The 57,671-nt window shown below is 48.7% G+C and carries 42 protein-coding genes and 9 pseudogenes (2 of these 51 running past the window's edge); 12 read left to right on the top strand and 39 right to left on the bottom strand.

Translation table 11 applies throughout. The annotated features are described in order from the left end of the window. A protein-coding gene (locus ABU190_RS17720) for a diguanylate phosphodiesterase (protein ID WP_354692000.1) crosses the window boundary here: on the top strand, positions 1 to 1,180 show its 3' portion. 38 nt of this gene lie to the left of the window's left edge; 1,180 of the gene's 1,218 nt are visible here — the last part of the coding sequence; its start codon lies beyond the left edge, outside the window; it ends in the stop codon at positions 1,178 to 1,180. 428 nt (positions 1,181 to 1,608) lie between these two features. On the opposite strand, the gene ABU190_RS17715 is transcribed toward ABU190_RS17720, so the two are convergent. Together ABU190_RS17715 and ABU190_RS17710 are read right to left on the bottom strand one after the other, a co-directional pair. Further along, positions 1,609 to 3,195 (bottom strand): GGDEF domain-containing protein, encoded by a 1,587-nt coding sequence (locus ABU190_RS17715; protein WP_354691999.1) that lies wholly within the window; start codon positions 3,193 to 3,195, stop codon positions 1,609 to 1,611. Positions 3,196 to 3,785: 590 nt separating this feature from the next. Further along, positions 3,786 to 4,768, bottom strand: a pseudogene (locus ABU190_RS17710) (tyrosine-type recombinase/integrase). Between the two features lie 454 nt (positions 4,769 to 5,222). On the opposite strand from ABU190_RS17710, the pseudogene ABU190_RS17705 reads away from it, so the two are divergent. Beyond that, positions 5,223 to 5,714, top strand: a pseudogene (locus tag ABU190_RS17705) (hypothetical protein). Positions 5,715 to 6,449: 735 nt separating this feature from the next. Beyond that, on the top strand, positions 6,450 to 8,189 hold the full coding sequence (locus ABU190_RS17700; protein WP_354691998.1) for a sensor domain-containing diguanylate cyclase: 1,740 nt from the start codon (positions 6,450 to 6,452) through the stop codon (positions 8,187 to 8,189). A 304-nt stretch (positions 8,190 to 8,493) separates the two neighbouring features. Here ABU190_RS17700 and ABU190_RS17695 read toward each other — a convergent pair whose 3' ends face one another. The 8 genes and pseudogenes from ABU190_RS17695 to ABU190_RS17660 all read right to left on the bottom strand — a co-directional run bounded on the left by ABU190_RS17695 (position 8,494) and on the right by ABU190_RS17660 (position 20,453). After that, complete coding sequence (locus ABU190_RS17695) at positions 8,494 to 9,816, bottom strand: sigma-54 dependent transcriptional regulator (RefSeq protein ID WP_354691997.1); 1,323 nt, start codon at positions 9,814 to 9,816, stop codon at positions 8,494 to 8,496. Continuing rightward, positions 9,809 to 11,674, bottom strand: coding sequence for an ATP-binding protein (locus ABU190_RS17690; RefSeq protein WP_354691996.1), 1,866 nt, complete (start codon positions 11,672 to 11,674; stop codon positions 9,809 to 9,811). Before ABU190_RS17690 ends, ABU190_RS17695 begins: the two co-directional genes overlap by 8 nt. Before the next feature lie 118 nt (positions 11,675 to 11,792). Then, positions 11,793 to 13,466, bottom strand: coding sequence for a hypothetical protein (locus ABU190_RS17685; RefSeq protein ID WP_354691995.1), 1,674 nt, complete (start codon positions 13,464 to 13,466; stop codon positions 11,793 to 11,795). A gap of 61 nt (positions 13,467 to 13,527) precedes the next feature. Next, a complete protein-coding gene (locus ABU190_RS17680) occupies positions 13,528 to 15,156 on the bottom strand; it encodes an NAD-dependent malic enzyme (protein ID WP_354691994.1) in 1,629 nt (542 codons plus the stop codon). 495 nt (positions 15,157 to 15,651) lie between these two features. Further along, entirely contained in the window at positions 15,652 to 17,226 is a 1,575-nt protein-coding gene (locus ABU190_RS17675) for a methyl-accepting chemotaxis protein (protein ID WP_354691993.1), read from the bottom strand. A gap of 370 nt (positions 17,227 to 17,596) precedes the next feature. Further along, positions 17,597 to 17,752: pseudogene (locus ABU190_RS17670) on the bottom strand (secretion protein HlyD); the annotation flags it as partial. A 170-nt stretch (positions 17,753 to 17,922) separates the two neighbouring features. Continuing rightward, positions 17,923 to 19,043 (bottom strand): IS3 family transposase gene (locus tag ABU190_RS17665; protein WP_354691992.1). Its coding sequence is split into 2 segments (ribosomal slippage): positions 17,923 to 18,785 and positions 18,785 to 19,043, totalling 1,122 coding nucleotides; the frame shifts between segments, so codons are not numbered across the junction. Between the two features lie 282 nt (positions 19,044 to 19,325). Beyond that, positions 19,326 to 20,453 (bottom strand): multidrug effflux MFS transporter, encoded by a 1,128-nt coding sequence (locus tag ABU190_RS17660; protein WP_354691991.1) that lies wholly within the window; start codon positions 20,451 to 20,453, stop codon positions 19,326 to 19,328. Between the two features lie 101 nt (positions 20,454 to 20,554). On the opposite strand from ABU190_RS17660, the gene ABU190_RS17655 reads away from it, so the two are divergent. Continuing rightward, on the top strand, positions 20,555 to 21,340 hold the full coding sequence (locus tag ABU190_RS17655; protein WP_354692056.1) for a helix-turn-helix transcriptional regulator: 786 nt from the start codon (positions 20,555 to 20,557) through the stop codon (positions 21,338 to 21,340). A 231-nt stretch (positions 21,341 to 21,571) separates the two neighbouring features. Here the strand turns inward: ABU190_RS17655 and ABU190_RS17650 are convergent. From ABU190_RS17650 to ABU190_RS17615, 8 genes and pseudogenes are all read right to left on the bottom strand, one after another. Then, positions 21,572 to 21,718 (bottom strand): annotated as a pseudogene (locus ABU190_RS17650) (SAM-dependent DNA methyltransferase); the annotation flags it as partial. Then, positions 21,717 to 22,139, bottom strand: a pseudogene (locus ABU190_RS17645) (DUF1281 domain-containing protein); the annotation flags it as partial. The pseudogenes ABU190_RS17645 and ABU190_RS17650, both read right to left, overlap by 2 nt. Position 22,140: 1 nt before the next feature. Next, positions 22,141 to 22,536, bottom strand: a pseudogene (locus tag ABU190_RS17640) (conjugal transfer protein TraG N-terminal domain-containing protein); the annotation flags it as partial. A 10-nt stretch (positions 22,537 to 22,546) separates the two neighbouring features. Beyond that, the gene (locus ABU190_RS17635) at positions 22,547 to 22,888 is read right to left on the bottom strand and encodes a hypothetical protein (RefSeq protein ID WP_354691990.1); all 342 of its coding nucleotides are present in this window, start codon (positions 22,886 to 22,888) and stop codon (positions 22,547 to 22,549) included. Beyond that, positions 22,889 to 24,298 (bottom strand): integrating conjugative element protein, encoded by a 1,410-nt coding sequence (locus ABU190_RS17630; RefSeq protein ID WP_354691989.1) that lies wholly within the window; start codon positions 24,296 to 24,298, stop codon positions 22,889 to 22,891. A gap of 11 nt (positions 24,299 to 24,309) precedes the next feature. After that, entirely contained in the window at positions 24,310 to 25,293 is a 984-nt protein-coding gene (locus tag ABU190_RS17625; protein ID WP_354691988.1) for a TIGR03756 family integrating conjugative element protein, read from the bottom strand. Continuing rightward, a complete protein-coding gene (locus ABU190_RS17620; RefSeq protein ID WP_354692055.1) occupies positions 25,290 to 25,691 on the bottom strand; it encodes a TIGR03757 family integrating conjugative element protein in 402 nt (133 codons plus the stop codon). Before ABU190_RS17620 ends, ABU190_RS17625 begins: the two co-directional genes overlap by 4 nt. Before the next feature lie 846 nt (positions 25,692 to 26,537). After that, positions 26,538 to 28,013: a methyl-accepting chemotaxis protein gene (locus ABU190_RS17615; RefSeq protein WP_354691987.1), complete on the bottom strand. Its 1,476-nt coding sequence runs from the start codon at positions 28,011 to 28,013 to the stop codon at positions 26,538 to 26,540. Between the two features lie 297 nt (positions 28,014 to 28,310). Between ABU190_RS17615 and ABU190_RS17610 the strand changes: the two genes are divergently transcribed. Next, positions 28,311 to 30,065: a GGDEF and EAL domain-containing protein gene (locus tag ABU190_RS17610; RefSeq protein ID WP_354691986.1), complete on the top strand. Its 1,755-nt coding sequence runs from the start codon at positions 28,311 to 28,313 to the stop codon at positions 30,063 to 30,065. 133 nt (positions 30,066 to 30,198) lie between these two features. On the opposite strand, the gene ABU190_RS17605 is transcribed toward ABU190_RS17610, so the two are convergent. Further along, positions 30,199 to 31,638: a diguanylate cyclase gene (locus ABU190_RS17605; RefSeq protein ID WP_354691985.1), complete on the bottom strand. Its 1,440-nt coding sequence runs from the start codon at positions 31,636 to 31,638 to the stop codon at positions 30,199 to 30,201. Between the two features lie 803 nt (positions 31,639 to 32,441). Further along, positions 32,442 to 32,699: a hypothetical protein gene (locus ABU190_RS17600; protein WP_354691984.1), complete on the bottom strand. Its 258-nt coding sequence runs from the start codon at positions 32,697 to 32,699 to the stop codon at positions 32,442 to 32,444. A gap of 1,300 nt (positions 32,700 to 33,999) precedes the next feature. Here ABU190_RS17600 and ABU190_RS17595 point away from each other — a divergent pair. Together ABU190_RS17595 and ABU190_RS17590 are read left to right on the top strand one after the other, a co-directional pair. Continuing rightward, a complete protein-coding gene (locus ABU190_RS17595; protein ID WP_354691983.1) occupies positions 34,000 to 34,677 on the top strand; it encodes a GNAT family protein in 678 nt (225 codons plus the stop codon). A gap of 268 nt (positions 34,678 to 34,945) precedes the next feature. Continuing rightward, a complete protein-coding gene (locus ABU190_RS17590; protein WP_354691982.1) occupies positions 34,946 to 35,275 on the top strand; it encodes an NIPSNAP family protein in 330 nt (109 codons plus the stop codon). A gap of 49 nt (positions 35,276 to 35,324) precedes the next feature. Here the strand turns inward: ABU190_RS17590 and ABU190_RS17585 are convergent, their stop codons facing one another. The 8 genes and pseudogenes from ABU190_RS17585 to ABU190_RS17550 all read right to left on the bottom strand — a co-directional run bounded on the left by ABU190_RS17585 (position 35,325) and on the right by ABU190_RS17550 (position 40,994). Further along, positions 35,325 to 37,097: an EAL domain-containing protein gene (locus tag ABU190_RS17585; protein ID WP_354691981.1), complete on the bottom strand. Its 1,773-nt coding sequence runs from the start codon at positions 37,095 to 37,097 to the stop codon at positions 35,325 to 35,327. Positions 37,098 to 37,362: 265 nt separating this feature from the next. Next, positions 37,363 to 38,348, bottom strand: a pseudogene (locus ABU190_RS17580) (IS3 family transposase). Positions 38,349 to 38,424: 76 nt separating this feature from the next. Next, positions 38,425 to 38,853, bottom strand: a complete 429-nt coding sequence (locus ABU190_RS17575; protein WP_354691980.1) for a GFA family protein — start codon at positions 38,851 to 38,853, stop codon at positions 38,425 to 38,427. Between the two features lie 281 nt (positions 38,854 to 39,134). After that, the gene (locus ABU190_RS17570) at positions 39,135 to 39,467 is read right to left on the bottom strand and encodes a hypothetical protein (RefSeq protein ID WP_354691979.1); all 333 of its coding nucleotides are present in this window, start codon (positions 39,465 to 39,467) and stop codon (positions 39,135 to 39,137) included. 232 nt (positions 39,468 to 39,699) lie between these two features. Continuing rightward, positions 39,700 to 40,005: a hypothetical protein gene (locus ABU190_RS17565; RefSeq protein WP_354691978.1), complete on the bottom strand. Its 306-nt coding sequence runs from the start codon at positions 40,003 to 40,005 to the stop codon at positions 39,700 to 39,702. A gap of 61 nt (positions 40,006 to 40,066) precedes the next feature. Continuing rightward, a complete protein-coding gene (locus ABU190_RS17560) occupies positions 40,067 to 40,429 on the bottom strand; it encodes a TIGR03745 family integrating conjugative element membrane protein (protein ID WP_354691977.1) in 363 nt (120 codons plus the stop codon). Positions 40,430 to 40,443: 14 nt separating this feature from the next. Further along, on the bottom strand, positions 40,444 to 40,689 hold the full coding sequence (locus ABU190_RS17555) for a TIGR03758 family integrating conjugative element protein (protein WP_354691976.1): 246 nt from the start codon (positions 40,687 to 40,689) through the stop codon (positions 40,444 to 40,446). Then, positions 40,680 to 40,994 carry an RAQPRD family integrative conjugative element protein gene (locus tag ABU190_RS17550; protein WP_354691975.1) on the bottom strand — a complete coding sequence of 105 codons (315 nt, stop codon included), beginning with the start codon at positions 40,992 to 40,994 and terminating at the stop codon, positions 40,680 to 40,682. The genes ABU190_RS17555 and ABU190_RS17550 overlap by 10 nt, the downstream gene beginning before the upstream one ends. A gap of 207 nt (positions 40,995 to 41,201) precedes the next feature. Between ABU190_RS17550 and ABU190_RS17545 the strand changes: the two genes are divergently transcribed. Together ABU190_RS17545 and ABU190_RS17540 are read left to right on the top strand one after the other, a co-directional pair. After that, positions 41,202 to 41,906, top strand: a complete 705-nt coding sequence (locus ABU190_RS17545) for a hypothetical protein (RefSeq protein ID WP_354691974.1) — start codon at positions 41,202 to 41,204, stop codon at positions 41,904 to 41,906. Continuing rightward, positions 41,899 to 42,321: a hypothetical protein gene (locus ABU190_RS17540; protein ID WP_354691973.1), complete on the top strand. Its 423-nt coding sequence runs from the start codon at positions 41,899 to 41,901 to the stop codon at positions 42,319 to 42,321. The genes ABU190_RS17545 and ABU190_RS17540 overlap by 8 nt, the downstream gene beginning before the upstream one ends. A gap of 37 nt (positions 42,322 to 42,358) precedes the next feature. Here ABU190_RS17540 and ABU190_RS17535 read toward each other — a convergent pair whose 3' ends face one another. Beyond that, a complete protein-coding gene (locus ABU190_RS17535) occupies positions 42,359 to 43,126 on the bottom strand; it encodes a TIGR03747 family integrating conjugative element membrane protein (protein ID WP_354692054.1) in 768 nt (255 codons plus the stop codon). Next, a pseudogene (locus ABU190_RS17530) lies at positions 43,121 to 43,626 on the bottom strand (transposase); the annotation flags it as partial. The pseudogene ABU190_RS17530 and the gene ABU190_RS17535, both read right to left, overlap by 6 nt. Before the next feature lie 154 nt (positions 43,627 to 43,780). Between ABU190_RS17530 and ABU190_RS17525 the strand changes: the two are divergent. Next, complete coding sequence (locus ABU190_RS17525) at positions 43,781 to 44,242, top strand: hypothetical protein (RefSeq protein ID WP_354691972.1); 462 nt, start codon at positions 43,781 to 43,783, stop codon at positions 44,240 to 44,242. 40 nt (positions 44,243 to 44,282) lie between these two features. Here ABU190_RS17525 and ABU190_RS17520 read toward each other — a convergent pair whose 3' ends face one another. The 3 genes from ABU190_RS17520 to ABU190_RS17510 form a co-directional block, all read right to left on the bottom strand. Then, complete coding sequence (locus tag ABU190_RS17520) at positions 44,283 to 44,981, bottom strand: hypothetical protein (RefSeq protein ID WP_354691971.1); 699 nt, start codon at positions 44,979 to 44,981, stop codon at positions 44,283 to 44,285. A gap of 64 nt (positions 44,982 to 45,045) precedes the next feature. Then, positions 45,046 to 45,534 (bottom strand): GNAT family N-acetyltransferase, encoded by a 489-nt coding sequence (locus tag ABU190_RS17515; protein WP_354691970.1) that lies wholly within the window; start codon positions 45,532 to 45,534, stop codon positions 45,046 to 45,048. Then, positions 45,531 to 45,824, bottom strand: a complete 294-nt coding sequence (locus ABU190_RS17510) for a DUF1778 domain-containing protein (protein ID WP_125123870.1) — start codon at positions 45,822 to 45,824, stop codon at positions 45,531 to 45,533. Before ABU190_RS17510 ends, ABU190_RS17515 begins: the two co-directional genes overlap by 4 nt. Before the next feature lie 599 nt (positions 45,825 to 46,423). Between ABU190_RS17510 and ABU190_RS17505 the strand changes: the two genes are divergently transcribed. Then, positions 46,424 to 48,613: a TonB-dependent siderophore receptor gene (locus tag ABU190_RS17505; RefSeq protein WP_354691969.1), complete on the top strand. Its 2,190-nt coding sequence runs from the start codon at positions 46,424 to 46,426 to the stop codon at positions 48,611 to 48,613. Between the two features lie 73 nt (positions 48,614 to 48,686). Here the strand turns inward: ABU190_RS17505 and ABU190_RS17500 are convergent. The 4 genes and pseudogenes from ABU190_RS17500 to ABU190_RS17485 all read right to left on the bottom strand — a co-directional run. Next, positions 48,687 to 48,827, bottom strand: a pseudogene (locus ABU190_RS17500) (DUF1778 domain-containing protein); the annotation flags it as partial. 141 nt (positions 48,828 to 48,968) lie between these two features. After that, a complete protein-coding gene (locus ABU190_RS17495; RefSeq protein WP_354691968.1) occupies positions 48,969 to 51,866 on the bottom strand; it encodes a LamG-like jellyroll fold domain-containing protein in 2,898 nt (965 codons plus the stop codon). 57 nt (positions 51,867 to 51,923) lie between these two features. Next, the gene (locus ABU190_RS17490) at positions 51,924 to 53,633 is read right to left on the bottom strand and encodes a hypothetical protein (protein WP_354691967.1); all 1,710 of its coding nucleotides are present in this window, start codon (positions 53,631 to 53,633) and stop codon (positions 51,924 to 51,926) included. Between the two features lie 672 nt (positions 53,634 to 54,305). Continuing rightward, complete coding sequence (locus tag ABU190_RS17485; RefSeq protein ID WP_354691966.1) at positions 54,306 to 54,890, bottom strand: NAD(P)H-dependent oxidoreductase; 585 nt, start codon at positions 54,888 to 54,890, stop codon at positions 54,306 to 54,308. A 114-nt stretch (positions 54,891 to 55,004) separates the two neighbouring features. Between ABU190_RS17485 and ABU190_RS17480 the strand changes: the two genes are divergently transcribed. After that, complete coding sequence (locus tag ABU190_RS17480; protein WP_354691965.1) at positions 55,005 to 55,598, top strand: TetR/AcrR family transcriptional regulator; 594 nt, start codon at positions 55,005 to 55,007, stop codon at positions 55,596 to 55,598. 63 nt (positions 55,599 to 55,661) lie between these two features. On the opposite strand, the gene ABU190_RS17475 is transcribed toward ABU190_RS17480, so the two are convergent. Both ABU190_RS17475 and ABU190_RS17470 read right to left on the bottom strand, forming a co-directional pair. Next, on the bottom strand, positions 55,662 to 56,702 hold the full coding sequence (locus ABU190_RS17475) for a substrate-binding domain-containing protein (RefSeq protein ID WP_039078051.1): 1,041 nt from the start codon (positions 56,700 to 56,702) through the stop codon (positions 55,662 to 55,664). 29 nt (positions 56,703 to 56,731) lie between these two features. Continuing rightward, positions 56,732 to 57,671, bottom strand: the 3' portion of a protein-coding gene (locus tag ABU190_RS17470; RefSeq protein ID WP_354691964.1) for a sucrose-6-phosphate hydrolase. 470 nt of this gene lie beyond the right edge of the window; the window shows 940 of its 1,410 coding nt (coding positions 471–1,410); the start codon falls outside the window, past its right edge — the gene reads right to left on this strand; the stop codon is at positions 56,732 to 56,734.

Genomic DNA, 57,671 nt, shown 5'->3' with positions numbered 1-57,671 from the left:
AAATGATATAGAATTTGATTTGAATAATTTAATTCATAATGCTAATATAAAAAATCAATCTCTAAGATTGACAGGCGTGCTAATATATAATGGTGAGGATTTTTTCCAAGTCATTGAAGGGGATGAGTTTGAAGTTGATTATATCTTCAACAAGATTCGAGCAGATCAGCGTCATCAGGACATTGTTGAATTAATGAGAGATTACTCCCCTAAAAGATATTTTGATAACTACGGAATTAGACTCATTGATCTAAGGGATAAACTAAATAACCATCTGGGAGCCCTGGATTTACTAAATAAGGGTGAGCACTGGAATATATCTGTAAACAAAAGGGTGTACTATTTTATAAATAATTTTATTACACGAGGACGACAGGGTAAATTACAGCCTAACTTTTATCCTTCTAACTGGGTAATGAAGAAAAACGCCTCCCAAGAGCGTATTGTAAATTTTTTCGGTGCGCACGAAAAAGATTATTCTTTTGCTTTGCAAGCTATAGTTGACCCCTTCAGTAGGCGTATATCTTCATTTGAGGCTCTGATTCGTGATAATAAAAATCATTCTCCAGCAGAGATTTTTTCTTCAATGTCTGATGAGGAGATGTACAAATTTGACCTTGAATCTAAACTTGTGGCACTAAAATTAGCCGAAAAATTGCTCAAACCATATGAAAGAATTTCAATTAATCTTCTTCCGGGTTCTTTAGTTCATAATTGTAATTCCGTGGATTTTATCATTAAGGCCATACACGAATGTAACCTTGAGCCATATCAGGTCACGATAGAAATCATTGAAAATGATTTAATATTGGATCTTGATGCATTCATTGGTATACTAAAAAGTATTCGTGCAGCCGGAATTGGTCTCGCTATAGATGATTTTGGAGCAGGTTACTCCAGATTTAATTTATTATCAAGACTTCAACCTGATAAATTGAAACTCGATAGAGAATTAATTAAAAATATTCATGTTAGTGGTCCCAAACAGGCTATTGTTTCATCGTTGATTAAATTTAGTCAGGATATGGGCATAAGCCTTGTAGCAGAAGGTATTGAAAAAATAGATGAATGGTGTTGGCTTCAGTCATCTGGCATAGATCTATTTCAGGGTTTTCTCTTTTCACGGCCTTGTCTAAACGGTGTGGGAGAAATATTTTGGCCAGCTAAAAAATTAACTTAAAAATATTTATTGAATAGTAGTTAATGGTAGTATATTGATTTATAATTACTTTATTTTAACAAAGCAATAAAGCTATTATCTTTATTATTGACTGATGATCTTTTCATGATATCAATACCTAATCATTAGGATTGCAAAAGATAACTTTGCATATGAATCAGTACAAAGAATATAAGTTTAATTATTTGTAGCCAATTCATTTCCTTAGATATTTCATTGTGACTTTTCCCAAAAGATTAAGCAGGGCACATATTGGATTGAAACAGTCCAGTAGTGACCATAAAATGAAAGGATATCCGTGGAAATATAAAATATCATATTAGAATTCGACCAAGGTGTACTGCATGTACAGAAAAAAATCATTAAATAATTTGACCGATTGCCCGGAAGTTGTTGGATTCCCGCATATAAAAACCATAAGGGAATGTTCAGTATTTATATACCTGAAATACTGATAGTCCCTCTGGTATACTGGCAACCACAATATTTCTGCCCGCCTTTTTTGCCTCATAAAGTGCAAGGTCAGCCTGACGAAGCGCTAATCTGAGATCGTCAAGACTGTCTGACAATGTTGCAACGCCGGCAGAGAGAGTGACATTGCCGACAAAAGGAAATATGTCCTGGTTCACCGAAGATCGTATCCTTTCCGCTGCCGCAACGGCGGCCTCGCGATTTGTGTCGGGAAGAAAGATGATAAATTCTTCGCCACCAGAGCGGCAGACCACATCACAGTCCCTGCATATACTGAGCAAATTTTCGCTGAGGGCAACGAGCACAGCATCTCCGCCTTCGTGGCCATACTGGTCATTGATTTTTTTGAAATGGTCAATGTCGAGGGCTACAACGCTGTGATCACCGCAAAGTAGATATTCGCTAACTTGTAAGCTGAAACCTTTGCGATTATATAGACCGGTCAGCGGGTCTTTCATAGCTTCATCACTTAGGGTGTTCACTCGTAATGTCATTAACTGAAGATGGTGACTAACGGATTCCCTGAGACGTTCTGCTTCCAGGTATCCGGGACTGAGCCTGGTCAGTTGCCGGAGCGCACTCTCGCTGTCATTTGTACGGGTAAATTCGGCAAGTTTTTCAAGCGGCTCCGCAAGCCGGGAGGCGAAGTAGGTCGCAATGGCCACGGTGAGGGCTATGATCGCTAGTGTGAACCATCCGGCATTAACTGCGCTGCGGAGCAGGATATGTGACACGTTCATCGATGAGCCTGAAATCAGGACGCACCAGTCGGCTTGATTCAGGCTGGCGAATCCAATGAGGTCTGCCTTGCTGTTGCTACTATTCACGAAATGACCGCTACGGGCATGGACCTGACGGTTCAGTAGTGCCGTGTAATACTGAATACGCGTACCAATAAGCGAAGGGTTATGACTGAAAATGATTTGCCCGTCATTAGTTACCACGGTGACATCCGTCTGGTCGTCATAAAAATGCTGACTTAGTATCTCGCTGAGCATGCTCTGCTTTTTGAGGTAAATGGTACCGCCGATGTAGCCGAGATACTTCCCCTCCGGCGAAAACAACGGCCAGGAAAGAAATACGACATAATTTCCGGAGACGGATACAAAAGGCTCAGATATGAATGCCTTTTTATCTTTAATCGCTTGCTTATTGACATCAGAACTTAGCCGGACACCGACAAGCGACATGCTCTCCGGAAACGTAGCAGCGATAACTGCATCAGCCGTGACAATGACTACGGAATTAAAAAAACCGGACTGTTGATAGAGACGATGGGCTTCCTGATCCAGTTGAGCCTTATCGTTCAGCTCGGTGATAAGTCCAGCGCTGTATGATAGCTCGCGTTGTGCTGTGATAAGGTAGCGATCTGTTGTATCGGCAAGTTTGCGCGCATAGGCAATATTGCTTTCGAGGACACTGTCCACAATATTGCCTTTCTGAAAGAGTGTAAGAGCCCCCAGAAGTAAAACAGAAGTCAGCAGGATCCCGCCGACAGAGAGAATCAGCATGAGGGTTCGAAGGCGGAGATTCCTGTTGAACATGAATTTGTGGTCAGCAAAGATAAAGATGCAGCATTTTACCAGTATGATGAGCAGAATATAGTCATAATTAACGAGAGATTTGATTATTGTAAAAAGCAGGATAGGGCTCTAATAAGTCGAAAGTTTGGTAAGGATTCGAAGAATTTTCGACAGTTTTGTCTGACACGTAAGAAAGATTTTCTTCGTGTCTGTTGAGACAAGATTGAACAATGAATCGATACTGAATATTCAATCTTTGAAATGGTGTATATCTCTCAATAGTGTTTCTGATTGATAAAACGTCCATCCTACATCCGTATCCTGATGAACGAATATTGAGGTACGTCTTCTGCTTCCTATGCATTTGAACAGATGCATATGGGGTACTCCTACATGAGTGAGGATGAGCAACCGGAGAAAAATATGTCTTGCGGCATCATTGGCGGAGTGACCCTATCTTGAAGCTAAAATTGCTTTATGGTTTCACACTGGCATGAAAGGGAAGGCTCTCAACCATACGATCTGTGCGTACGGTTGCACCATCAATCTTGATTGTTGCAGTTCTGTGTTGCCGGCAATGCTAAAGATGCACGAGATATATTTTAAATGCCCTAAATAACAATCCGGTTACGGGCCACCCGCAAGCGCTCCTCTCCGCGCCGATCATATTTCTGGGTGGTGGTCACGCTGACATGGCCCATCGCATCCTTGACAGTAATTAAATCCTCGCCATTATCAAGCATCGCCGTTGCAAAAGTTCGCCGCAGATCATGCGGCGCACATTTTCCCAGTCCGGCCTGTAGCTGACGTACCTGCAGGATATGGTACACAGCCTGGTCGGTGAGCCGACACTCCGTCACCACATCGTGGCGGCGGATCCGCGGAAACAGCGCTCCCGGCCCCTCACCACGCACCTGGTCCACCCAGAACTGCAACCGCTGCCAGGCACCATCCGGGACATAGCCAGCCGCTCCTTGTTACCCTTGCCGAGGACCCTGAGAGCCCGGTCGGCGAGCCGTATGTCCTCATAACTGAGCGCCACCGCCTCGGATCGGCGCAGTCCACAGCCGAGGATTACAGCCAGCAGCGCCGCATCCCTGACCCCGATGCTGCCGGTTTCAGCTTCACAGGCCGAAAACAGAGCACGGATCTCCTCCCGTGCCAGCGCCCGGCCACGGGGCAGTGCGCTGCCGCGAACCTGACGTACTGCCCGGATATGCTGGTAATTTTCTACGTCCATTTGTTTCAGCATCCAGGCCTCACCAGCCACCCCCTTTAGTGCCGACAGGTAGGTATTGACCGTGGCCACCGCACGCCCGGCGTCGCGTAGCATCTCAACCAGAGCCAGTACATGATGTCGGCGCAGAGCCCACCAGTTGCAGTCAGCCAGCGAGACGGCGCCAAGCATGCGGGAAACAATTTTCAGAAAGGAACTCATGGTCTGTCGGCTGCGTGCCGAATTCAGCGAGAGTAAATAGGCCTGTGCAGGGTTTGCTTGCATGACAGTGTCACAGAGCAGAGCTGGTAGTAGGGAGGGGTCCGATTCATCAGACGGTACTCGGGACAGCAGCTGCGGGTCGGTGTGATGTGCCATACGGATCAGAACCCGGTACCGAAAAGTGGACGGCGCGCTGCGTGAAAAACGCGGCTGGATGCTGCCATCCAGTCTACTCAGGAATCTCTACTTTTTCAAAGGTACATTTTAGTTAGTAGAAAAAAATGAAGATTGTCCTATCCTCCCGAAGACTTCATCTTGCTGGATTGTGCTGACCACGTGCCTATGCCATTAAGAGATAGAGTTATATTTAACAAGCTAATTAATAAACTGATAATAAAGAATGCCCAATGGCAATTCAGCAAGATGCAATGCCTATTTTATTCATATAAATTTTGACAAAAGTAACAGTAATATTGGTATGTATATATTTTCCAAGTTTATCACTTGATGATGGCATAACACATTGGATATTATGCATGTATAAATGCTATGATTTAGTTATGTTGATCACACCAAGATACTGTTCAGGATGCCTTTACATAAATATTGTATATCTCTTTTTGTTATTTCCTCCGCACTGACAATTCCTTTTGCTCAGGGGGCTGAGACGTTCTCCTTTAACACCGGTTCATTTGTTTACCATCTGATTGGTAATCATGGCCTGTATACGGAAAAATTTGATAATGGTTTTTTTCCGTAGAAAAGAAGATGTCTGACAACTCAGACTACAGTTTACTCGTCGGGACAATGAGGAACAGTTACGGAAATCGCTGCCTTTCTCTGGGTATCAGAAGAGAATGGGCAGAACAGGGCAATATTCTTTATAAGGGCATTTATGGTTATACCGGCGATTTTTTCTTTGAGAAATTTAGCCAATGTGGCAATGCAGGAATTTATCACTCCTTTAAAAAAATAACAAGGGTAGGTTTTGCCCCCCTATATTTACCATGCGGTACAGTATAATTTCACTAATTATTTTGGTGTGGTGTCGGGGATCATACTACCTTCAGTATTTGTGGTAAGTCTGAATTGGCGATTCTGAGTATTTAATAGTTTTCTTGTCGGAGCCATGTGGAATAAGTAGACACGTTAAATGGCCCGGTGCAAAGTATTGCACTACATTTCAGAAGAGGTTGCAACGATATGCAACGCGACGACTCTGTCGCAATGTCATGCCAGTCGGCAGGCTGTTTGCCACAGCCAACATACCGTTATAAAGCGCAGCGCCCGGCCGATTCATATTTTTATCCAAATGTATGATCTGTATCACTGATACACTGGCACCTGAATTCAGACTTTTTGGCTACAGGTGAGTAGGGCTGCTTCTCTTGAAGGAGTTATAGTTAATCACAATCGGCTATCAGATGATAAAGCACGGACGCCATAAAGTTCTGGCAACAGAGTTCCTGCCGGTGCTGCGCCGGAGGCACCTAACCAGACTGGTGAATACACTCGCCAGCAGCCGTTGGATTAAATGTTAACACCAGAAACCACCAGGGCCGAACTTTCATCGGCCTGAATGTTGATTATGGATTTTTCTAACCATGTTTCTCATTACTGACTTGCTCAGGGATACATAATTTATGCCCACAAGAAAATTATGAATAGAATAGAAAAAATATCAAATATTGTATTTGATATTTTTATTCATCCCTCTGATTTTCCTTTGTTAAAGAAAAAAATATTTAACCCATCCTATAAAACTTCTGGATTGAAAGGGGGGATGAATGCTGATACTATTTTTATCGTCACATTAATATTCTGGATACGTATGTAAATGTTTAAGCGTGACTTAACCAATAATACTGAATATGCAAAAATACAGGCACTGGACAATACATATGGGGTTGTCGAGTTCGATATAGTTGGAATGATAAAAAATGTGAATAAAATTTTTTGCAAGCTGTCAGGGTATGATAAAAATGAACTCATAAATCAACCTCACCATATGCTTTTTGTTTCTGATGAAGCCGGTGAGCATGAAAAATGGTGGCGTCAGCTAGCAGAAGGTAAAATAAGAAAAGGGGAATTTATAAGAAAGAGGAAGAATGGTTCTATATTCTGGATTTATGCCACATATACAAGAATCATTAATCATCAAGGTATTTTTATCGGAGTGGTTAAAATTGCCCAAAATATTACTGTGCTCAGGCAGGAAGAAATTGAGCGAAGTTACAAATCAAAAGCTATAAACATGGCTCAGGGAATCATTGAGTTTGATACTGATGGATATATATTAAAAGCCAATAAAAACTATCTAGACATTTGTCATTTTAGTCTGTCTGAGATAAAAGGACATCATCATAAAGAACTGTGTGAGGACGATTATGCAGATTCTGCTGAATACAATAAGTTCTGGGAAAAATTGTGCCATGGTAATTTTATTGACGGAAGGTTCAAAAGAATAGGGAAAAATAAATCGGCTTTCTGGATCCACGCCACATACTGTCCACTACGGGATTCATATGGAAATGTGTATAAAATAGTCAAGTACGCCTATGATATAACCGATGAGATTATCAGCAACCAGCTTTCACATAGCAGGGGGGAAATACTTTCTCTTCTGGTCAAAATGCATGATGGTTTTCTTAATGATCATGATACGGAGAAAGTGTGCAAAAGCATTTTACCTGAACTGGTAAATGTCACAGGAGCTGAGCATGCATCTGTTATTTTAAATAAAAAAAGCACAAAATTGTTTCACTCATCTACTAAGCTTAAGGGAAAAAATGATGAAAAACAGATTTTAAATATATTGAATGAGAACCTTCTGACAGATCAACTGAATAAAATTTCGACTCTATGCTCAGGCTGTTATTCATTTCTTTCTGATTCTGTTTTTCCGGTGATTGTGATACCTATCTCCTTTAATGAGATAATTTATGGGCACTTATGTTTGTTTCAAAAAAGCATAATCAATCCGACGCATCTTACAATGATCCAGCCGGTCATAAAAACACTAGGTGAAATGTTGAGGTTTTATGATCTTAATGAAGAAAGAAAGAGAGCAGAACGTGACTCTCAGTTTAACGCTGAACATGACTTCTTGACTGGTATGTACAACAGAGGATTTTTTCACAGTGAGGCAAACAGACAAATAAGTCTGTTCAATGGGAATGAAAGACATTCACTTGTTATTATTGATATTGATCATTTTAAGAAAATAAACGACATACATGGACATCCTGAGGGGGATAAAGTAATTATAGGTGTTTCTCAGATCATTCAGTCCCATATCCGTGCAGGAGATATCTGTGCTCGATTCGGCGGTGAAGAATTCATTTTATTACTGAAAAATGTCGATGCTTATAATGCTTTTGTGATCGTAAACCGAATAAGGATACTGATTGCGGAAAGCCTTTTTATGGCTTCCGGTGGAATTATTCCAGTTACCGTCAGTGCTGGTATTTCTGAATGGAAAGAAGGTTTGAGGCTAGGGGAATGGGAATCAGCGAGTGATAGAATGCTTTATGCAGCTAAAAACTCGGGCAGAAACAAAATTAAGTGGATTAATTAAGAATGTTCTCTTCTCAGCTGAATCTTACCGAAGAAGCGCAGCAATTTCTGAAAAAGGCTGCGCAGTGCTTTGCGAGAGAGCCCACCTAGATACCGTTTTATCAATGAACATCGTGCTGTATGATCTTCTATAATGATGGCCGGGTTACGCCGAAACCTGATAGCAAAGTCATCATACGTTCGTACCAAGGCTTTCTGTCTGGCTGTGACGATTATCAACGCTTCTGCCGCGCCAATAATCTGACCCTGAGTATGAACTGATGTGGCAACTGCCAATATAATGATTATCGAAATTGTTCTTCACTTCAATATTTCAGTCCATATTTTCTTACCTTATCTGAGAGTGTGCTTTTAGCAACCTGTAGAGATTCCGCTACGCGGGAAAGGCTGCCTTCATGACGAGCCAGTTCAGTGGCGATCAAACCTCTCTCAAATTGTTCAACAGTTTGTGTCAGTGAAAAAGAAGATATATCTGAAGGGATGTCGCCTATTGTACCTTTGACACCCAGTACGAATCTTTCAGCTTCATTACGCAGTTCTCTCACATTACCAGGCCATTGCCATGCCATCAACTGATGAAGTTTTGTCTCTTTAATCTCAGGTGCAGGGCGATCAAAACTGGTCGCTGACTGGTTCACAAAAAGATTAAACAACAGTGGTATATCCTCTACACGCTCACGTAAAGGGGGTAATCTAAGATTGACTACATCCAGTCGGAAGTGCAGATCTGTGCGAAACTGCCCCTGCTCTGCCAACTCCAGCAAATTGGCTTTTGTAGCCGAAATGACCCGAATATCAATAGGAATCAGAGTGTTTGATCCAAGCCTTTCCAGCTTACGTTCCTGAAGTACGCGCAGAAGTTTGATTTGCATCGGCAGTGTCATACTCTCAATTTCATCCAAAAAGAGAGTGCCCTTATTAGCATATTCTAGTTTACCAATACGTTGCTTTAGCGCACCGGAGAATGCGCCGGACTCATGGCCAAAAATTTCGCTATCAAAAAGTGTTTCCGGGAGCCCTCCGCAGTTAATCGCGACAAATGGTCCAGTGCGACCACTGAGCTCATGGATGCAACGGGCCACCAGTTCTTTTCCTGAGCCCGTTTCACCATAGATCATGACATTGGCGGGAGTGACGGCAATATCTTTGATGACCTCGCGGACTTCCATAATTGCTGCGGAATTGCCAATCAGTCTGGTTTCTAGTGCGCTCACATCAGCAAGACGTCGCTTTAATAAATAAACCTCCTGAAGTAAACGCCGCTTATCCAGGGCTCGCCGTACAACATTCGTGAGCTGCTGTGGCATGAAGGGCTTTGATAAAAAATCGTAAGCACCATTGTGCATTGCTTCCACCGCGGTTGCGACGTCGCCGTGACCGGTAATAATAATGACCGGAAGATCGGGAATCTGCTCATTGAGCATTTTCTGAAAGTCCAGCCCACTCATGCCAGGGAGCTTCATATCCGTGACAACGATGCCATGCAGTCGCAGAGCAGGAAGAAGATGATGGGCTTCTTCCACAGAATTCACCCCGATAGCTTTAATTTTATCAAGCTTCAGTGCCTGCACGCAGCCAAGCTGAACATCCAGATCATCTTCAATCAGTAACACGTCAAACTCAGTCATTCTTGTTCTCCGGCTTAATCGATGGTACTACGGGCAAACGGAGGGTGAATTTCGCCCCTGACTCACGGCTTTCTACGCTGATGGTCCCCCCATAGGAACGGATAATATCTGCTGATATCGCCAGCCCCAGCCCCAGTCCGTGATTTTTTTTAGTCGTGAAGAAGGGTTCAAAAATGTGTTCTATGATGCTGACTGGAATCCCCGGACCGTTATCTTCAATATCAATTACCACGTCATTCTCCTGCTGATACCATTGCACACTGACGCGACGTTCATTATGCCGTTCCTTCACCGCTTCGAGAGCGTTACTGATAATATTAACTAGAACCTGTTCTAGCCGAACGCTGTTACAGAAGCAGTACAGGTTATACGAGGGGGGATGACGAACAAAACGGCTTTCATGCTCCTTAAACCTGTGGCCCAGCAGGAGCATGGCATTGTCAATACTCCCTGCAACCAGTACACTCTGGATTACGTCATCGCTGTTTCGGGAAAATGAACGTAGTTGATTGCTTATTCGTCCGATAAAATCCACCAGCCTGCTGATACGCTCTAAATTGGCTTTCACCTCATTGTGTTCTGCAATCGCCATAAACCGTACAGCATTGGCTGCCATGATACCTATTGCAGAGAGTGGCTGATTAATCTCGTGAGCAAGACCTGCCGAAAGCCGTCCAATGGCAGCCAGCTTCTCGCTCCTAACCAGTTCTTTCTGCATGTTTAATAGTGCCTCTTCAGAAGCTATTCGCTGGCGAAGTGCTACTTCCAGCTCATACCGTTGTGTTTCCAGCTCCTGCGTTCTTTGTCTGACAAGTTCCTCGAGTCGATTATAAGCCGTAATGAGCATCTGCTGGTTTTCCAACCTAAGGTGAATAATTTGATTGCGTTGGGCAAGAATGAAAATTGAAACCACTACAAAAATAAGTATTGCGGTTCCGAGTGCGATTCGCACAGCAATATTTTTGTACAGGATGCTGACGGGGGAAAGCGTGGAAAGCGTCATATGGATTTTGGGGAGATACTGCCTGACCATGATATATCGAGTGTCATCGATCATAATCTCTTCAGCATTGGCATTAATGGTTCGTATTTTTTTAAAGGCCAGAGGGGATATTGCTGTGGATAAATATTTATGTTCTTTGTTCACTTCACTCAGAGTATGAGCAGGTAATTTTGTTAGCGAATGGTATAGCCACGCAGCATGCCGGGTACTGACGATAACACCAGCTTGATCGAGTAAGATATTTTCCTGTCCAGGCTGTATATTTTTAAGTAAATCATTAATATCGACCTTAACGACCACTGCCCCCAGCTTTTCATTGCCTGAAAAGTATCCATTGGACTGATAGTAGCCAGGTACATCATGTGTCGTACCTACACCAAAATAGTGCTCGGTGAGCCCCGCTTTCACTCGCTGAAAATACGGTCGATATTTAACATTGTGTCCAACCAGACTGTCTGATGCTTCTGCATCACTTGAAAAAACGATATTCCCTTGACTATTTACGACAAATATTGCCTGAGCACCAATTCTGGTCTGTAGCATTTTTAACCGAGAATTAATGTCTCCGAATGTGCTGTTTTCTCCGGAATTTCTTAAACTTTCAGTAATATTATTGTCAAATGATAGCGAAAGAGGGATAAATTCATAGCGGCTGATATCAAAAGTCAGTTCTTGTCCCTGTTGATACAGATGGGAAGTTAAAATGTCTGTCTGAGACTTGAAATCGACTCGGAAATTGTAATAACTGAACCACAGAACAACAGCAAGCGAAAATGCCAATAATATCCACAGTATTTGATTTTTCTTTTTTAACAGCCATTTCTTACAGATATCTGTCTGGGAAGTGATTTGCATAATTTTAGTACTCAGTGTGGCGGTTTATTCTAGCCCAGGGGGAAATTATGCCCATCCTCCCTTTTGTTTTCAATACAGTTCCCTCGGTATTTCCTGTCGTGGGAACTGTATTTTTCGGCTAAAAAATATTTAGCAGGAATATGGTAAGAATCGCCATCACCAGCCGTGATACGGCATAACCAATTGTGTAACCGATGGCTGGAACGTGGCTCTGAGCCGCCGACTCAAGAGCCCCAAGTGCAGCGGTCGTGGAGCGTGCACCAGCACAAACACCAAACAGAATGCCCGGATGGAATTTGAAAACGTATTTCCCCAGTAATACTCCAACAATAAGTGGTACCAGCGTGACAATAATCCCACTTATAAAGAGCACCAGACCGTAATTTTGCAGACCGGCAATGAAGCTGGAGGCGGCATTGAGTCCAATAATGGCGATAAAGCCGTTTAACCCCAAATTATTAAATACCCAGATTGCCGGAACGGGTATACGACCAAATGTGCGTCGTGTTGCACGCAAATAGCCACATACAATCCCTGCTACGATGGCTCCAACTGATGTGCCTAAACTGAGTGGGATGCCATGAATGTGCAATGTGATAGCACCCAGAATACATCCCACGACGATTCCGAAACTCATAAATGCCATATCTGAGCTTTCGTTTTGCCGGTCAGCATAGCCAAGCTTTGATGCCAACCTTTCGACATCTTTATTAGGTCCCCGAACACTGAGTACGTCTCCCCGCTGTAGCGACAGGGACATATTGGGTTCTGTGCGGACATCTGCGCGAGTCAGTCCGGTCAGGAAAAGGCCATGCCCGGGGGTCCCGAAGAACTCAGTTACCAGGTCACCCAGTTTTTTGTCAAGGTAGTTTTTTTCAAGAACCACGATATCAAGTTCTTCAATCGCATAGTCAAGCAAGCTTTCATCTTTTATTTCCTGCCCGAAGTTGGCCTGATGTTTCACGATAGCCGCCAGTGGGCCACTGATAGAAATAATCGCGTTTGGCAGCAGGTTTGTTGTGGCATCGCATTCAACCGTTTTTGTCTTTTCATCAGGACGCATACGTCGAATGGTAAACTCATGCCCAAAGTCTGCTTCCACCTCATTGACCGATTTGTGCCACAACTTCTGGTTGGTCAGTTTATAGCAACGAGTGGTATAGGCTCGATAAGCGGAGTTTTTTATTTTTGTCGAGCCATGCTGTTTCTCATAGTCTTTGCAAGCCTCAACCAGATTAATACCCATCATTTTCGGGGCAAAAGATGAAAGAAACCAGGCCGATCCTGCCGTACCGAATGGATAGGTTACGGCATACGCAACCGGGATCAGAGCAATGGCTGCGCCGCTCACATCTTTATTCTGATGAACCAGACTTGAAGCCACGCCCAATATCGTTGAGTTGGTATAGCCTCCGGCTAGTAATCCCGCCGTCATCGGTCCGCCGTAATGCAGACCCTTACCGATAAGAATGGCCGTACCCAGCCCTGAGAGGCAAACGATAAGCGTAAAAAAAACCTGCGGCAGACCATCACTGCGAATAGCACGGATGAACTGCGGTCCCACCGAATAGCCAACGGCGAATAAAAACATATCAAAAAACATCGCCTGCATGATGGTCGGGATAGTGATATGAAATTGTCCAATCAGCAATCCAGCAATTAGGGTGCTGGTTACAACACCCAAACTAAATTTACCGAATTTCAGAGCCCCAAACCAGAACCCAAGAGCCATCGTCAGATAGACGGCCACTTCAGGATACTGATGAAAAAGAGTCGTTATATATTGCATCATCCATCCTCGTAACGCGAAGCCCCCGGAGTTTGCCTACTCCGGGGAAAGATCGTGATAAAAATTAGTATTCTGGTTTGTAGAGCAGAGACTCTATCCAATGCGGGATGTTATCGGGACGTTCTACCTGAGCTAATCCTGAGTCAAACAGATATTCGGCCACACGGGCAGCGGTTTTCACCTCAGTGGCTAGAATGTTGTCCTGATCTGGATAGAGCATCCCTTTTTCCCGCATTTCAGGGTTAATCTGATCTGCAGTGGCGTGGGCTGCCACAATAAAGCACTCGTCGGTCAGACGCTTGGGGCGGGCTGCATAGGTTGCGAGGCCTATTGCAGGATAGATGTAAAAATTGTTCGCCTGACCCGGATGGAATGTTTTTCCATTCAAAGTGAATTCTGGGAATTGTACGCCAGCTGCAAACAAGGCTTTTCCTTTCGACCACCGATATGCCTGTTCTGCAGTACATTCAACCTTGCTGGTTGGATTGGAAATCGCAAATATGATTGGGCGTTCATTCAGATGACTCATTGTCTCAATGACCGGCTGGGTAAATGCACCGGCTTTAGTGCTGACACCAAACAAAATAGTAGGTTTGAAGCGTTCAATCATTTCAACCAGGTCTGTGGTTGAGGGTTCATCATGTGCATAGCGCATTTGTGCAGCGCTCAGATCCTGGCGTCTCTGGTTGATGAGTCCATTGATGTCCATTAAGCGTATATGATTAACTGCCTCTCTCTCGCCCAATCCCTCTGAAACCATCTCTTTGACAATCAGTTTGGCGATACCCAGTCCGGCAGAGCCTGCACCGAGGAAAAGAATTCGCTGATCTGCTAATTTTCCGCCGGTGATATTCAGTGCTGCGGAAATACCAGCCAATGCGATACTTGCCGTTCCCTGAATATCATCGTTGTAACAGAGCACCCTTTCTTTATAGCGGTCGAGATAGCGAATAGCATCGGTACCCTTCCAGTCCTCAAAATGAATGCAACATTCCGGAAAGACTTCCTGCACCGCCTGGACAAACTCTTCGGTCAGTTCATCAAGCTTACTCGTGCAGATCGGTTCTTCGTGTAAGCCGAGATACATCGGATCGTTCAGCAGCTCCTGATTCGTAGTACCGATATCGAACAATACTGGCAGGAGACATTCAGGCGGAACACCGGCACACGCTGTGTAGAGTTGCAGTTTACCAATCGGAATCCCCATACCGTTGGCACCGATGTCGCCCAGTCCCAGAATACGTCCACCGGTGGTGACACAGATAAAGCGCACATCTTTTACTGGCCAGTTACGTAATATTTCAGCAATTCGTCCCTGCATATGATGAGTAATATACATTCCGCGTGGGCGGCGGTAAATGTGCCCGAATTTCAGACATGCGTCCGCAACTACCGGATCATAGAGAACAGGGATGAAGCGCTTGGGATCTGACATGATGGTTTTATAAAACACCACTTCATTGCGTTCTTCCAGATCCTGTAGATAGCTATATCGCTCAAGGTCATTTGCTTTTTGATCCACATGTAATAACGCACGTTGAACCTGCAATCCCAGCGTTTCAACGTTTGAAGGCAGCAGCCCTTCTAATCGATAACTGCGGCGCTCTGATTGGGTAAAAGCAGTGCCTTTATTCAGTCCTGGATTTTTCAATAATTCGACCCCTTTCAGGATTGAATTCTGCAACACAGTCATATTCAGTTCTCCAAAAAATGTTGTATATGGATGAATCTTTCATCACACCTGTGTTACTGCACTGATCGTGCCACTTTTTTGTTTTTATTAAGGTATTGATATATAGGTAATTAAAATCGATGACGATATCCAGGAATCCGGATATCCGAAAAAGAGCCAATGATTTGTTCGGTTATCCGAACAAATGCCGCCGCGCGTCTGAAGCCTGCCTTGCCAGATATGTGCATACTGAATTCAGACCAAGCTGCAGTAGTGTTAACACTGGATATGCACATATTTTATGTAGAGCGCATACGTGCGTAGTGCTCAGAAGTAATGATTACAAGGCTTGATTATCTGGAGTGGGGAGTGATAGTCGCGACCCAATGGCCACGATCAGCAAAAAGGGTTACGCCAACATACTGCATGGTTAAACTCTTTCAGCCGCGTTTCCGGTATTTTTCGGTGTAGCTGTCGCCACTTCGACCGTCTGTCGCCGGAAACTCGGCCTATTTATTAAACCGCCAGCCTATTTTCTCTAAGGTTAAATACAGAAACAGACTGTTGAAGCAGCCTTGCCTGTTCTTCCAGTGCCGCAGCTGCAGTTGCTGATTCTTCTACAAGTGATGCGTTTTGCTGAGTAACGCTATCCATTTCATGCACAGCAATGCCGACCAGCTCAATCCCCCGGCTCTGTTCATCCGAAGCAGCCGCAATTTCTGCCATGATATCTGTCACGCGAGTGACCGCACTAACGATATCAGACATCGATTCTCCCGCATGTTGTACCAGTGCTGAACCACTTTCTACACGACTGACCGATTTTTCAATCAGGAGTTTGATATCTTTAGCAGCAAGCGCGCTTCGCTGGGCGAGAGTGCGAACCTCACCGGCTACTACTGCAAATCCACGCCCCTGCTCCCCTGCTCTGGCTGCTTCTACGGCCGCGTTCAGAGCAAGAATATTGGTCTGAAAGGCAATGCTGTCGATAACATTAATGATGGCAGCAATCTCCTCTGAACTACCGGCGATATCATCCATTGTACTCACTACCTGATTGACGACCGCCCCCCCCTTAGATGCCTTGTCTGATGCATCGACGGCAAGCTGCGCGGCCTGGCGTGCATTGTCCGCATTAAGCCTAACTGTCGCTGTTAATTGTTCCATGCTGGACGCGGTTTCTTCCAGTGCCGCAGCTTGCTGTTCTGTACGTGAAGACAGATCATGGCTGCCTGAGGCAATTTCCCCTGCACCAGTATAGATGGAATCTGATCCCTGCCTTACACCTCCTACAGTTTTGATAAGCGATTGCTGCATCAAGAGAATACTTTTTGCCAGTTGCGCCATCTCATTATTTCCTTCCACCTTCACTGTATGCGTCAGGTCCCCCTCGGCGATTGCACTGATATGTCGTATATTGCTCCATAGTGGTGTAATGAGCATCTTCCGTAATCCGATCCAACTGAGTACAATCATAGTAATCACCAGCAGGGTCACTGCACCCATTGTCCACAGCATCGCCGAGAAGGTTTTCTGGTTTTCACTAATCCCTCTGAGGCTAACCTCCTCATACGAAATTCTCCAGCGGTTATAACTGTCCTGCATGTATACCTGATAAGTCTGAATTCTGAGTTGTAGTATATCGTCCAGTTTTCTCTGCTCAGCCAGAGTTAGCGCTTTATCAAGAATATCGGCATAGGCTATAAAATTCTTTTTCAATGCATCCAGACTGCTCAAGTCGGTTCCTGAACTGACAGGCTGAGCGTTAAAAAGCTGAAAATCATTTCTGGAGCGGCTAAGTTGTTGCCGCCCATCTTTCACGATGTCGTTCAGGGAGTCAGTGTTTGACAAGGTATTTCCGTTCATTTGCAGACGCAGCATGCTGCGATTAAGGGCGATGCGAGTCTGGTTAAGCCCTGTCCATGCATCGGTGATACTTTTAAGTCGATTACTGACATTCAGCGATGACTGGAAACTTTCTTTATCCGCAAATATTCCACGAAGTGAAAGCCAGCCGGAAAGGAGTTGTACTCCACCCAACAGGAATAAAATAAATATGATTGCATTAACAACCTTTATGCGATTAAACACTTTCGTTCTCCAGTGCAGTTATAATGAATTCTTTTATCGGCTGAGAATGCAAAAGGTTTAACCTGTATTACGCATAGTGATAAATAAGTAAAAAATATGTTTTTAATACACTTTATTTATCACCAAAGGTGGGGGTGATTGATTTTTCGACACATCTTTTTTTATTTTCAAAAATAAAACCTCGAATTAATAGAAAGTAACGCCATATCGACTTTTGACAGTATTGTCATAATAAAAAAAATTAAAAAAACAGCTATCATCTACTGTTATGATGATATCAAACCAAGTTACTGACAGAATCTCCTCAGAATAATTATGATGGTAACTATGTAACATAGGCAGGAAAGACGTCGAAAGCGTTTGTCAAACTTTATCGTTCCCTCAGCGCTTCATTCAGTTTATTCAGGGGCTTGATCAGATAATCCAGTACCGATTTTTGCCCGGTCTTGATCTCCACATCCGCCACCATACCCGGCAGAATGGGAAACGTTTTCCCGTTACGGTTTTTCAGCTCCGCACTCTGCGTACTAAAGTGGTCAACTAAAACTGGCCACTGGATTGTGCATTTGTTTGATCCGTTTCCGTCAGCTCGTCAACACTGTAGTAAAGGCCACACGGTTGTGGGCTGTCCGGGGATTATCTGTGGACCGGGATGATTGAGGCATACTGACCTGCCCCCGGGATTAGATACAACCTTCAGTTAGTAATATCGGTTGGTTTTTCTTCATATTTCCTGTTTCGCCAGTCCGTAGCGAATTCAGCTGGTGTCTGGTAATCCAGTGATGAATAGGGACGACACTCGTTATAATCCTGCCGCCAGTCATTAATCGTTTTCCGGGCATGAAGAATATCGCTGAACCAGTATTCATTCAGACACTCATCGCGAAAACGTCCGTTAAAACTCTCAATAAATCCGTTCTGCGTTGGCTTACCTGGCTGGATAAGCCGTAGTTCCACACCATGCTCAAAGGCCCATTGATCGAGCGCGCGACAGGTAAATTCCGGGCCCTGATCGGTTCTTATTGTCGCCGGATAGCCCCTAAACAGCTCGATGCTGTCCAGAATACGCGTGACCTGACCGCCTGAAATACCGAAAGCAGCGGTGATCGTCAGACACTCCTTCGTGAAATCATCCACACAGGTCAGGCACTTGATCCTTCGACCGTTGGCCAGTGCGTCCATAACGAAATCCATCGACCATGTCAGGTTCGGCGCATCCGGGCGCAGAAGCGGAAACCGTTCGGTTGCCAGCCCTTTACGGCGTCGTCTGCGTTTTACGCTCAGTCCATTAAGGTGGTAAATACGGTATACCCGCTTGTGATTGACGTGAAGGCCCTCCCTACGCAGCAACTGCCAGATGCGCCGATAACCAAAACGTCTGCGTTCAAGCGCCAGCTCAGTAATACGCCCTGATAAATGTGCATCAGCAGCCGGACGCTGAGCATCATAACGGCAGGTCGACAGGGACAAACCTGTAAGCCGGCAGGCACGACGTTGCGACAGACCGGTCGCATCACACATCAACACCACGGCTTCCCGCTTCTGGCCTGTCGTCAGTACTTTCTCCCAAGAGCCACCTGAAGCGCCTCCTTATCCAGCATGGCTTCGGCAAGCAGCTTCTTGAGCCTGACGTTCTCTTCCTCAAGCGACTTCAGGCGCTTAACCTCGTGCACCTCCATACCGCCATACTTCTTACGCCAGGTGTAAAAGGTGGCGTCGGAAATGGCGTGCTTACGGCAGAGCTCACGGGCAGAAACCCCGGCTTCAGCCTCGCGGAGGATACTGATGATCTGTTCGTCGGAAAAAAGTTTCTTCATGGGGATGTCCTCATGTGACTTATGAAGACATTACTAACATCGCGGTGTATTAATCAACGGGGAGCAGGTCACGTTCCTTTTTTGGCAAAAACGACACACTGATGTTGGATACCTCATAATGAAAAGATGAGGACATCATTATACCAGTGCCCTACAGATAGCCTATAAGCAACATTTTGCACCACTGATTTCCGTTCCCTGTAGATAAAACGTGTCGTCGTGTCTCACTGAATATATCCACGACGCCGGAGCTTTGCATTACAGGCGCTTCCGCCTGTCGGTTCACCCACGTGACACACTGCACAAAAGAGACATAGCCGCACAGATTGTCAGAACCAGTCCCAATTGCTGCACCATGCCGGCGAGCCCCAGCATCATTCCCAGTAACAAGTAATAGCTCAAGCCGAACAATGCTCCCGCAGCTCCGGTCTGTTCGCGATAACGGTGCAGCGCCTGGCTCAACACGTTGGGTATCGCTATGCCATAGGCAATTACAGTTCCAGCTACCGGTACAAGTATCCACGCCGAGTGCTGCAACCACCAGGCAGCAACACCGGAAAGCAGAGCCAGTGTACATGCATGACGTACCAGCTGTTCCGGTGTTATACCGGTTGTTAACAGTCTCCGGTTCAGGAGGCTGCCCGAGAATGAAGCAAGTGCCAGTAATATCCCCGTCCATCCGAATGCCCTGGAACTCCACCCCAGCAGCCTGAAAAGAAACGGAGCCAGGCTGTAATAACTGAACAACATCGTATTCAGCAGGGCTACGAGTATTGCATTTTTCCAGAGCATACCGTCCCGAATCATGCGGGACGCCAGACCGCTCCCCCGGATTCTGAGCGTGTTCTCCGGCCGCGTTTCCGGCAGTAAAACTGCCGCCAGTATTAGCAATATTATCGCCAGTGATGCCAGAGCAATAAATACGCCGGTATGGCCGTACAGACTTACCAGCCAGCCTCCACTTACCAGACCGAAAATCGGACTCAGTGCAAGCGCAGCTCCCATGACGGAAAAGACGCGGGCCAGTGCGGTTGATTCATAACTGTCCCTCAGCATGGTCTGCACTACAACAGACCCGGCGGCAGCACCCGTGGCTGCCACCATACGGGCCAGCAGTAATACGCTAAAATCGGTAGACACAATTGCCATTGCAGATCCCGTTCCGTAACAGATGAGTCCAGCCATGATGGCCGGACGTCGTCCGAACCAATCACTCAGCCAGCCCCACAATGCCACTCCGGCAGCAAAGGCGAAAAAATAGACTGAAAGCGTCTGAGCAGCACGCTCACTGCTTACCTGAAAAGATCTGGCGATATCTGGCAACGCAGGGCTGTATATAGTTTCCACCAGTTGTGGAAACATAATCAGCAGCGTCAGCAGCCACAGGGGAGGCCGAATAATACTATTCATAACAACATCCAGAGAAACAGAAAACTGGAGGGCATTATTGCTGAGACGATAATGTCTTATTATAATAACAAGGACTTTAAATGCCAAATATCAGACAAATAATGAAAATTAGCCCCGACGATAGTTTCGATCCGGATAGTTTTAGTGAACCGGTAATCGGAATTGCGTCCGATTTAGGTGTACACGATTCAGGACAACACAGTCACCTTCGTCATCAGCTGCTCTTTTCAGCGTCGGGTAGCATCACGATTGAACTGGAACAAACCCTGTGCCAGCTTCCACCCCGCCGTGCAGCCTGGATCCCTGCAGGAACAATACATCGCGCCATGATGCGTGGTGTGCTGGCCTATCGTTCCCTCTACTTTTCAACCACGCTGCCGTTATCTCTACTGCCACTGCAAATAGTCGAGGTTAATCCCCTGTTTTTTGAAGTCATAGAACGTATGGCATTCTGGCCATGGGGAATGCTGGCAGAGCAACAGGCCAGTCTCATTACCGTTTTTTGTGAAGAAATACAGACTGCACGCAGAGAAAACTGGACATTACAGCTCCCCTCAGACACTCGCCTGAACTTATGGCTGGATAGAGTACGTATGGGCGAATTACCCCCACGCCTTGGCCAGTTAGCCCAACAGGTTGGTGCATCTGAGCGCACGATAAGCCGGGTCTTTATCAGAGATACCGGAATGAATTATCAGAACTGGCGGCAGCAGTGGAGGCTGCTAAAGGCAATGGAAATGTTGTGTGACGGATGGCAGTTAAGCTATGTGGCGCAACAGCTGGAATTTGTCAGCGACAGTGCGTTCATCACGTTTTTTCGACAGCATACAGGTACGACTCCAGCACGTTATTCACTTAAGAATATTGCTGAAAAAAGTCCCCGCTGACGGTGATAAATCAACAAATAACAATATCCTGAGTTGTTTTTTTATTTTCCATTAAGGTCGATTTTTGACCTTAACGTACAATAATTTTCGATATCCAAACTGTCCCCAGTAAAGATCTTTTTCATATAAAGAGGCATGCATGTTTAGCAAGCACAAATAATTAGTTAAAGGCATCAACATAACATATTGATATTGATAAACTTAAAAAGATCTAACAGTTAACATGGGTCCATAAGCTGTAAAAAACTGACCACGGTATTTGTCACCCAAATCGAGATGCATGAAGATATTGCCCAGGAAATCTCCGGGTGAATACTCCAGTCCGTTTACAACGTGGGCCAACAGCTGCGCCATACGTTGCATGTCCTCTTTCTCATAGCTCCCCCATCACCTCACCTGACGGCGGGTACCAGGGGGATGTGAACGTCAGAACCAGGGTGTTGACGCTTTCCCGGCTCCAGCGCACCTGATGTCCAGCCGGATACTCCGTACCGAACAATTGCATGTACAGTTCTGCTGTCGTCGGTATCCCACGGAATAAACCACCGGTGCTGTTCAGCTCAGTGGTTAGACGGGATGCTATCACAATCAACATGTCACAGGGACAGGTGGATTCCGGCAGAACACCGAGATATTCCCAGCGCTCCTGAGGATCGAATACTCCGTTGTCCCCTGCGACACCAAACCAGTCGGCGTAGTGCAACGCCATCAGGTGTATGATCTGCTGTTTTGCAACGTAAGAGATGTTTTCCCACTTCTGCGCACCAATACCTGACTGCAGGTAAATACGTTCAATACGGGTACCACCAGATGGGCACCTGCGCCGTTTGCCCGTCAAAATCATTCACCAGGCCTTTGTATCCCGAGTTCTGTGGCGACGGCACGCTAACCCCGCACTGTTTTGACCGGGACGTATCAAACTTGATGGTGCTGATATCGACCGGCAGCAACGGTATACAGCAGAACAGCATCACGCAATACGACATGTAAATCACATGCTCGATGCGCGGCAGCGCCAGCAACCCTTTATTCCCCTCATCGGCCCCTTCTTCACGTACCTTCAGCCAGACACCGGCGATTTTGAACACCAGAGGCAGAGCAAAAAGTCCGGTACTGGTCAGAATATTCCACAAGGCGTTATTCATGACCCAGCCGAAGAGGACGAGAAAATACTCCAGAAAACTGTTCGCAGTCATAGCCGGCTCCTCATGCCACACCTTTCCAGGCAACAATTTCCATAAACAGAATGAATGAGGACACGATGAGTTCGGTCCGTAGCAACCGTGAGCGTACCTCCGGGTTGCGGGTCAGCAGCAACGGCCGGACCCGGTAAAACCAGAAATACGCAATGCAGGCATACACCGCCATTCGCCAGATAAACCAGCCCCAGCGACTGTCATGGAGCCAGTCACGCAGATGATGGCCATCCGGATCGATGTCAAAGAACAGGGAGGCCAGGGCAAACATACCGGCCGTAAACACAACGAGGGCAATCAGCACCAGGATAATGCGGCCACCGGCGCGAACACGAAAAGAGAGGCGCGACATTTACTGACCTCCCTGAGTCTGACCCATCTGGCCGAATCCCTGGTCCTGATTACCGGTTTTCTGCTGCAGCTGGTTATCCTGATTACGTGCCCCCTGGCGGTCCAGCGTCGTCAGCAGACTGTTGTTACTGATGGATTTCCGCAGCTCCATTTCATTGCGCAGCGCGGCCAGTTCCCTGTCGAGCGAATCGATACGGCGGTCCCCCTCTGCCAGCGCTTCCGGCTGTTCGGCGGCATTGGGTTCCGACTCACCGGTCGTCAGCATCCGCCGCATGGTCAGGGCCGCTTCCACGGTATCGGCCATCGCCAGTTCTCCGGCCAGACGCTGCACCAGTGCGGCACGGTCCGGGTCATCACGCAGTGCCTGAATCACGCCCCGAGTGACGACCAGACTGCCGGTTTTAATCGCTGACAGATTGTCAGTCGTGGGCGGTAACTGCCCACCAACCAGTTTCCCGAGCTGCTCCAGGTTGGACTGTGTGGCCTCATCGAGAATGGGGGAAAAACCCGTGCCGGCGACGGCGCTGCCGGGCTGATTGTCGGTCCCGCCACTGGTGCACTCGCTGGTTTCACGGCAGGTACGAATGGAACGGTCCCCGAGCACTTTCACTACGGCCGCAGCCGCTTCATCCGAGGTTTTATACCGCTGACAGGCCGTCCCTGTGCAGCTCGCGGAACCCACACTGGAATTACTGGTGACGGGCAGATTATTCATCATGTTGTAGCCGGCTTTTGCCAGGTCTCGGGTGGGTTGTATGGCCTGCTGGCCCTTCCCGCCCCGCTTCTGCCCTCCGACCCAGGTCACACCCTCTTCTCCGGTGGCTTTCTGCAGTTTCTGGTCACTGGAAACCGCATCCCCGCCACTGGAGGAAACAATGTCTTTGTACTCTTCACTGACGGCCGCCTGCTGCCACTTGCTGCCCATCGTATAGTCAGCCATTTTTTTGGACATGTTCTGGCAGTTCAGGAGGGCTTTGTCGAAACTCAGGCCCGCCTGCAGTACGCCGTTGGTCAGCATTTCATACAACCCGGGGTTGGCGCGCTGAATCGCCATTGCCGGCATGCTCATGACGGCGCCCGTGGCCCCCTGCATCACATTGCCCATCAGGTCTTTAAACCCACTGGTTACGCCATTGAGCTGGTTCCCGACCGTTGTCTTGATATCGAAATTCCCGCACATCAGGTCGCTGCTCAAGCTCCCGTCAAGCCCGATACGGGTCATACGGTTGCGGCTGGCAGGCGGTGAGATCACCGTTCCGCCACCGATGGAATAAAACAAGCCGTCGTTTATCGCACCACTTGCGGACACACCGGAAGATGACACGTTCGTCTCAACAGCCAGAGCCGGCATCGAGAAAGCAAAAATGAATGCGCCCGTCATGAGCGCACGAAGAGTCAGTTGCTGGTTCATCTGCAGTAGCCTCAGGAGAAATTGGTGCTGTAAAGGAAGGTCTGGCCGCGGCGCTTGCAACAGCTGTAGGGCTGCCAGAGCGCCCAGGCATAATTGCCGTCTTCGGCTATCTGCCCGTTCGTGTCAGGAAAAATGGCGCAACTTTGTGAGAGCTGCGGGGAGAGTCGTTGCCATTTATGGTTGGCCGTCCCTGTGTTCTCTTTCACCGGCTCAGGTGGCCAGTATCCCGGAGAGGCATTGCCGACCAGCGGGTTATAGACATGCAGCTGCCCGCGACGGGTAATGATGTCGGCCACACGCTGCACCACTATTGCGGCAGACTTGTAACTGTCCGTCTGGGTGACAAAGCCGCTGCGCGGGTAAATGTTGCCCCACATATTGCCGGAAGATGTGCTGCCCAGCTCTCGGGACCCCGGCACAAGCGCTTCCGGATAGAGCGTTTCAGGCACGCCTGTACGCCAGACCAGAGCATCGAGCGCACTGGAAAAATACGGGACAAACGGAGTGGCCGCACTGTCGCAGGAATATCCTGGCACCATGCCACCAATTAACCGGGTCGCCGGGTGGCCATACGCATCCCCGTAGTAAAAATGCAAATTCTGTTTGCGCTGACCGGCCGCTTTCATCTCCTGTCTCCCGCCGCCGACGTCGGTCCCGACCATCGAGCCAAGCAGGGAACTTTCAGCCCCTCCGGCAGTGCTGCTGACGGCAGACATTTCCGTCCAGGGGTTATCGCCGGCATTCATGTAAGCAGAGACGACAGCTTCAGGAATGTAGTGGGTGACTTTGACGGACGTTTTTACGCTGCAACCGAAGGGGGTGCACAGTAGCCAGTAGCAAATCCCGCTGATACGCCAGCTGATGCAGTCGGTGCTCGCGGCGCTGGAGAGAAGGCTGGCCGTGTTGACACTGGCCATCGTACCGGAGCAGACCAGGAGGGTAGCAAATCCCAGCCGGCGCAGCCGGGGCCGGTATCCATGGCGGCGATGTTTCATCGCTGTCCCTCCTGCCAGGCTTTCAGGCGCTGCTCAGCCAGTGCCACATCCGTCGTACCGTAGACCACATACTGGTCGTCAAAGACCACTGCCGGGTATTTTTCCAGTCCCAGTGACCAGGCGCGGGTGACCCCGCCGTAGGCATCCGTCAGTTGTTGTTCTGCCTGCCTGAAGTTCGCTGAAGAGAGTACAGCCCGGGCATCCCGCTCAGCCTGCGCCGGATCGGCGGAGAGCTGGCCAAACAGCTGCGCCTGAACACGTTCAGGCGCATCGAGATAAACAACGGGAATATCAGTACCGGTGGGAAGGGGATGAGCACTGTCGGTATAAACAACGGCACCGGCAAGTGCACTGGAGGTCATTACAAGGGCTGCAAGGCAGCATAAAGGTCGGATCATCATGAAGACTCCCTGAGTGATTAACCCACTCAGGGTGCGATCAGTTCATAAGATGGTCAGTATTTAACTCATACCGGAGAAATGAAAATTTATGCGGTTATCAGGTGTACTAGCCTGGACTTGATCTGACAGCTTTCTCTTGCAGAGTAAAATCAAATCTGGCAGTCCGTTATGAGCGAAAAGCGGAAGTTGCGTCTTATCATTAATGGTCATTACTGGCCACTAAAATGATGTCTGCCGAAGCCGTGGCGGTTCAACCTCAAACGGATACCGAAAATGAAATACACCTGTGCCTGTACACCTCCGGTACCTAATGGTTGCTTAAAAATGCACTCTGGCGCTGGAAACTGGCCCGTTAGAGTCGAACAAAAATTATCCACAGAAACGGTTGGTAAGTGTGTTAGTAATTGTCCTGACACTGTTATTAACTGACAGAGTCTTATGTGGGCATTTCAGCTTTCTGTCTGGGCAGCGGCACTGATAAATTCCGGAGGTTCTTCAGGGTCTCTGCTTTCCACCCGGGTCAGTTCGGGTGACTAACAGCAGAAGCTCTCGGGGGGTATTTGCGCATTTCATTATTTGCTGCTCCTGATGGTACATCCGTGCCCCCTCTCTGAAAACGAGCCGACAAAAAGATAAGCCAGTGCCGTTTCAAAAATAACCCTGTTAATCAGGGCGTGGCATATTCCATGTGGTCAATGTTTTCATGCAAAAAAACTGGCAGCAACGACATCACTACTGCCAGATAAAAGGCAGACAAATATTATAAAAGATTCCTTCCCGATACTTACAGATACGAACAGGTAATATCCCCCGTCCTTATGCCCGTGTCCCGATTAATGAAGCTCATGCTTTTGCATTAAGCCCCCCGCCCAGGGAGTGACTGAGGGGGCGTATAGACACGCCTGTTGCAGCTTCGTCGGTGCCCACCTGGCCGACAGTCAGCGTTTCATTACCCTCAGATACCGGGAGGGTAAAGCGACTGACCACGCCACGCAGGGTTTCTGTTCTGCCATGAAGATTTCCTGCTGACGCGGACACCTGCTGCACCAGAGAGGCATTTTGCTGCGTGACCCTGTCCAGTTCAGCAACGGCGAGAGTAACCTGTGAAATGCCCTTGCTCTGTTCATCAGAGGCCAGGGCGATTTCACCTATAAGCCCGTTGACGCTGGCGACATTATGTTTTACCTCAGCCATGGCACTGCCGACAGCATGCACCATATCGCTGCCTTCATGGACGGAAGTGAGCGCGAACTTTATCAGCGTTTCGATTTCGCGTGCCGCTGCAGCACTGCGCTGTGCAAGGGAACGCACTTCTGTAGCCACCACAGCAAACCCTCGCCCCTGTTCACCAGCGCGCGCAGCTTCGACTGCTGCATTAAGCGCAAGAATATTGGTCTGGAAGGCAATACTGTTGATAGTGGAGGTGAACTGCCGGATTTGCTCCGAGCCTTCAGCAATGCGGATCATGGTGCCGGACAGGTTTTCGACCAGGATACCGGCTTTATCTGTTCTTTCAGCGGTAATGACTGACAGGTCGCGGGCCATCCGGGCATTTTCTGCATTGTGGCTCACTGTTGATGTCAGCTCTTCCATACTGGCCGCCGTCTGCTCCAGGGCTGCAGCCTGCTGGGTGGTGCGATCCGCAAGGTCGGTGTTTCCTTCCGCAATTTCACTTGCCTCGCGATAAAGAGCATCGGTATTTTGGCTAATCGCACGGACTGTCCCGAGGAGGCTGCGTTGCATTTCGCGCACCAGAGGCACCATCTGTCCGACGCAGTTGCGGCCCTGGTCTTCAGGTTCGATAGTCAGGTTGCCCTCAGCAATTATCCGGAAATGCGCACGGATATCGGCGACGGGCCGAACCAGATGTAACACAAGATAGCAGTCACAAAATATCACCAGCATACAGGCAGCCAATAATGCGGCTATCAGTGCCACATCAAGACGGGTACGGTCAGTGGTGACACGCAAGCGCTTATCCATAACTTGCTGTCGCAAATCTGAAAGCCGGTCATTGACTACCGGAACCCAGTCGGCGGGGGTACCGGATAAAACCCGTGATAATGGAGCCCATTCTGCGTCATCAGCCAGATCGCTCCTGAGTGCCCGTTTTTCGGCCTCACTTCCCTGCTGCAGGATGAGGACTGCGTGTGTCAGGAAAATAGCCTGTTGTGCCCGTGTGGCGCTCTGCTCTGCATGTCTGTTCATGTCACGCACAATGAACGCAGCGTAACCGCCAGTGGCTGTCACCAGAGCCAAAGCGGTGAGAAGGATCCAGAGAACCACACGTCGGATGGTAAAATTTTTAAGTGTTTTCATTATCAGGTTCGTCCTGGCTATAGAGCCAATTAAATAGCGCATTAATTAATTTTGCGCGACTTTATTTGTTATTCTGGCAGTAATTTTGGCAAAAGGAAACGGCTCATCATTAAATAGTTTCTTTTAGAAATAATGAGAATTTAATATAAATGCTCATACAACATCAAACTGACTGATTTTGCGCGCATTTACTGGACGGGCTGACTTTAATCGGTTATTCCTCATGCAATAATAGCCGCTTCTGGTCGTAAGCGGCTGCCGGGTAGGTGTGGCTGAGCAGCGTGCGTGGAGATTTTTATGATCCTGAACAACGGTAATGCACTGGACGAGATTAAGATGCTGGCGACGGCGGATGAAACCCGGGACGCGGTGCTCGAGCAATTTGTTACGCTTGCCGGTCAGTTGCTGGGCATACCCGGCTGCTTTGTTTCCATTCTGGATGATAACTATCAGTATATCCGTGCTGCTGTGAATTTTGATCTGCAAAAAACCCCGCGAAATGAGGCCCTCTGTCGCCATGTGGTGGACAGTGGCCTTCCTCTGATCATCGCTGACACCCGGGCTGATGAACACTTTGCCGACCACCCACTGGTGACCGGGACGCCTTTTATCCGTTTTTATGCCGGCGTTCCGCTTGTGGACAGTGAGGGGAATATTCCGGGCTCATTCTGTGTCACTGATACGGTTCCGCACACTTTTACACAGGCACAGCAGGCCACGCTTACGACCATGGCCGGGCTGGTGATGAAATTCCTGGAAAGCTGGCATTTTGCAGGCTTTACCGATCCGGTGACGGGCCTTCCCAACCGTCAGCGACTGATACATGATTTACAGGAGATGAGCCGCACAGGCGATACCCATGATCGGCGGCTGATACTGATTGACGGTATAGACATGCCCCGGGCTTATGAACTGGCGCGTTCAATGGGGATGACCCCGGTGGAAACTCTCCTCCGGGACATAACAGCCCTTGTTATCAGTCAGTTGCAGCCCCAGCAGAACGAACGGGTCTATACCGTTGCCACCGGGCGTTTTGCCTTCCTGGTTCAGGCTGATGACCTCCGGGATGCCTGGACGGTGGCTGCCGGGTTGCAGGGGATGAGCGCAGACCTCGGCGACAACGTCTCGGTGGATCTGATGCCCTGCACCGGTGAGACCTTGTTTATACCGGGTCAGCACGCCCCGCAGGAGATATTGCGCCAGGCCGTCAGCGCCCTTCATGAGGCCATCAGCAGTGGTAAATCCGCTATGCGTTTTGAATCGGGAGCGGATACCCGACGGACCGGTGACTTCACCCTGATGAATGACCTGGCAGTTGCCCTGCGCCATAACAGGGACCTGTATCTGGTGTATCAGCCCAAAGTCTGTCTGCGCACCGGGAAGCCCGTCGGACTGGAGGCGCTCATCCGCTGGCATCATCCCCTGCGAGGAGAACTGTCCCCGGCGATGTTTATCCCCCTGGCAGAGCAGACAAGCCTTCTGCCGGGACTGACACAGTGGGTCATTGATGCCACCATCGACTGGTTAACACAGCTCCCGGTGCGGCACCGTCTCCCGGTGACGGTGAATGTGAGTGAGAAGGATTTTGCCCGGCAAGATTTTGCCGACCGTCTCGAGGACAGGATGATCAAAGCCGGACTGCCCCGCTCCCTGCTCGGAATTGAATGCCTTGAAACAGAGAGAATTATCGCAAGTCCGGCCGCCCTGAGGGGACTGGAAATGCTGAAACTACGGGGATTCAGTATCTCCCTCGATGACTTCGGCACCGGATACAGCAACATCAGCTACCTGAAACAGATGGCGCTGGATGTTATCAAAATTGACCGGATCCTTATCCGCGAGCTGTCAACCAGCATCGCCTCGCAAATCATCGTTCGCAATATCATTATTATGCTGAAGCAACTGGATTATCTGGTCCTGGCCGAAGGTGTGGAGGATGAGGATACCCTGGAGATGCTCAGACAGTACGGTTGTGATCAGGTCCAGGGGTATTATTATTCCCGGCCTCTTACCGGTCCGGATATTCAGCAATGGCTGGATATCCGGATATAACCCTTACTGACGGGATATTCAGACTCTGTATGTCAGATACCCGGACACCTCCTCCGGAGTGCTGATCACCACGATATTTCTGCCCGCCTTTTTCGCCTCATACAGCGCCAGGTCAGCCTGACGAAGGGCGGTGTTAAGATCGTCCCCCCAGTCTGACAGCGTTGCCCCCCCCCGCAGAAAGGGTGACGTTGCCGGCAAAAGGAAAGACGTCAAGATCTACCAAAGAACGAATCCTTTCTGCCGCCGCAGCGGCAGCTTCACGCCCCGTGTCGGGAAGAAAAATGACAAACTCTTCACCGCCAGAGCGACAGACCACATCCCAGTCGCGACATTCGCTGAGCAATTTTTCACTGAGGGTGACCAGCACAGCATCTCCCCCTTCGTGGCCGTAGCGGTCATTGATTTTTTTAAAATGGTCAATGTCAATTGCGATGACGCTGTGATCGCCGGAAAGCAGATAATCGCTGACCTGTGAGCTGAAACCTTTGCGGTTATACAGACCGGTAAGCGGGTCTTTCATGGCCTCATCGCTAAGAGTATTCACGCGTCGGGTCATTAACTGCAGATGGTGACTGACGGCTTCCCGAAGGCGCTCTGCTTCGTGATATCCCGGACTGAGCCAGGCCAGTTGCCGGAGCGCACTTTCGCTGTCGTTTGTCCGGGTAAACTCGGCCAGTTTTTCAAGCGGAGCCGAAAGCCGGGCAGCGAAGTAGGTCGCAATGGCCACGGTGAGAGCAATGATGGCCAGCGTGAACCAGCCGGCATTGACGGCGCTGCGAAGCAGGATATGTGACACGCTCTCCGATGCGCCTGAAATCAGGACACGCCAGTCGGCCTGGTTCAGGCTGGCGAAGCCGACGAGGTCAGCCTTGCTGTTGTCACTGTCCACGAAATGCCCGCTGCGTGCATGAGCCAGGCGCATTATTAGCGCCGGGGTGGACTGCATACGCGTACCGATAAGCGACGTGTTATGACTGAAAATGATACGGCCATCACCGGTCACCACCGTGACATCCGTCTGATTGTCATAAAAATGCATGCTCAGTATTTCACTGAGCATGCTCTGTTTTTTGAGGTAAATGGTGCCGCCAATGTAGCCAAGATAGTGCCCTTCTGTCGAAAACAACGGCCAAGAAAGGAAGACGACATAATTTCCGGCAGCGGATACAAAAGGCTCGGATATGAAAGCCTTTTTATCTTTAATGGCTTGTTTACTGGCATCAGAACTGAGCCGGACCCCGACCAGCGACAGGCTCTCCGGGGATGTGGCGGCGATAACTGCATCAGCCGTGACAATGACCACGGAATTGAAAAAACCGGACTGGAGGCGCAGGCGATCGGTTTCCTGAGCCAGCCGGGCCTTATCCTTCAGCCCGGTGATAAGGCCCGCGCTGTAGGCTAACTCCCGTTGTGCTGTGAGAAGGTAACGATCTGTTGTATCGGCAAGCTTACGCGCATAGGCAATGTTGCTTTCAACAAGGCTGTCCTCGATATTCCCCTTCTGAAACAGTGTCAAAGCCCCAAGAAGCAAAACAGAAGTCAGCAGGATCCCGCCGACAGAGAGTATCAGCATGAGGGTTCGAAGGCGGTACTTCCTGTTGAACATGTTTTTGTGGCCAGCAATAAAAAAGATGCAGCATTTTAGCAGTATGTTGAGCAGAATATAGTCATAATGGCCGAGAGATTTGTTCTGGCTAACATCAGGACATCACTCTGATCAAGCGAGTCATCAGTGCCGGTTGTGAGAAATTTGACACAGCTGACCAACTCGTCAGGACGGTTTCCTGGCATATAGCATCCTGGCGTTCTGTCACCCTCGCTGCACTCGTTGTAGGAAGGAATGGTTTGCTCACATACGAGTGAGGGGCTGAAATGGGAGGCAGAAAAAATTACTATTTTTTCACAGAGTGGGTCGACTCTGAGTATTCATATAATCTCATACACTTAGGATGGGTCGTAAGCTGCCCGAAAATCTTTCTGTTTACTAAAATGTCCGCTTCTGACTGACATTTTTACAGGCGTCCAAAGAACTTGCTTCCTTAGTGCACCACCCTTTTATTGCATTCTTTGATAATCAAAATAAAAATACTCAGCGAATGATGAATCCCCTATGTGTAAGGGGCGTACTGGTGGTACTGAAGTGGTATATGCATGCGGAATGTTGAAGCCAGTCGAGATTTCACCGGGAGGCACCCGTCACCATTCATCGATGTTTTACTGAGTTGTGGCCTGCTCATTCGAGCAGGCTTTTTATTAATCAAACATCTGTGCTCGCATCTCAGATGTCTTATCTGAAAGTGCAATCCAGCGAACTGTTTCAATCCCTACTCCATGTCGGAAATGTGAATGATATTTTCGGATCTCATTCGCACCTTTTTATCTGAAAGATAAGTGCCAGTGCAGTTTTTTACGGCCCATTTCAGCTGTAAGTTTCTGTTCCCGGCAGATCGAGATTCTGAGAGCTTCGATCAGCTCACTGAAGTCATCCATACTCCAGTTTTCCATAAAATTTATTAAAATTGTGTCGCTCATATTGTCATCAGCTATCAGATCAACATCCATTCTAAGTATGTTGAAAAGATACTCATTCTTTCGATAAACCCCTTTGGGAAGGATAAATGCTGCGTCGGCCATTGATACCTCCTGATCAGGTGGTTAATGACATTATCGGCTTGCTTAATAGTTACATTAACATTACTTCAACATTTTAAGTTATGTGAACTGGGTACTCGTTCTCGCAATGCGCCATCTCAGGCCACGGATCAGGGCCTAGATGTTCCAAATGATTGATTCATTCTCTTATCTGCTCAGCCTTAATTTGGTTTAGATCAGTTTTTCCATTTTAAACAGGCGTAACCTGACTGGAAACAAATCCGTTTTGCACTTAGAGGTTATGTGCCTGAAATGAAAAGCGCAGTATGAACAGTATCTATATTTTTGGGAAAAAGCGGACTCTGAAAGTGATCCGTAGAGGAAGTGATTATCCTCTGTTTGCATCGGGTTCAAAAGACAGCATAACTCTCAGTCGGGATTCACTTGAAAGGCTTGTCAGGGCTCAGTATGGACTCAGTGGAAGAAGCTTTAAACCTGTCAGACGCTAATTTTAGATTTACCTGAGCATATACAATTTTCCTGAAGGCAATAAAAAATGGTGCGTCATCCCACAGTAAAAACAGATAAATTGCAGGGTCGCTAAAAGTTATTTAAAATGAATTCTTGGTGTAATCCGCTAGGGAAGTGGGGCGTAAACAGCTTGTTGTCTCAGCATCAACAATCCTTGAAAGGCGCGAGTGAAGGTTGCTGACCAGAACTCCCGGAGAAATCCGGCACCATCTGTAAGGCTTTCCCCGATCAGTTGCCTTTCCGTCGGACAGATTTTTATCCCCTATGTTTCATCATCTCGTGTGGACTTTTTCTTAAGTAAGATGTTTTGAATCATAATGTTGAGTCTTCTTATTCTGTCGCTATTTCAGTCTATTAAATAAAAGATATATTTTAAGATTATTCTCATGCGTGCCATACTCATTTCAGAGGGTAATCGTTGGAGATTATGGCATGAAAGAGGGATTTTACCGTATACAGCATGACGGTATCATACAGCTAGCCTATTTCATCAATGATGAAATGGACAAAAGCGTGGAGTTAAATCACCTTTCTGGCATCTGGAAACTTACAGAAGGTTTTGACATTTTTCATGGTGAGGAAGTTAAGATCCTTGAAGGACCACTCATATTTCCTGCGACACACATAATGAATACGGATCCGGTCTGAATTCCACCTGCCCACCGAGCGTTATTTTGAAAAATGAATTTGAAGGCTCGTTTTTGTAGGCCTTCAAATTCGGCACTCACTTTATCTGTTCCCCAGCAATGACTACAATCCGGACTTAGCAAAGTCCGTTTCTGACATGGAACGGCCTGACTGACGGCCCTAAATGGCCATCATGAGCGAGGAACGGACGCCAGGTTTTGCCGTAACGTTTCTGCTGTATGAAACCAGTGTATGCTGGCAGTTTGATAACGTTATTACTGCTTATAATTTTTTAAGGAAGAACATGAAAGGCGATATTTTTAGATCGACCAGGATTCGGCTTTGTGCACCAAGAATCGGTGATGAAAAACATGTGTCAGCATGGTATGACGATGCTTTTTATTTGCGCAACGTTGATACAGAGCCAGCATACCCACAGTCAGAAGAGAAAATTGAAAAAGAAAAAAAAGGCACCGGGGATGCGTTTTATTTTCATGTAAGAACGCTTGATGACGACAGGCTAATAGGCTTTGCCACATTACATAGTCTGGAGTGGAATAATCAGCTTGCCACTCTTGCTATCGGCATCGGTAATGAGAAGGATCGCGGACAGGGATTTGGCGACGAAGCCCTTAAGCTCATCATGCGTTACGCTTTTATGGAGCTGAATTTATTCCGACTGAGTCTGGAAGTCATTGCTTACAACAACAACGCAATTAATCTCTATCTCAGAAATGGTTTCATAAAAGAAGGCGTCATCAGAAAGGCGGTCTATCGCGATAATCAGCGCCACGACCGCATAGTAATGGGGGTTCTGCGCCCTGACTGGCTCAACGAAAACAGCAGTGAACCTGCAACCTGAGTTCGTCGAAAGAACCACGTGCAACTCAAATATGTTCACCTTAAGTATGAGTTATCACGCTGGCGATACGCGGAGCCGCTTCAGCCCGGAACGACAGCAGTCGCAAACCTTTTTATTATTGACTGAGTTGCACCGTGTCCGCTACTGGCACGCTGAAGACGCTCAGTTCTGACCGGACTCAACTGGACGTGCCACCGTTTCTGCCCAGCTTGGTGGTCACTCGTCGCAATGATTCGCGATATAGAGAAATGAGACCAGGAGACTTAAGATGAAAACTGTCGAATTTTTGCTGTACACCCTTAAACCCGGTACCGGGAAGGATTTCCATAGAATAATGAAAGAGGTGAGTGTTCCACTTCATCGTGCAGCGGGTATGGATGTGATTTCTTTTGGTATATCAGCCCATGACGACGATGCTTACTATCTGTTCAGAGCCTATGACAGCCTTTCCCATTTGAAATCCTCTCAGGAATCTTTTTATAACAGTGACGCGTGGCGTAATGGCCCCCGGCAGGCCATTATCGACAGAATAAGCGTCAGTGTTAAATCGGTACTTACGCTCACTGACAGTGCCATTGAGCATTTACGAACCCACTGATGATACCGCTGTCAGACGCTTACGTCTTTACCCTGATTATGCGTTCACTTCAGGGCTTCTTTTCCCGCGCTTCGTTTCTGGCGTGATACCAGGCTTCAAAAGCATCCGGTACCATCGGTTTAGCATAAAAATACCCCTGAACTTCATCGCAGCCCAGTTCGCGTAAAATCTCTACGGTACTGGCATCCTCGACCCCTTCGGCCAGGACGACATAATCGAGTTGTTTGAGAAGGGTGACAACGTTGTGCACAATAATGCGGCTGGCTTTGTCTCGGTCAATCTTACTCACAATAGAGCGATCGAGCTTAATGATGTCCATCGGGATCTGCCGCAGGTAATTGATGTTGCTGTATCCGGAGCCAAAGTCATCCAGGGATATTTTAAATCCGCGTAATTTGAGCATGTCCAGGCCGTTAAGTGCGGCAGGACTTTCCAGCATTTTCTCCGTCTCCAGACACTCCACGCCCAGCAGGGCGGGATCCAGATGCGCATCCAGCATTTTCTGTTCCAGCTCATCGGCGAAATCGGGTCGGGAAAAATCACTGGCGGCCAGATTAATCGACACGGGTAAAGAAAGTCCCCGGCTTTGCCATTCACTCAGTTGCGCGATAGTGTGATCGATAACCCACGCCGTGAGTTCACGCATCAGGCTGGTCTTTTCGACCAGAGGAATAAACACGCCCGGCAACACTTCGCCGTTTATCGGGTGTTGCCATCTCAGCAGCGCTTCAGCTCCCGTCACTCGCCCGGTCACCAGTGAGATTTTCGGCTGATAGACCAGATATAACCCCTGGTTTTCATGTATCGCTTGTCTGACTTCGGTCAGAAGGCTGAAATCAGTCTTCTTACGGGTATCCAGTACATGATCATAGGTTGTAAACCGGAGTCCCTGACTTATCGCTTCATGTAATGCGCTGACGGCGCGACGTAGAATTTCATTCGATGTCAGAGAGTTATCGCAAAGTCCGGAGTCACCCATGTGAATATCCAGATCAAGAGGAACGTCCGGGTTGATCCTGGCCTGGATCCCCTGGAGACTAAGGGCGATATCTTTTAATGTCAGGGCCGTTTGCTTATGGGTAAAAAAGGCAAATCGTCCGACTGCCACGGCGTAAAGCCGTCCGGCCAAAGGCAGGCGGGTCTGCAGCTCTGCGACCATATTACGCAGTAGATTTTCTACAGCAGTCATCCCCAGCGAGCGGGCCATTTCGTAGGCTAATGGCATATCAATGCAATCAATGATGATGAGCCTGAATGCGCCCTCTGTCGAAACCTCAATATCCTTCAGCAGTCGCTGACGGTTGGGTAACAGCGTGACAATATCGATGTAGCCGACGGAGTGCCACGAGGCCAGAAAATCCGATATCAGTTCTGCCATCTTTTCAAAAACATCGAGCTGCTCGTCTGAAAGTTCCCTGGGCTGAGTATCGAGGATACACAGGGTACCAACGGGCACTCCATCCCGGGTTTTAAGTGGGCATCCTGCATAAAAGCGAATGAACGGGGCTTCTTTGACCGCGAGATAGTCACAAAAGGTAGGGTGCTGATGTGTGTCATGACAAATGGACGTCTCACCCTGCCTCAGGGTCTGTACGCAAAATGCCTCGCCCAGACTGGTTTCCGTGATGGCAACATTCTGGGCGGATTTGATGTATTGTTTTTCATCATCGAGAACCGACACAAAGCCCATCGGCATTTTCAGCAACTGGCAGACCAGATGCGTGTATTTTTTTAACGCGTTGTCCCGGCCCTCGTCAGGATTTTTCAACAGGTCGATTGCCCTGCGTCTTTTACTTTCATTTGTGCTGAGATCGGTCAACATGGTAAGGCTTCCCCGATGCAGTAAGTATTACGGTTATCCCACACTCGCAGGTGGTATGTATTTTTCTGCCAACGACGGGTGGCAATACGGGCGTTGTGACCCGCCTCATCCTTTCACATTAAAATGTTTACCGTTGATTGTCTCCCGGAAACGTCGTCCCTGGGCTGCCCGGTGATTCTGTCCATTAGCCAGAGACAGTCACCTCATATGCTGAATGCTGGATATTTGACTGGCGCTATAAGCGAACTGAATCGCAACGGATAATCTAGACACTTCCGGGCCGTTGATAATATTGGCTTTCATATTCTGTCGGTGACATCTGATCGCTCGAACCCTGCCGAGGCTTACTGTTATAAAACATTTCATTGTAATCAGAAATATTGCTGCGGGCTTCTTCCCGCGTTCCAAAGATTTTTTTCTTTATCCGCTTGCGTTTCAACAACTCGTAAAAGCTTTCTGCAACCGCGTTATCGTGACAGTTACCGCGACGGCTCATTCTACCCTCAAGGGCCGTGTGATTTCAGAAACGACTGCCACTCATGGCTTGTATACTGACTGCCCTGGTCCGAGTTAACCAGCACCTGGTTTGGGGATTACGCCGCCACACGGCCATCAGAAGCGCATTCAGGACAATATCTTTTGTCATTCGGATTGCATTGACCAGCCGATAACTTTGCGCGAGAACAGGTCAACAACCACCGCAAGACACTTGTTTCACCTTTATGCGCCCGTGGGCTTCGATACCCGACCTGAGCCTTTATCCCTACACGTTTCATTAACCGCCAGACTTTGTTTCCCCCACACTGTTGTCAGGTATCCCGCAGATAGAGATGGGCTGCGATAGCCATAGACACAGCCTGACTCAAGCCAGAACTGTTTGATCTGCCCCGTCAGCTTCAGGTCAGCATGATATTGTCGTGAATGCGACTGCCGGAGCCAGGCGTAAAACCCCACTCGGATGCGCATCCAGCTCCTGACAGAGCAGGCGGACAGGCTAGCCACGATTATTGTCACGGATAAAGGCGTACCTCTGTCGGACAGCCTGGCGAAGTATGCCGCGGTTTTTTTAATATGTCCGGTTAGCCTTAACTCGCTTGAGCACTTTTGGAGCAGTCGGATCTCAGCCTGAGCATCTGACTGATGTGTGGTAATACCGAGACGTATTGCCTCGCTGGAGAGAGAATGACCGCGATCAACAACTTGTTTTACCACTTCAATTTTAAACTCTTCGGGATAACGCTTATCGCTCATGGGCACCTTTCTTTAAGTCATCTTACTATGACCCTTAGGTGTCGGTTAAATTCGTGGCGATTCACATTTTTAAAATTTAATCTGCCAGATTAAGGCTTTTCAAGAGAGCATCCAGCGACGCTATCGGCCCAGCATGATTGTTATTGGATCGGGTTTTATCCCATGGCATTGAATTATCGGTACAGTAGTCTCCGACGCACTGCATATCCAGTTGCTCATCCATTAAGCCAACCGGGAGCCACACATATGGTTTTTCGCGAAGCGGGTTAGGCACAGTAGAACCACAGGTAGAACAAAAATCGGTGCGATAACCGGTTGGTTTTGTCCAGGACATGATTCCTTTCTCCCCTTTTAACCAGAAGAAATTATCGGCTTTAACCAGCGTTGCCAGGTTATACCCTGTTCCACTCTGCTTTCTGCAAAGAGAGCAGTGACAACGATAAAAGAGTGAAGGCGTAACTGATAATTCAAAAGCAACGGCTCCACATAAACATGAACCTTTCATATAACCTCTTTTCTTATTCGGACAGGAACACCAAGACTCTCTTTCTTACTTTACACGATTTATTGCCTCGATAGAGCTGAGTCAGTTTTATCGTCCGCTCCTCGTTCATGTTGGCCATTTAAGGCCGTCAGTCAGACCGTTCCGTGCCAGGAGCCGAAATTTGAGTGCCAGATATTCCCTAAAAGTTGATGGTTCTTTTTTCAGGGGTACCTACACCGCAAGTGCTGACGGCAAACACTTATCAGTTGTGGCATATTCATCGACGCATCATCCACCACAGATTACTTGACGTTTTTATAGGGAGTAAACTCCCCCGGGAGAGCTTGTGATCCTTTATTTTTAAGGTTTAGCTTTTGGCATAACCGAGCATAAATATCGGGAGGAAAACCTCCGTCAAATGACCATTCATCACCACGTTTCTTCATCTGAAGAACCCCAGATATATTTTTATATTTAGCGCCAAGTTTATTTTTAACAATATATTCGGAAACCTCCGAGCTATGTGTGAAGCCCAGCACTGATAATTCCGTTACCAGTTCGTTAAATTCCTGTTCATTTAATGATTCAGTATTAGATACTGAAAGGATTGTTTGCGGCTTACGTATAAATGCCATAATGATCTCCATGTATTTTACGTCTCAGCGTCATAAATGTGAGCTAAGTTTGCAATGAAAAGCTTTCGGAGCCAGCATTTAGCTTTATCTCATTTTGTACCATCGGCAAAGAAAGGACCTACCCCACGTTGATTAGTACATCATGATGTCCGCTTTTGGCACAGAGCCGCCTGTCAGATTAGGTTAAGCTCTGTGCTGTGGCTATTCCAAATCAAGTCTGAGCTAATGCATGTCAGGCATCATTCTTCTCTCGCCATTCAAGATAATCCATTTCCCACAAGAACCCCGCTGCGGCAGCATTTCGCTCAATCATCCATCGTGTCTCACCATCCCTTACTAAAGGCCGCCAGTCCACCGGGATATCCCTCTCAAGGGGTTGGTCAAAATCCTGCTCTGGAAAGTCATCCATACCATCGAACTCCCAGGCTCGCGACGTCCACGCGGCCCGTTCTTCATCTTCTGTATCCGTGGCGTACACCAGAAATGACACAATCTCATCCGTCAGCGTGTCGGTCGTTGCCCCGGGCAGGATAGACAAATAACGTGCCTTATTAGATTCCAGCCACATTCTCTCCATCTCCTCCCCATCGGCATCCTCCTTACAGAATATCTGACGCTTTTGTGGCGAGATAAATAGCCAGCAGGATCACGCCAATCCCCACCACAAGATAGGCCAGGAATTCTGTCCAGTTTCCCTTGCCGCGACGGATATCGTGGAACGACGTGATGACCGCATGGGCCACGGCCAGAAATGCTGCAACACAGACCAGCAGGCCCAGCGCCAGCCCGCCCATCCTGATGTACCCCATAACGGTGTTATAGGTGCCGCCACCCCCGCCGCCAGTGGGGTTTTCCACCGCAGGCAGGTCCGCCATCACCTGACCGCTGTAACACAGTGCCAGGACGAGGGCGGGTTTCAATCTGTTTCGTAAGCGATAAAGCGCATTAACTTTTGCTTTCATAAAGCCATATCCTTTCAGTGAAAAAAGAAAAAAAGTGTGATGAGGAGGAGTACGACATTGCGGATAAGCAGTTCCTGAAACTGTCGCCAGGTGACAGATTTCGAACTCAGCCCACGGTAGGCCTGGACGACAGACCAGGCAAAGAAAAGAAAGAGCACGGTGCCCAGTGTCCCCAGTATCAGCACATTCAACTGTTCAGGGGTCAGTGAAGAGCCGGTACCGGCGCTCCAGCCACTCTGCTGCTGACCGTTCATCGCCATGATGGCTCCTCACTGCGGTACTGCCCCGTGACGGTGGTGGGAACGGTGGGCTGAGCGCGGGAGGGCTCAAGGTATGTGGAAATCCCCTGCTTCATCGTTGAGATGTCACGGGTGGCCTGCTGATAATCAAAATAAAAGCGTGCGTTCTGATTCTGGTTCGCCACCACACGGGCGCGATCCAGTCCTGCCTGCACCTGGTCGAGTTGCCTCATTACCAGTGCCAGTTCGTCTTTTTCGGAGGCCTGGCACTGAATCACCGGCAGAGCGGCCAGTACCAGAACACCGAAAATCGTTAAATGCCGCATCTGTTTTCCTCCCCTTAACGGTCGTCGGGAGATTGACGCAAAGCCGGTCGCGCGGCAGCAGTAAATTCTTTATGCAACCGCAAAAATAAAAGTCAGAGAATTCCTGGAAGATGCGATACAAACATCAGGGTTAATATTGTCGAAGACAGCGTTTTCTAAGCCATCCGTATGAAACTGATACGGGAATATTGAGAAGAGAGATTAAGGATGAGCAAAAGAAGCGATATTATTGATGGCAAAAATGCGAGCAGAGTACCGTACGGCTTAGTGTATACGCAGGCCATTGGCTGGGTTGATTTGGGGCATGCACAAGGCACCGATATAAGGACATTACTCAGAAATATCGATGCCGGTGAATCCTCCGGGCAGGAGTATTACGACGTCACTTACTCCCAGTCCATGGTCGATCCCCGCAGAGTCATGAAAATGGGGAAATTCATCACCTGGCGCATCAAACACGGGCGTACGTATTGCGAAAGAAAAAGCATCGCGCTGGCCATGATGATGTCCCTGGCGACAAAATTCGAAGGGCTGCAAGCCTCGTTTCCCATCAGTCTGGTGATGGACAGCGGTTTTAGTGGCGAGGACCTGGTGTCAGATTTACTCGGGTTCTATCGCGTCGTTTCCATACAGAATCCCTTTGATATGCTGAGGCCTGTCAGTAAAGACGAAGCGCTTAAACGCTGGGACTACTACGGCAAAATTGGCAACTGGAAAAATGAAGGATTTACCCCCTTGTTATTCCCTGATCCTGAGAAATTCCCAAACTCACGGCCTTACAAAGCACAACTGCCAAATTTTATGCAGTCTGTAAAACCCTGGACTGATTTTCGTTCGGGTATCGTCGCTGTATCTTCACAAAATGGCTCCTACATGGACAAAGCAAAAGGAGGTTTTCTACCTTATGCGTAAATCAATTAAGGTTATTAGCATAATAGCCCTGTCGGTTGCCGTGGTACTGACTCTGGCATGGCCTTATATAGAAATGGAGTTTTCCGGGAGCGCGCATTACACAGAGCAGGACACGCGGGAGTATGGCTTTTACACGCCGGGTCTCCTCAAAGACATGCCCAGAATATCCCCCCGTTATGACTTTGATTTCGCTAACATCACCGGTCCGGCATCACAGGTACACGCAATAAGATTTTATGACACGACTGACTCAGAGAAGGTGGACACCTATCTCATCGCAGCCGGGTACAGCAAGCAAGAGAATTGCCACATCGAGGCTGTATGCTGGCAGGGTCAGGATCAACACGAAATTGTCACAGTCAGTACACTCGAAAATCCAAAGGCGCTACTGGTCTCGGTAATCAATAATTTTTGACATCATTGAACAACCACCGGACTGTCACGCCGGAGCTTTAAAGATATTTTTTGAAGGTCGCGGTGACGACAGCCAGTACACTGCCAATTAACAGTGCAGCAGGTAAAAGAAGCAGATTTGGCCATACCGCCGTGGGCCACGCCAGATAAAGCATGCACGGCCCATAGAGTGCTGGCTTGATAAAACGTTTGGCGTGGTGGTAAACAAAACTGGACTCGTAGCCAGCGCCATACCGCCGTAAATCTCGCCTGACCAGCCCCTCTACAACCCCCGTGATAACCACCAGGATAAACAGGGGCAGGCTCAGAAACAGGATCAGCACGCGGATCAGGAATATCATAGTTACCCATACGGTCGCCTGCAGATATTCTCCCAGCCAGCGTATCAGTGTTGTCCCCACGCCAGTGATCGCAGGAATAAGCCCCTGTCCCTGCTGGCTGGTCTGCCTGAACGACTGCAGCCAGCGACTAAACCCACTGTCGATAAACAACCATTGCCAGGCGCTGTGCACCCAGCGGTTGGCGGTCTCAACCGGCGCAGACATCAACAGGCTCTGCGTGTAGCCCTGAGATAACCAATGACTTTCTTCCACCATCACCTGATAGCTATGCTGTGCGCCCGCTTCCGGCCAGAGGAACGCGATACAAGCATATTCAATCAGCAGGCTGACCAGCAGTGCCCCCAGTAAGATAGCAATAATTCTGATGGGTAAGTCCCACAGCAGAAGCGTGAACGGACCGGAGGAACCCGACCCGGAACGCTGTGGCTGGCGACTGCGGTCAGTGCCGGAATCATGCTGGGACAGGCGTGGCGCACCATAGCGCTGTTTTGCGTCACTGAATGCCTCCCGGACCACGTTATCACAGACAAGACGGAACTGCTGACGCCGGCTTATCTGATGACGACGCTGATGCCAGATGTACCAGCCGCTACGGGCAACCTGAAGTACACGGCATATGGCTTTGATACTGAACTCAGCCTGATGTTTTTCGATGAAGACATACTTCATTTCAGGCGCTTCGCGAAGTATGTCGTGGCCTTTTGGAGAATGGCCAGTTCCTCAGCTTGTTCTGCCAGTTGACGCTTAAGACGGGCTATCTCAGCGGACATCTCCTGTTCGCGCTCAGAAGAAGAGTGCGGATTTTGCTGTTTGCTTCGCCAGTTGTAGAGCTGTGATTCATACAGACTAAGCTCGCGGGCGGCTGCGGCCACACCAATGCGTTCAGCCAGTTTCAGGGCTTCGTGACGAAATTCAGGCGTGTGCTGCTTACGTGGCTTTTTGGTAGTCGATACAGGCTTTGTCATGTGAGTCACCTCTGATTGAGAGTTTACTCACTTAGTCGCGTGTCCACTATTGCTGGGTAAGATCAAACATCCAATATCAACAAACTCTATTGACGATCTCATCAGTATGGAATGCAATAGCGACGATACATATTTAAAAGAAAAAACAACAAGCATGTCCTGGATGATTCCCACCTTAATGGGATGGTGTGTAATACTGAAAAAAGAAAAAGGATATCGCTCATTATTAACAGGTATAAAAGAATCATATACTAAAATATGCTCTCAGCTATGGCATCCAACGAATGACCTTTATAAACATCTTTACTTTCATCCGGCACAATCCTTCACTGGTGAGACCGAGGCACCAATAACATTTTCGGATAGTATGAGTGATTATAAGAACAGAATAGATGAGCTACGGGAAAACGAACGATATAATATTTTCAAAGATTCAAGTGCGGTACAGGCAGGTTTAACTATACTCGATTTCATTGCCTGCCGACATTTTAGAACACCTGTACCCTCTGTTCTTTGGTATGGAATGCAAAAAAACAAAGTGATAACTGATGTTTTTTGTATTTTATATCACTTCTCACCAATGGGCAGTATCTTAAAGCCCATTGGTACCTTTTAGAAGTATCTTTTGATTCATGATGTTGCCAGCCTGTTTTTTACTAAAGAGTTCTAATCCAAAGCGTCTGCTTAAGTAGATATAACTGGTATTTATACCGTTCAGTCACTAATTTTAAAGCAATCGCGCCAAGAGACATGCCAAAAATTAATGCCCAGACAAATCCTAGCAAGGTATCAGCATAGCCAGAAAAACCGTTCCCCCAGAGAAAAAACGAAAAATTAACATTCCATCCAAAAAGTTCTTTCATAAACGGAACCGAAAATGCCAGTAACGCAAATACTGCTGTTTTCTCACCAAAGAAGACTTTGACGCGATTTTCATTGGCGGTAATTTTTTTTATCAGTTGAAATTCTGCGTACTGGAGTTCATTTGCATCATAGCGGCTCAATGCTGCTACATGTCCTTCATCTTCCTGAACTTCCTTCAGAAAACGAGTCAAAGTCATTGTTTTCCATTTAAATAGACCTAATAACATCAATGCTGGCTCAACTAATAAAGTAAACATTCCACTCAGCATCATCAAAATGAATAAAAATTTACTCACTAGGATGAATAGCTTCTCAGGAAAAAATGCGTAGATACCAAGAGGGAGTAACATTAACAGTAGGAAAATAGAACTAACGATCAACCCACGTAAAGAAAGTCTTTTAGCTAGAAGCTCTAATGGATCTGCCTGATTTGATGTAGTGCGCTCGCAACGATTCAAATATCCCAGTATTTCATCAACCCGATACAGCATTTCTATTCCCTGAGTAATTTCATCTAAGTACAGAATTTAATGCAGAATGGTAGAAATATATCTGCTAAATACTCTCCACCAAATCCCCCAACGTCACCATCAGCATCATCGGGTCAATTGGCGACGGCTCAAACCCCACCCGCAGATAAAACTCCCGCGCTTCATCCGACAGGGCGTGAACCAGCATCCCGCGAATGCCGATGGTTTCTGCCACCTGAATCACTCTCAGTCCGGCGTCACGAACCAGCGCCCGTCCGACGCCCTGCCCATGCAGTGATTTATCCACCGCCAGACGTCCCAGCACCACCACCGGGATAGGGTCAGGCATATTGCGGCGGAAGCGACCGGGTGCAGTATTTGTCGCCACAGCGCTGGAAGCCAGCGAGTAGTAAGCCATCACCTTAGCATCGTCGCAGCAGACAAACGTGCGGGATGCACCAGAAAGCTGGTTCTTCATCGCCCGTTGTTTTAGCCACTTATCCATAGAATCCATGCCGCAACAGAACGGGGTAAGAATATGCCCGGTATGAAGCGGTTCTGGAGCAGAGATCATTTTTCCTGCTCCCACGGCGCAGGGGTCTGCATAGTTTTACGCAGTGCAGCGTTAGGCGCAGGCGCCTGATCCAGACGAGCCAGAAATTCCTCATAAGCCTGCGGATCGGCCATAATGATGCGTTGCTCAATCAACGCTTCCTCAGCGGCAGCGCGGGCGGCTTCCAGCACAAAGTCAGTGCGGTTTTTCCCTCTGGCCTTCGCTGCCCGGTCGATAAGATCACGCTCGGCGGGCCTGATGCGCAGGTTCAGAGTTTCGCGTTTCATCGCCATACTGTTTGCGGCTGGCATGGTGTTGTCCTCCTGTGTTTCTGTGGATATTAAGTATACAACACGCGTAACGCAGATGTCATTACGATAAATTTTGAAGGAATAGAATCAGAGTATCGAACCGAAAGGTTTTCTACTTATCTTTATCCACCTTTATGATTTACAAGAGGAAATGAGGGTCACCCTCTGGGTCTTGACAATAAGTAGCAGAAGAATTTTTGTTAGAAATCAAATTGGTAAGTAATTAAATGTTCCCGAGTCCGGGCACCACTATTCAGAGAACCTGCCCACAAGGCGGGTTTTTGCTTTTGGTTTCCCTTCTCCGTCAGGCAGCAAATCGGTGTGAGGGGGAGCATTCAGCGCCCTCTTTCCCGGATGCGGCTGCGTCTTATTCGGGCTACCCCCCTTTAACTCTAAAGGCTCGCCAAACATCCTATTTCCCACACCATAAACCACATAAAAATCATGTCATTAGAGAAATATTTTTTAACATAAACTGTTTACATGGTAACGATAATTCATATCATCTTGATAATCACTATCACCAATAAAGTGATGCGCTTGCGGCACGGGAGAATCAACGCCGCCGTACCTTTGGATTAATCAGGATTACCACAATAATGAAACCTTGTTACGTTTGGACGTTAAGTCCTTGTTTACTGATGATGTTAAATGCTAATGCCGCAGCTGAAGGTCAAAAAGAAGAGACACTGGTGGTGGCCGCCAGCCGTGCGAATCACAGCATTACCGACATGGCGCAGACCACCTGGGTCATTGAACAGGCAGAAATTGAACAGCAGGTTCAGGGCGGTAAAGAGTTCAAAGAGGTGCTGGCGCAGTTGATTCCCGGTATGGATGTCAGCAGCCAGGGCCGCACCAACTACGGTATGAATATGCGTGGTCGTTCGATGATGGTGATGGTCGACGGCGTGCGTTTAAACTCCTCGCGCAGCGACAGCCGCCAGCTTGATTCAATCGATCCATTTAATATCGCCCGCATTGAAGTTATCTCCGGCGCAACCTCCCTCTATGGCGGCGGCAGTACCGGTGGTTTGATCAATATCGTGACTAAAAAAGGCCAGCCGGAAACAGAAGTCGAGTTTCAGACCGGCATGAAGACGGGCTTTAACAGCCATAACGATAATGACGAAAACGTCGCGGCGGCGGTCAGCGGCGGAAACGACAATGCATCCGGACGCCTGTCGGTGGCGTATCAGCGCTTTGGCGGCTGGTATGACGGCAAAGGCAACGAGGTCAATATCGATAACACTCAGACCGGCCTGCAGTACTCAGACCGTCTGGATGTCATGGGCACCGGTACGCTGAATATCGACGCTCATCAGCAGTTGCAGCTCACCACTCAGTATTACAAAAGTGAATCCGACGGTAAGCACGGCCTGTACCTCGGAGAGAACTTCTCGGCGGTAACCGGTTCTGGCAAAGCGTACAACAAAAACAACCTCGACTCCGACCGCATTCCGGGCACCGAGCGCCACCTGATCAACCTGCAATATTCAAACACCGATTTCTGGGGCCAGGACCTGCTCGCACAGATTTACTACCGTGATGAAAGCCTGACGTTCTACCCCTTCCCTACCCTCTCCGGCGGCCGGGTGACCAGTATTGGCGCATCGCAGCAAAAAACCGATTTCTACGGCGGCAAGCTGACCATCAACAGCAAGCCACTGGAGGATTTAACCCTGACATGGGGCGTGGATGCCGAACATGAAACTTTCGACGCCAACCAGCAATTTTTTGACCTTAATAAAGCGGCGGCCAGCGGTGGCATGAAGCTGGACAACGCCTGGAATGTCGGGCGTTATCCGGGTTACAGCATCACCAACCTCGCCCCTTTCCTGCAAAGTAGCTACGACATCTCCGCTATCACTCTGAGCGGCGGCGTGCGCTATCAATACACAGAAAACCGGGTCGATGACTTTATTGGTTACGCGCAGCAGCAGGCGATTGCCACAGGCAGAGCCACCTCAGCAGACGCGGTGCCGGGCGGGAAAACCGATTACAACAACCTGCTGTTTAACGCAGGCATTCTGGGTCATCTGACGGATCGCCAGCAGTTGTGGTTTAACTTCTCACAAGGCTTTGAGATCCCGGATCTGGCGAAATACTACGGCTCCGGCACCTACCAGTTGAGTAATGGGCACTATCGTCTGGTCAACAGCGTGAACGTCAACGACTCAAAACTCGACGGTATCAAAGTCGATGCGTATGAGCTGGGCTGGCGTTTTACCGGGGATAATCTGCGCACCCAAATTGCCGGTTACTACTCGCTTTCTGACAAAACCATCAACATCAATAAAACCGACATGACCATCAATATTGAAGATGACCAGCGTCGTATTTATGGTGTTGAAGGCCAGGTGGATTACTTCTTTACTGATAGCGAGTGGAGCACCGGCGCGAACTTTAACGCCATCAAATCGCAAACCCGCGTTGACGGGAAATGGCAAAAGCTGACGGTCGACAGTGCAAGCCCGTCGAAAATGAGCGCATGGGTCACCTGGGCGCCGGGCGACTGGACACTGCGTCTGCAAAGTACCCAGACCTTTGATCTCTCTGACGAAGCCGGTAAGCACATCGATGGCTATAACACCGTTGACCTGTTAGGCAGCTATGTACTGCCCGTGGGCAAGCTGAGCTTTAGCGTCGAAAACCTGCTGGATGAAGATTACACCACCGCCTGGGGACAACGCGCACCGGGCCTCTATAGCCCAACCTACGGTGCTGAGAACCTGTATACCTACAAAGGCCGCGGTCGTACCTTCGGCCTGAACTACTCGGTATTGTTCTGATGGCCGCTGCCGCCTGCGATGTGGGCGGCAGTTTTTGCTAAGACCAGCTTCACCCCTTGAGTCGTGCGCAGCCTGCGCGGGCAGCATCAAGAACGAAATCAGTTCGGTTCTTACCTCTGGCTTTCGCGGCACGATCAATTAGCTCCCGCTCCGCAGGTTTGATGCGTCAATTTAACGTTTCGCGTTTAGCAGAAATGCTATGTGAAACTGGCATAGTTAATTGCCTTCTCATTTTCTGAGCGTTAAATACACACGATGTAACGCTAACGCCATTACATGCGCACCTGACTCATAAAAAAACCCGCCCTGCTGAACTGAGGGCGGGTTTGAGTTTTCTTGCGCGACAATTCAACACTCAGTTCTTCGAACCCCAGACAAATGCCCCCTGGTCTTGCGGACCGGTTCCTTTATAGACACACAGGTTGCCGTCATCCTGCATGATCAGGAAGAATTTGCCACCGTCGGCAAGCCGCTGTGTACCCCAAAGGTATTTCCCCTGGTTACCCATGGTACCGAAGTAGGTACAGAGGTTGCCGTCGGCTTGCACCACTGTGAAGAACTGTCCTCCCGGCCCCGTTTTCTGACTGCCCCAGACATATTTACCCTGATTATGGGGTGTGCCCTGATAAACGCAGAGGTTACCATCGGCCTGCATGATGGCGAAATATTGCCGATTGCTGGAAATCAACGTGCCATTCACCCCAAGCGGTTCCATCAGCGTGAGGTAATTGCTGCGGATATCGCTTGAGCCCGAAATACTGTGGGGGCCGGAATATTGCCACAGCGGGTTCCAGTACGAATTGATCATCTGGCTGACCGCATCCTTTCCTTCTACAAGATAATCAATCTCCGAGAGAAAGCCTGGGTAGAGATTATCGGAACCGACCACATACACTTCGTCATCGATAATCATAATCTTGGCGTGGTTGCCCGGTGCCGAGGGCACTTTGGAATAGATGTAACCACTGGCGTTGATCACTGCCCAGGCGGCACTGCCGATAACACCTTTCACCGGTGGCTCAACGGAAAGCGGCGGCTGTTTCAGGGTTGCCGTGTAACCTTCGGGGCTCAGATCCGGCCATTTGTAAGTCACCCCCTCCTGCGTTTTGTTCGCCGGGACTTTATCCGTGTAATACAGCGGCGCGATATGCAGACGTTTCAGGGCATTAGCACGTATACCGCCAGGGTCGCTAATGGGCGCATCCGTGGCGACATCATGCGTCATGTAATACTCCATCAGTTCGAATGTTCGGGAGGCACCAGAACCAAAAGAATATTGATCGCCCGCCGCGCCGGCCCCGGCATCCAGCGGCGAAACAACAATTTGCACCTGTAATGCCGTATTATTCAGTAACGCCTCCAGCAGCCACTGACAAACTTTATGATCGGACCAGTTTTTCTTCCATGCGCTCACCAGGTCCATCTGCGACATACGAATAGTCGTTTTGGCATGCTTGATGAGCTGTTCTTTCATGATCTCTGCCGCTTTCTGAAAGCTCGTTGCCGGGTCAGGGCCATTCCAGTATTTCCCCAGCACCAGATTACGCGTGGCGAGTTTGTACTCTTCAAATCCAGCATATTTCGTATAGATTACACGTAGCGGGAAGACCGGAAGTTTCAGATCCAGCAGCGTTTTTAAATCCTGATCGCGAATGTCCAGGCTCGCCTGGGCGTACTCCTCATGGTTTACCTCCTGTTCGCCGCCATCAGGCTGAACGCCCCCCTTATGAAGGGCAATAATCGCTTTTTGCTGGGCCTCGAGATAAGCCGCAACCTCAGGTTGCACGAAGGGGTCGCGAGGTAACGTGGGATCGCTATCCTTGTTTTGCCAGCTCAGGTTGCTTACGTTCAGCGTCTCTTTGGTAATCAGGTCTTTGCCGCATACCCACATTTGATTTAAGAAAAGCTGCGACCCCTGCGCAGGCTTGCCGTGGACAACCACCGACACATCGTGCACGGGAGGATAGCTGCGAAACAGATCCATATTCAGGTTATGTCCGCCAACCAGCGCCGATGTGCCATCCATGCTGATAATTTTGGTGTGGTTCCACGTCATTTTCGTGTCGTCGACACCAATCACCGCGCTACCAAACACTTTGGCCTGAATCGCCGAAATGATCCCGGCACCGAGCCGATAGAACCGCCCCATCCAGATCTCGGGCATCACTTCCCACTCTTTACCGCGCTCCTGAATCAGGCGAATCAGCCCCGCTTTAAACTCGGTATAGTTAGCCGGTTCGCCAACTGGCGTGGTGGGGGTCTGGCCAAAAAAGAAGCGGAACTGTGTCGGCTGAGTTCTGCCCATGCGTTGAGTTAAACAGGTATCAATGGCGCCAAAAATCACCCGCTGCCAGTCCGGGTCCGGACTATTTAGTGAGGACACATCACAACGAAATTTGGTTTTTTGAATGATTTCATCAATGGCCCGGGAGAAATCCCTTTGTCGATTACGGGCCTGGGTCATAATATCCCGCCCGAAATCCATTCCCCAGATATGCGGTGTATCCATAATACGAATATAGGACGGGCCGCTTAACTGATTGAAATAGCCTTTAACGGCCTGTTCAACCCGGTCGATAAAAGGCATATCCTCACCGGAAAAAACGCCGGGGGCGGAATATGCGACAGCGCCAACGGGGCTCGCATTATTATGGCTCGGTGACTGGTCCGTCGCATTCTGTCCGGCGAAAGTGTAATAAGTCACCAGGCCTGGCTCCGTGCCAGTCAGCGGTTGATTCATTTGCGTGCTAATTTGCGCTGCGGATAGTGCAATATTCCAGACGCGAACTTCATCAAGCTCGCCATTAAATTGATTATATTGTTCTTGTCGTTGCGCCGTGGCCCCAATGTACAGTGGCAAGGCGTTATTCACGTTGACAGGTGGTGTAATATTGTTTTTTGGGCTTGATGAAACTAGCGTGCCATCTACATAGACAGAGAGCTGGCTGTTCTGACGAACACCCGTTAAAAAATGCCAGTTTCCATCACTGATATGGGTGGCAACCGTATTAATTTCATAGAAGCCAAATCCATTATCCGTCGCGAGTTTAATCAGACCGCCAGGTTTAATGACCAGTAAAAAACCACCGTTACCGGCACCGCCTTCGGTTGCTTTGCGTGAAATAACGGTGCCGGATGCGCGGGTTTTTACCCAGCACTGAAGCGTAAAGTCACCTGTGCCAAAATTATAAACCGTGCTATTTGGCGCAGACAGATAAGACGGATTTCCCACTAAATTGAGTGCATAGCTCATGATAATCTTTCCTGTGAATGATAATCAGGTATGTCCGTTAATTGGCTGGGCGTTGAATTATAAAAACGTCCATTTAACCCATCCGGCGTCGGTTCGTTCATTCGTGACCGGGTAGGCCATTGAATAAGGCGGGTTGCCAACAACGTTATCCATGTAGTAGCTATTTGCCGGGTTGATTCCATAAATGGAAGAAACTCTGCGCACATAAGGTCGGTAGGGAAGAGAGCTGGTTCGCGTCTCTCCTCCGCCCATCGCGTCGAAATCGCGGTGGTCAGTGTTGATAGCCTGTCGAAGCGGAACAACATCTTCACCAACGGCGCTCGCCGTCGGGAAAACGGTGCCCCACTGAGTAAGATAACCGCGTGCCATTTTGTAGATAAGCTCAGGTACGGGTGCGACCGAAGCCGATACGTTTGCCGCATCATATTTTGCGTCTGCAGTGTAATTTCCCGCGACGGTGCTGTGCCTGCCGCGTATGGCGTACAGCGTATAGCCCACGGGTTGCGGATAATTGCCTTTCTCCAGAGGGTCGGTCAACTGCGCGTTATCCGCGATGTATTTCCATCTGTCCCACCATAAAACTGAGTTGTAGATTTTGGCGGTATTGTCTTTTCCTGTCATGAGCCCGTTGGGACGAGGAACCAGTGCCATAAAGGGTTTATCACCCGGTTGTATGCACATATCCCAGGCATAGACACCGACATAATTCACCACGTTGGGGGGAAGCTGCGTAAGCATGCTGTACCACTGGCCAGTCCCGGGAACAGGATCGATCGCAAAAATATTGATGGGGATTTTTTTGAGTTGCTCCGAACCGTAGGCATAGATAAACCAGGCCGCCATGATGCACTCAACGGCTCCCCGACTATGTCCGATAAAATTAAACTGCTGTTTGCCACTTTTGCATGCGATGTTAGCGCCATGCAAAGCCAGTGCCGGGGCTGACCAGCCATCAAGCTGAGTGGCATAAGAATACTGGTTGCCGCCTGAGTAACTTTTTACATAGTTAAGCAGGCTGGAATCTGCATCAAGTGGCCCATTAAAGACCAGCGGTTCACTGTCGTTGCGGGGAACCGCCCAGTCATTTTCACCTACACCACGAACAGAAATACTCGGCGTGACGGCCTGTAATGAGCCGCTGATCTCTTTGTGGATCCGTACCGGTATATAACCCGTATTCGGGCAATAGATATTTTTATCACTACCAGGACGTGATACCTCACCTTCATCGCGAGTACAGGCGGTGCCACTAAAGCAGACGGTAAACACGGAAGGAGAGCTTCCTGCCGCAGCCGCTTTTAACACATGTACAGAAGGTTGCTCCGTCAGCGTATCGGGTTCGTTGAGCGGGAGCGGATTGCCGGATTGATCAAGGGGAATAATTTCGAAGATATCATCGTCCGTTGGATTCAGAGAGTTGGCCTGCAAAATAGCACCTGCGGCCTTGATATCGACATACATCTTATTCGCTGCCAGCAGGACGATTTGCTCATCTGAATGCCAGTTGAACATCTCAAAGTTTTCGTTTTCGCCCACCGAGTCACTTATTGCGGCTAATGAATTACTTTCGCCCGGCTTAATTGTCACATACTTTCCATTAAACGCTTGCAGAGCGAAGATCATGTCTTGCTGGTAAACCAACTGAAAAATTTCATTATTTCCACACGTTGAACTCGTCGCCGCTAATAGATTAGCCCCACTGTCGACAGTAACGTAATGTCCGCTACTCTTTTTCAACGCGATCTTAATCGGTTCTGTACTCATCATGTAGTTCCTTTTTTGAAATTAGAATGACATTCTGACGTTCACAGCCGAGCAAAATAAATTAAGGCATCTCCCTCCTTACTGATTGAAGAATAATAGGTTATTTAAAAAATGAATCTTTCCTGGCGCACAGGAATTAACCCACCAAAATATCTGATATTTCAGCATCAAACAATTTCGATGTTAGACTGGCTTAAATAACAACTAACCTGGAAGATTAAATAAAGATAAGAAAAAACAACCCAAACTTAGGTATGCTTTACGGGTATTGTGATAATTATCAGACCACACATTCTCAGAAATGAATCACGAGCAGGTCTTTTTAATATAATGAGCAGGTTATGTTACCAACGCATGTCATGATGGGAAAAATATTGGCTAGTAATAGTTAAGCACTAAAAGGAAGGAAGTCAATATAGAAAGAATAATTTACATCTGCAATGTCAATCCTCAAAAAAAACCACGTGCGCGTCGATTCAGCTCGTAACTTTATTAATATTAACGCAGCAAATTTCGTCTGAACGGTAAAAAATAAAATAAATAACATTGTTTAATGTTACAGAAATGATGGTCATCCACAATATAAACATATTTAAAAACATATATTTTCGCAGAAAACATAAGGCCGCAGCAGGGTGTACTACGGCCTTGAGACGGTATCAAAACAGCATACAACTATGCGAAAACGGCATGCCCCAGCGTCAGCGCTTTATCCAGATACGCCTCCCCGCTTCCCAGTTCCGGCAGTAATAGCAGCTCAGACGCTTTCACCTGCGCACCGCAGTAGTCAAAAATGCCGTGGGCAATTTGCGCGTGAAAGGCGGCGGTAAAGCCATGCCGGTCGTAGGCGCCCTGGCTTGCCGCGCCGAGGCCAATAACATGGACCGGCAGGCGGCCCAGCTTTTTCACCACCTCTCCTTCGGCGGTCTCTTCATAAGCCCAACCGTTGGTAAACACGCGGTCAATCCAGCCTTTCAGCAGTGCGGGCATTGACCACCAGTAGACCGGGAACACCAGCACCAGCGCATCAGCCTTATCAATTCGAGCCTGCTCTGCCACAATATCCGCCGGGACAGGTGCGGTAAGCTTGAACGCGGCAAAGTCCTGCGCGGTGAAGGTTGGGTTAAAGCCTTCGGCGGTGAGATCGACAATCTCTGCGGTGTGTTGCGGATGAGTGGTAATCCCTTTCGCCATGGCGGCAGCGACACTGTGGCTCAGAGAGTGTGTATCCGGATGAGAAATGACGATTAAAGCATGCATTTAGCGACTCCTGGTTGCGGGATGGCGTAAGCAAACGTACTCTATATACCAAAGGTAACCTACCAATAGTAACTTACCTTTGGTATATAAGCATGTCAACGGAGAATTTTTACGATGGGCAGTCAGAGCGCACGCCAGCGTTTATCACGGCAGGAACGCTATACCCAGTTGATTGAGGTGGCCTGGCAGATCATTCGGGAAGAAGGCACAGAAGCCCTGACACTCGGCCATCTCGCAGAACGCGCCGGGATCACAAAGCCGGTAGTTTATGATCATTTCACCAGCCGTTCGGGCCTGTTTGCCGCACTTTATCGGGAATATGATCTTCGCTCGACGGCACGTATGGACGCACAGCTTAGCCAGACAGAACCTGTGCTGGAGAAGCTCGCGGCGGTCATTGCCGATGCGTACATTGAGTGTGTGCTGCTATCGGGGCGCGAAATGCCAAGTGTCATTGCCGCACTCAGCGGCACGCCGGAACTGGAGCAAATCCGTCAGGAGTACGCCACGACATTTACCGAGAAATGCCGGGCGCTGTTTACCCCTTTCTGCAATGGCAATACGTTACAAACACCCGCGCTATGGGCGATGCTCGGTGCCGCAGAAGGGTTATCCTGGGCGGTAGTGATTGGCAAAATCAGCGCGCAGCAGGCGAAGGATGAACTGGTGCAGGCGATCGTGACGATGGTGCGTGGCAGCCAGCAATGATGAACACAAGGGGAAGCCCCTTCCCCTTGTATTATCAAAATGGTGACACGCGTTGCAGTTACATCAGCCAGCCTGACCAGGCGCTGCGTTTTTCAAACGTTCATTACGCAGGCGTAGTGTGGCGGGCAAAATGCGTTGTTGTTCGGTCGGCTCATTGCCCTCAATCAACTGGGTAATGAGGTCAAAACAGTCATACGCCAGGCGCGGAATGTTCTGCTCGACGGTATCAATACTCAAGGTGAGAGAGTCGTAGAGATAGTGATCGTCGAAGCTGGCAATGTGAATATCACTTTGCAGTAAATGGTGCTGACTCATATAACGCAGTACCCCCTCAAGCAGCCCACATGCCGCCGTAAACAGGGCTTTGGGCGGACGTCCCAGCTTCGCACACAGGGCGGCAAACATTTCGTAGCCGCTGCTGGGGTGATAGTTGCCGTGAATAATCCACTCAGGGCGCAGCGCCACACCTGCTCTCTCCAGCCCTTGCGTGAAACCCGCCAGACGATCTTTGGTTGGCGACAGTCGCGGTTGCCCACCTAAAAAGTAGATTTCATCAGGATTCGCACGGGCCAGACGTTCAACCAGATCGGCGGTGGGTGTCACCGCATCGGTGATAACCAGCGGCAACGGCGTGCTGTTCATATGGCGGTCGAACAACACAACGGGCAGTTGCTCGCTGAGTTTCAGGTAATCGGCGTCGTTGAGCATGCTGGAGGCGACGATCAGCCCGTCCACCTGACGGGAGACCAGATTGTTGACCACCACCGACTCCTGACTGGCGTTTTCATCGGTACAGGAGATAAGAAGCTGCAAGCCCGCCTCACGGCACAAGTTTTCCAGTTCATGAGAAAAGGCGGCAAACCCGTGGTTGGTTATCTCAGGGACCACCAGGCCGAGCGTGTGGCTGCGATCCTCGCGCAACAGGCGGGCATGAATGCTCGGCTGATAGTGGTGCTGTTGAGCAAGCGAAAGCACACGCTGACGGGTTTCCTGCGCCACGCGTAACTCTTTACCTCGTCCATTGAGAACCAGGCTGGCGGTGGCTTTTGAGACCCCCGCCAGCGCGGCAATATCAGTGATGGTAACGCGTTTTGTTTTTCTCACGACAATGCATCGGTTAATGAAACAAGCTGTTATTCTACCATGCAAGGACGTAACGACCAGTATTGCGCCCGCAGTTCGCCACTTCCGCTAAAGGTTATTTGCGCAGGATGTGACGGGAAGTAGCGGCTGCTCATTACGCCAGCGCCCTCATTGATGAAGATCTCAACGCTTGAGCTGTCGCATAAAATTTGCAGCACATTTGCCTCTCCGTCCCAGTAACGCGAGAGCCATTCGCCATTTTCCAGGCTACGACGGTCAAGACGCAGATGGTCTTTATGCCAGTGCAGGATAAGCGTATCGCCAATATTCAGCGTCAGCTCACCTTCGCTCTCGACCCATAGCTCCAGGCTCCGGGCATCCATCACCGGTGCGTCATCCACACGCCCTGCAAAACGGCGCTCATTTTCGCGCAGCGCCTGCAATTCCCTGACCGGCTGTTGATACAACTTACCGTTACGGTTGGAAAGCTCGCGCACGCAGGTCATTTGATGGATCCAGCCCTGCGCTACCGTCGGCTGTCGCATCTCTTCGCCATCCGGCACCCCCATCCAACCCACCAGCAGGCGCCGACCGTCAGCGCTTAAGGTGGTTTGCGGGGCGTAAAACTCAAATCCGGCGTCAAGCTCATGCAGCGCGCCATGTTCAAATGTCGCCTGTTCAGGGGTGAATGCCCCACTCAGGTACGCGCTCGGGTGGGTATTAAGGAAACGGTGCGCTTCACGTGCCACCCCTTGCGGGCAACAGATGAGGAAAGTATCAGCGCCCAGAGTGAACAGGTCCGGGCACTCCCACATATACCCTGCCTCCCCTAAACCGCCGAGACCGCTACCGGCGAGCTCACCGAGTAACTGCCAGTGATGCAAATCGTCGGAACGAAGCAGCAGCACTTTGCCGCGTAGCGCCAGATCCTGGGCACCGAGCACCATGTACCACTGGTTTTCGTGCTGCCAGACTTTCGGATCTCTGACG

Origin of the sequence: Phytobacter sp. RSE-02, assembly GCF_040578655.1 — a bacterium.
Classification (GTDB): Bacteria; Pseudomonadota; Gammaproteobacteria; order Enterobacterales; family Enterobacteriaceae; genus Phytobacter; species Phytobacter diazotrophicus.
The sequence above is the reverse complement of the archived record's forward strand: the minus strand, read 5'-3'. Positions and strand labels throughout refer to the sequence as shown.

Coding starts and splice junctions, on each gene's coding strand:
- ABU190_RS17495 (WP_354691968.1), bottom strand. CDS start 51,866: ATGAGCTATGCACTCAATTTAGTGGGAAATCCGTCTTATCTGTCTGCG.
- ABU190_RS17685 (WP_354691995.1), bottom strand. CDS start 13,466: ATGATGCAATATATAACGACTCTTTTTCATCAGTATCCTGAAGTGGCC.
- ABU190_RS17610 (WP_354691986.1), top strand. CDS start 28,311: ATGATCCTGAACAACGGTAATGCACTGGACGAGATTAAGATGCTGGCG.
- ABU190_RS17545 (WP_354691974.1), top strand. CDS start 41,202: ATGAGCAAAAGAAGCGATATTATTGATGGCAAAAATGCGAGCAGAGTA.
- ABU190_RS17510 (WP_125123870.1), bottom strand. CDS start 45,824: ATGCCAGCCGCAAACAGTATGGCGATGAAACGCGAAACTCTGAACCTG.
- ABU190_RS17635 (WP_354691990.1), bottom strand. CDS start 22,888: ATGTCGCGCCTCTCTTTTCGTGTTCGCGCCGGTGGCCGCATTATCCTG.
- ABU190_RS17590 (WP_354691982.1), top strand. CDS start 34,946: ATGAAAACTGTCGAATTTTTGCTGTACACCCTTAAACCCGGTACCGGG.
- ABU190_RS17600 (WP_354691984.1), bottom strand. CDS start 32,699: ATGGCCGACGCAGCATTTATCCTTCCCAAAGGGGTTTATCGAAAGAAT.
- ABU190_RS17515 (WP_354691970.1), bottom strand. CDS start 45,534: ATGATCTCTGCTCCAGAACCGCTTCATACCGGGCATATTCTTACCCCG.
- ABU190_RS17525 (WP_354691972.1), top strand. CDS start 43,781: ATGTCCTGGATGATTCCCACCTTAATGGGATGGTGTGTAATACTGAAA.
- ABU190_RS17560 (WP_354691977.1), bottom strand. CDS start 40,429: ATGAAAGCAAAAGTTAATGCGCTTTATCGCTTACGAAACAGATTGAAA.
- ABU190_RS17715 (WP_354691999.1), bottom strand. CDS start 3,195: ATGTTCAACAGGAATCTCCGCCTTCGAACCCTCATGCTGATTCTCTCT.
- ABU190_RS17485 (WP_354691966.1), bottom strand. CDS start 54,890: ATGCATGCTTTAATCGTCATTTCTCATCCGGATACACACTCTCTGAGC.
- ABU190_RS17595 (WP_354691983.1), top strand. CDS start 34,000: ATGGCCATCATGAGCGAGGAACGGACGCCAGGTTTTGCCGTAACGTTT.
- ABU190_RS17655 (WP_354692056.1), top strand. CDS start 20,555: ATGAAAATTAGCCCCGACGATAGTTTCGATCCGGATAGTTTTAGTGAA.
- ABU190_RS17575 (WP_354691980.1), bottom strand. CDS start 38,853: ATGAAAGGTTCATGTTTATGTGGAGCCGTTGCTTTTGAATTATCAGTT.
- ABU190_RS17555 (WP_354691976.1), bottom strand. CDS start 40,689: ATGGCGATGAACGGTCAGCAGCAGAGTGGCTGGAGCGCCGGTACCGGC.
- ABU190_RS17690 (WP_354691996.1), bottom strand. CDS start 11,674: ATGCAAATCACTTCCCAGACAGATATCTGTAAGAAATGGCTGTTAAAA.
- ABU190_RS17570 (WP_354691979.1), bottom strand. CDS start 39,467: ATGGCATTTATACGTAAGCCGCAAACAATCCTTTCAGTATCTAATACT.
- ABU190_RS17605 (WP_354691985.1), bottom strand. CDS start 31,638: ATGCTGATACTCTCTGTCGGCGGGATCCTGCTGACTTCTGTTTTGCTT.
- ABU190_RS17680 (WP_354691994.1), bottom strand. CDS start 15,156: ATGACTGTGTTGCAGAATTCAATCCTGAAAGGGGTCGAATTATTGAAA.
- ABU190_RS17615 (WP_354691987.1), bottom strand. CDS start 28,013: ATGAAAACACTTAAAAATTTTACCATCCGACGTGTGGTTCTCTGGATC.
- ABU190_RS17585 (WP_354691981.1), bottom strand. CDS start 37,097: ATGTTGACCGATCTCAGCACAAATGAAAGTAAAAGACGCAGGGCAATC.
- ABU190_RS17480 (WP_354691965.1), top strand. CDS start 55,005: ATGGGCAGTCAGAGCGCACGCCAGCGTTTATCACGGCAGGAACGCTAT.
- ABU190_RS17490 (WP_354691967.1), bottom strand. CDS start 53,633: ATGATGAGTACAGAACCGATTAAGATCGCGTTGAAAAAGAGTAGCGGA.
- ABU190_RS17625 (WP_354691988.1), bottom strand. CDS start 25,293: ATGAAACATCGCCGCCATGGATACCGGCCCCGGCTGCGCCGGCTGGGA.
- ABU190_RS17630 (WP_354691989.1), bottom strand. CDS start 24,298: ATGAACCAGCAACTGACTCTTCGTGCGCTCATGACGGGCGCATTCATT.
- ABU190_RS17550 (WP_354691975.1), bottom strand. CDS start 40,994: ATGCGGCATTTAACGATTTTCGGTGTTCTGGTACTGGCCGCTCTGCCG.
- ABU190_RS17505 (WP_354691969.1), top strand. CDS start 46,424: ATGAAACCTTGTTACGTTTGGACGTTAAGTCCTTGTTTACTGATGATG.
- ABU190_RS17660 (WP_354691991.1), bottom strand. CDS start 20,453: ATGAATAGTATTATTCGGCCTCCCCTGTGGCTGCTGACGCTGCTGATT.
- ABU190_RS17695 (WP_354691997.1), bottom strand. CDS start 9,816: ATGACTGAGTTTGACGTGTTACTGATTGAAGATGATCTGGATGTTCAG.
- ABU190_RS17700 (WP_354691998.1), top strand. CDS start 6,450: ATGTTTAAGCGTGACTTAACCAATAATACTGAATATGCAAAAATACAG.
- ABU190_RS17540 (WP_354691973.1), top strand. CDS start 41,899: ATGCGTAAATCAATTAAGGTTATTAGCATAATAGCCCTGTCGGTTGCC.
- ABU190_RS17620 (WP_354692055.1), bottom strand. CDS start 25,691: ATGATCCGACCTTTATGCTGCCTTGCAGCCCTTGTAATGACCTCCAGT.
- ABU190_RS17520 (WP_354691971.1), bottom strand. CDS start 44,981: ATGCTGTATCGGGTTGATGAAATACTGGGATATTTGAATCGTTGCGAG.